Here is a 57671-nt window from a genome sequence, read left to right as displayed (position 1 = left end):
CTTATCATCATACTAACAGAATCTACATGCCATTTTTTGAGCCATTTTTTGTGTACCATTCTTTTAATGTACCAATCTGAAATAGCTTCTACTGTTTTTCCTGGTGTTGCTCTGTTAATTGTTAACATTCTTTCGACTACTGCCTTATACGGATTATCATTATTTTCCGGATTGATATTAAAAAGAACATTTAAAAATATTTTATCGGGAAACTTTAATACTAATTCAAAAGCATCCTGAAAAGTTTTGTAACAATGTCCGCAGCTCGGACTCAAAATTATCGATAGTCTTACTGCTGCATTTTTATTTCCAAAAGTCAATCCTCTTAAATCTTCAAATCCTTTGGTATATTTTACTTTTTTGGATAAGAAATTTAGCAGAGAATAGTTTCTTTTAAATTTCTTAAGCTCTTTTAATGAATTCTCATTATCAAGCATATTCTTAATCATAACTTTAACTGCTGCCCAAATCGGAATTAAAAGCAATAGTGAGAAAACATATGGAAAAACCATATTGATACTAAAATTCAATGTAAAAAGATTGGATGAAAACCATGCAATACTCTGAATAAGAATAATAACTGAAACTGCCAGGCACATTACACACCACTTTTGAATTTCAAATTTTTGAATCCAGACAGAACAAACTACCAACGGAATTGCCAAAAGACTCAAAAAGCCGACAAATACCGCAGAAGTAACTGGTGCTACAAGGATTGCAATTATGCTGGAACCAAAAAACAGCAGCGGCAAATCTGAAAAACTCAACCACTTATTCGCGATATCATCGTTAAAACTAATTACGGAATGACAAGAAGAGTTAGAACTTAAATTACAAAATTTAGAAATTACTGTATTTTTAACACCCCATTTTTGCTGTACAATAAATATGCTTACAATTAAACCTATAATAGAAGTCGCTAAAAAAGCAGCACTAAAAACATTATAATGGTGATAGAAAAATGACAATCCTGTTAAAAGTAAAAGAGGTAAAAAATATTTTAACCAATTATATTCTACTTTAAGATTTTCTCTTGCTACAACATTATTGGGTTCGATAGCCACGATAACGCCATTCCAGTCTAACAAAAAATTGTCATACGATAATTTTTGAGCCCCTTTTTTTGTTGTCGTGATTCGAACACCATTTTTAATCTTTTCTACAAGAGTTAATTCATCTTTAAAATACGCCAAAAAATTTGCTGGTAAATCTACAATCTGTTCTTTCGAAACTCTCACCGCTGCATTCTCTACAGAAAGCAAATCAAACGAGTCTGTAATGGCAAATAAACTCGGATAATTTGGATGAGATAAAAACAGATCCTTAAACTCATTTTTTATATCTGAGTATCGGTTGATTTGCAGAAATTTTTGAACCAGTTTTAACATCTCTTTTGATCGTTTTTAAATCATAATTACAGTGCAAATATTGGTGTTTTTATTGATAAATATCACATGCATACATACATTTTATTAATTATACCACATACAATTTATAAATTATACCAACTATAGTAATTAATACAATCACTTGTTTATCAGCGCATTGTGTCGATTATTTTTTAGAAAAAAGTGTAGATCCTTCATTTTCGATTAACGGTCTTTCTTTTTGCCTAGTTTTGAATAAGCAATAATCTAAACACCATCAAACATGAAAAAAGATTCATTTATTTCCGTTGATTTTATAGAAAATTAAACTTAGAAATAACGTCCATAAAGACTAAAAAAATAGTCAAAAACAGATAAAAGTCGGCATAAATATTCCCCCAAAAAACAGATTAAAAGCATTGATAAATTGAAAGATTTAACTTATAATATAGTAAATCTCGACCGCTTTTAAACTTCCCAAAAATCCATAATTAAAAACAACCTAAACCAAATTTACAGGCGTAATTATCGCATTTCATCAGATTGCAAAAAAATATTTATGAAAGATTAATTGTACAAAATAAGCAAATAAAAATTAATAAACATGGAAAAGAGAACACTAAAAATCAGTCATTTCGAATCAGAAAAAATAAATAAAGAAGCTCAAAAAGTTATTCGCGGCGGTGATGGCGAACCCACAGACCCTAATAATCCGATAAAAAATGGCGGAAGCGGAAACGGTTAATAGCATCAAAAAAATATAAAACACTATAAAAAAACGAATCAAATAAATAAGAAATTATGAAAACTAAAACATTGAAAATCGCCGATTTTGAATCACAAAAAATAAATAAAGACGCGCAGAAAGTAATCCGTGGCGGAGATGGTGAACCTATAGATCCTAACAATCCTGTAAAAAACGGAGGTGGCGGAAACGGCTAATTACATCAAAATATAAAAGATATATCATCTGAAAATTAAAAAGGTTATGAAAAATAAAGTATTAAAACTAGTAGATTTTCAACTGGAAAAAATAAATAAAGACGCTCAAAAAGTTATCCGTGGCGGAGGTGATGAACCAACAGATCCAAACAACCCAATAAAAAATGGCGGTGGCGGAAACGGTTAATCGTGACCTTGAAATTATAAGAAACAAATTAAAAAAAAAGAAAAGATGAAAAATAACTCACTGAAAATCAAGAACTTTGAATCAGATAAAATAAGTAAAGAAGCTCAAAAAATTATTAGAGGAGGAGACGGCGAACCAATAGATCCGAACAATCCGGTAAAAAACGGAGGAAGCGGAAACGGTTAATTCCTGTTCAGAGTATAATTATAAACAACCAAAAAGATAAAATCATGAAAAATAAAGCACTTAATATCAAAGATTTTGAAATAGAAAGAATAAATAGAGAAGCTCAAAAAAGTATAAGAGGCGGCGATGACGAAACCCCTACTGATCCAAACAACCCGATAAAAAATGGAGGTAGTGGAAATGGTTAATATTACAGCTTTAAATATTGTTCGCAAATTGAGCTGGAGAAACTCCAGTTCTTTTGCGAAACGATTTTGCAAATGAAACTGCATTTTTAAAACCAACACTTTCTGCAATTGCCTGCGTAGAATATTTACGATACAAATGATTCGTAATCATCTGATTAATAACATAATTAATCTTTAATTCGTTAGAATATTCGCCAAAAGATTTTCCAAATCTTTTATTGACTACGTATGACAGATAAGTTGTATTTGTCTTTATCTTTTTCGCAACATACGACAGGGTAAAATCGGCATTCAGGTATTCTAATTTGTCTTCCAGTGCCAGTAATTTTTCTACAATTTTATTTTCTTTTGCTTCGTCTATACTAAGATTTGCATTTTCTTTCTTAAGCAAACTGTCTTCTAATTCGGGAACTTCTATTGCTACGGCAGCCTCCTCTACTGTAGCTTTTTCAATTTCAACTTTTTCAATTTCAACTTTTTCAATTTCCTTTTTCTCCAAATTAGCTTTAAATTCCTCAATTAAGGCATTCATTTTCTTCTGTGCCTTATTTTTATCACGAATACTTTTGATGAGGAAAAATACAATTCCGATCACTAAGATTACATAAAGTACTTTCAGGGCTTTATTCCATAAAACTTCATATTTGTACTTTTCCCTGATGCTAATCATTTCTTCACTCAAATTTGCTGTACCAAGTTTGTAATTGACTTCTAAAGCTTCTTCTCGTAACTCTCCTTCGTATTTTTCGTAAGAATCCAGATAGATTTTAGAATGTTTAAAAGCCTGTTCAGGCTCATCCTTTAAATTATAAATTTTAGCCTGGAGGTAATTGGACTGAAAAGAAATTCGATCAATTTTTTTTCCTTTTACAGATATAGAATCCACCTTTTTTAAAAAAACCAGTGCTTTATCGTAGTTCTTAATAGAGTAATATAAATCTCCTAAATTATAATTGGCAATCCTGTAATATCCCTCATCTTTATTTTGTTTCGCATACATCGAAATATCAAAATATGTCCGTTCAGCATTTTTAAAATCTTTCTTAAACAAATAAATATTTCCTAAACTGAGCGTAGACGTCATTTTATTGTCTACATAATTCTGAGAATAGGTAATTGCTCTTTTATAAAAGTATTCTGCCGAATCCAGGAGGAATCGTTTGGTCCGGTTTTTCATAAAATAACCTTCATAGACATTTCCTAAATTGGTGTAGATGTTACTTTTACTATTTTGCAATTGCTCAGATTCGTAAAGACCTTCATTCTTATTAAGAAAATCACTGTTTTGTCTCAGGTTTTTAATGGCAAGTGCGTAGTTCCCCACTTCTTCATTTACCAGAGCAATATTACTTTTAAATTTTACAATCTGGATTACGTCGGTAGTCTTTGTAGAAAGCTTTATACCTTCCTGATAATTAGTGAGGGCGTTACTGAAATTTTTTCTTTTCCATTCGGTAAGTCCTCTATAATTATACAGGTAAGCTCTGAGATTTATTTTTTGTACAGATTCGGGAATTTTATTGTAATACTCTAATGCTTTTTTGTACCATTCGTCACATTTAGATCTGTTACCTTTTAGTTGATATAAGTAAGATCCCGCTCCGTAAGCAAAGGATAAATGTTCTGCATTTGAAGATTTTTGAAGTTCGGCAGCATACTCCAGACCCTGGTCAAAACTACCATTCATGCTGAAACGGATTTTATCCTGTAGTTCTAAATATTCTTGTTCAGTAAACTCTTTTGTAGGTTGAGCCTTACTTGTACAAAATACTAGTAAAAATAAAAGAGAGATGATCAGCCTCATTTAATTTTGTTTTTGGTATTCAAAAATAGTCTATAAATTATCAATAAACTACAATTAATTTGCCAAATTCCTATTAATTTTATTTTCGATATTAAAAAATATAACAATTTAGCTTTGATTTGTTATATTTTTATTGCGTAAATTTGTTTAACAAAAATTCAGAAACATGAAACCAGATCTATTTCAATCTCCAGATTACTATAACTTAGACGATTTGCTAACAGAAGAGCATAAATTGGTTCGCGAGTCGGCTCGAGCGTGGGTCAAAAGAGAAGTTTCTCCTATTATAGAAGAATATGCTCAAAAAGCCGAATTTCCGAAGCAAATAATTAAAGGTCTTGGTGAAATTGGTGGTTTTGGACCTTATATTCCGGTTGAATATGGCGGTGCCGGACTCGACCAAATCTCTTATGGCTTAATTATGCAGGAAATTGAGAGAGGCGATTCTGGGGTACGATCTACTTCATCTGTACAATCATCCCTGGTAATGTACCCGATCTGGAAATATGGAAACGAAGAACAAAGAATGAAATACCTGCCAAAACTGGCAACAGGAGAATTTATTGGCTGTTTTGGTTTAACAGAGCCGGACCACGGTTCGGATCCCGGAAGTATGATTACCAATTTTAAAGATATGGGAGATCATTATCTTTTAAATGGTGCCAAAATGTGGATTTCGAATGCGCCATTTGCTGATATTGCTGTCGTATGGGCAAAAAATGAAGAAGGAAGAATTCATGGTTTAATTGTAGAAAGAGGAATGGAAGGTTTTACAACTCCCGAAACTCATAATAAGTGGTCGCTTCGTGCCTCTGCAACGGGAGAATTAATTTTTGATAATGTAAAAGTTCCTAAAGAAAATCTTTTGCCAAATAAATCCGGACTTGGGGCTCCACTTGGTTGTCTAGATTCTGCACGATATGGAATTGCCTGGGGAGCAATCGGTGCCGCAATGGATTGTTACGATACTGCTTTACGCTACGCCAAAGAAAGAATTCAGTTTGGAAAACCAATTGGAGGCACACAATTACAGCAAAAAAAACTAGCCGAAATGATCACCGAAATCACAAAAGCACAATTATTAACCTGGCGTTTAGGCGTTTTAAGAAACGAAGGCAAAGCTACAACAGCACAAATTTCTATGGCAAAACGTAATAATGTTAATATGGCAATCACGATTGCACGGGAGGCAAGACAAATGCTGGGAGGAATGGGGATCACCGGCGAATATTCTATTATGCGACACATGATGAACCTTGAAAGTGTCATTACATACGAAGGAACGCACGACATTCATTTATTAATAACCGGAATGGATGTGACTGGAATTCCTGCCTTTAAATAACTGCTAATTATAAAATTATATATAAAATCAATCTTAAAAGCTTCTTCTAACCGAAGAAGCTTTTTATCTTTGCACCAAAATCTCCAAAAATGAATATCGAAACGATAAACAAAAGCATACAACTACAAAAAGACCAATTATTAAACCATTCTTTATACAATAAAATTCAAAACATAGAGGACTTGCACAGCTTTCTGGAAACCCATGTTTTTGCAGTCTGGGATTTTATGTCACTTTTAAAAGCATTGCAGGCCAAACTTACCTGTACGACAACGCCATGGTTTGCCACAAAAAATCCGGAGACCAGATATCTGATCAATGAAATTGTCCTGGCAGAAGAAACCGACTTAACAATCGATGGAAGAAGACAAAGTCATTATGAAATGTATCTGGAAGCCATGGAAGATTGCGGAGCAGATACAACCGGCATATTAAGCTTTTTATCAGAAGTAAAATCGCTTCATAATATATTTGTTGCTATTAAACAAAGTGCATTACATCCTAATGTAAAAGCCTTTTTAGATTTTACTTTCAGAGTAATCGAGGAAGGAAAACCACACGAAATAGCTGCTGCTTTTACTTTTGGAAGAGAAGATTTAATTCCGAGCATGTTTACTCAGATCCTGAAAAATTTCCAGAAAAATCTTCCGGAAACCGATTTAGCAAAATTGCTGTATTATTTTGAAAGACATATCGAATTGGACGCCGACGAGCATGGACCAATGGCAATGCAGATGATTACCGAATTATGCGAAGAAGATGCACAAAAATGGAAAGAAGTTGAAGAAGTTTCTATTCTGGCCTTAGAAAAACGTATCGCACTCTGGAATGCCATTGAGGAAGAAATTGTGATGAAAGCCGAAATGGTTTAAAAACCAAAACCAGATATTTACCGTAACTATTTGTTTAAAACGACCTCAATTAAATTTAAACAATATGAAACCTGAATTTAAACAAATAGTTACCCTTATACTCTCCGTATTTCTTTTGAGCTGCAGTTCAGACGAACCAAACACGAAACCTGTTATCGCAACACCTCCAGTTGTAAATCCGCCTGTAACAAATCCAAATATTTCAATTCCGGGCACTGTAAATTATTTAGCTTTAGGCGACAGTTATACGATCGGCCAAAGCGTCTGCGAAACCTGCAGATTTCCCGAACAGCTAAAAAAAAGCCTGCAGAACATGTATGCCAGTACCATTTCGCTAAAAATAATTGCGACAACCGGCTGGACAACATCCAATTTGATTTCGGCAGTTAATAGCCAAACCCTTAAGCCTGATTATGATTTGGTAACACTTTTAATCGGAGTCAACAACCAATATCAGCACAGAAACTTTTCTGTTTACGAAAAAGAATTTCCAGAATTAGTCACCAAAGCGATCATGCTGGCAAAAGGGGACAAAAAAAATGTGGTAGTCATTTCTATTCCCGATTATGCCTACACGCCTTACGGCCAAAGTATGGCCGGAAATCAAAGCGCTATGATTTCTACAGAAATTGACCAATACAATAACTTTGCAGAAAAATACTGCGCCACTAATCAAATCGCTTTTGTATCTATCACAGATATTACACGTCTCGGCTTAAACAGTCCAAATCTTGTGGCTTCAGACGGACTTCATCCTTCCGAAACCGCTTATAAATTATTTGTAGACCGTATGATGCCGCAAATTAAAATAGCATTACAAGACTAATATTTAGGATTTTTAGAAGCAGAAAATACGATTTCAAAACAATTTTAGTCCCGATCCCAGACTTCGGGACAATTTATCTATATTGGTAAACCCAGCCAATAGAGGATACCGCTTCTATCGGGGCTATACTAGGAATTTTCATTTTTTCAATTTCTTCATTTTACTATTCTATTCTCTAAAAAAGGTTAAAACTGATTTTTTAAAATACCCAATCCTTTCAAAAAGCTACCTTTGGTTAAGAGTACTTTTTAAAGAATAAAACACAATAATGGAATTTTTAAAAACCACAAAAAAAGATATCGATGCCATATTCGATATATACAATCAGGCAACAGCATATCAAAAAACAGTCAATATAAAAAGCTGGCGAGGCTTTGAAAAAGAATTAATAGAGAAGGAAATCGAGGAAGAACGTCATTTTATAATAAAAGAAGAAAACGAAATTGCCTGCACTTTTGTATTAACTTTTAATGATTTAATTATTTGGAAAGAAGCCGCTGAAGATCCTGCAGTTTACATACATAGAATTGCTACAAACGCGAAATTCAGAGGACAATCTTACGTCAAAAAAATCATTGAATGGGTAAAAGTTTACGCGCATGAAAATGGCAAATCATATATACGGCTCGATACACACAGCGGCAACGAAAGAATAAACAAATATTACACAAGCTGTGGCTTTGAGTACAAAGGAATTAGCGTTATAGAATGGACACCAGAATTACCCGAACATTATAAAGAAGGTTCTTTTAGTTTATTCGAAATCAAACTTTAAATCCACAAAAGGAAATCCCTGAAGCGTTCAGGGATTTTGTTTTTTGTTATTATTTAGCTTCCCAAAAACATCTTTTGGGAGAAACAATTGCTCCTTCTTCTTTCAGCATTTTCATTGCCTTATCTACTTCCTTGCGATCCAAATTGGTTAATTCAACAACTTTTCCCGCATTAACTGGTACAGCCGCTTTTTTTATCGCTTCCAACACCTGATTTTTTGCCTCCATAATTTAAATTATTTAAATAATATGACAAAAATAGCATGTGTCTTCTTCTAATAAAATCCTTTGAAGTCATAAGAATGACAGTTTAAGACACTATTTGTAATTCTCAAAATCAACCTCGACTTTTTCAAATAGTTCAGATTTTTCCAAAATCATATTGATTCGATTTAAGCCTTCCTGATTTCCATCTGCCGTAATAAAAGCAAAACCCCAAATATCTTTAGAAACTGAAAAGGGACCAATGTCAGAATCAAAAGTCATCAAAACCTCATCGTTCATCCATAAATCGAGAATATCGATCATTTTCGGATTTAAATCTGCAATTACATTCAGCAGATCTGAATTAAAATCGTCACTTTCAGCACCTCCAAAAATGTCAATTAAAAGTTCTTCCGATTGATAACCGGGACGAAAATGATATTGATATTTATTCATTCCTTTCCACTCTCTTATATTGATATGCTGAATTATAACTTGATCCCGCCCAAATAAAAAACAAAAGTGCCCCGCTGTTATCGTATGCGTAATTTACAATTAGATTATTGTCTTTGCTAAGCCCAATTCTGGTTTTATAATTTGTGTAACCGCCCGCAAGATAAGGCACGCCGTTTCTTTTTAAATATTTATTATCCAGATAAAATAATCCTTTTTTCAACTTACCGCCCAATTCAATACTGTCTGTTTTTACGTTGTCTTTCAGAGTAATAAATTTTATTTTATTCAGATTTACCAGCTTTATTTCGACACTGTATTTTTCTTTAAGATTGTATTCTGTTTTTGAATCTTTTAGAAAACGATTCAAATTAGAATATTGTTTGACATCATCAGAATCTACTTTTGCAACATTTCCTTTTTCATAATATTTTACATCGGCAAACAATTCATACGTGCCTTCCAGTCTGGACAAATCGTTTTTTGTTAATGCTGTTTTGTCGTTCTTAATCATCTTGTCTGAAAAAGAGGCGCAGGATGTAAAAAGAAAAATCATGAAAAGAAATGTGACTGATAGTGATTTCATATCTCGACCTACATTTTTATATTAAGCTGAATTAAAGATAACTTATTATCGCTTTAAAAATAAAAAACCCGTAAATTCAATTTAATGAAATTACGGGTTTTATTCAGCAGAAAGGAAGGGATTCGAACCCTCGATACAGTTACCCATATACTAGCTTTCCAGGCTAGCTCCTTAAACCACTCGGACACCTTTCTATTTTGGTCTGCAAAGAACACAAAAAAAATCGAGTTTACAAAAGTAAATTCTAAGATAATTAAATGCTTTTTTTAAATTCTTCCATAAATAGTTGTACAGCCTTTTTTTGATACCCTCCAATTGTCAGCATAAATGCCTCCCTCTTAGTGGCTACGCCTGTAATTTGTACGGCTTTAAGTTCGTCCCAACCTTTTAGTGCTTTCTCAGCAACAATGGTAGACCAATCGCTGTTTTCTACCATTTGCAATAAAGCGTGGATCGAATGCAGCTCAATGGAAATCTTGGGTTTCATATTGAATTTTTGAAATAATTCTTCGACAAATTCCCGGGAATTTGATCCTTTTCCAGGCAGAATCAACGGTATATCTTCTATTTTTTTAAATGCAATTTTATCCAGATTTGCCAGAGCATGATTTTTAGAAACTGCCATAACCATATTAGAAGTAAACAAAGGAACTTTCTGGATGGGATGTTCGATCGCGTGCGACGGAATTACCAAAACAACATCTACCTGGTTATTGATTAGCTTTTGTTCCAGCGACTCTGTTGTTCCATATTCTACAATTATTTTGAGGTTTTTATATTGTTTGGCAAATGTATTGACAACCGGCAGAATCAAAAGTCCGAAAATATAAGTTACACCAATTCTTATTTCGCCTCCAATCATTTTGTTTAAATCGACAATGGCCTGCTTTCCATTCTGCACATTTTCTACTACTTTTTTGGCATGCATCAGAAAAACAGATCCCGCTTCGGTTAACTGAACCTTTTTGCCAATTCTTTTAAACAAAGGCATTCCTAATTCTTCTTCCAGCTTTTTTATTTGTTGTGAAAGTCCCGATTGTGTAACAAAACACAATTCGGCCGCTTTTGTAAAATGCAAAACCTCAGCCGTTTTAATAAAATATTCCAGTTGATAAATTTCCATATTGATAAGTTTTAGTACTTATTATAAGTAAAATTATTAATTTTTCTAATGTTATCATAATCCCGACCTTTGTAATAAATAATTAAGATCATGTTCAAAGCCTTAAAATCTAAAAACTTCAAACTCTTTTTCTACGGTCAGTCTGTATCTGTTATCGGAACCTGGATGCAGAAAACAGCTGTTAGCTGGATGGTTTACAGCATAACGGGATCGGTATTTTTATTAGGACTGGCAACTTTTTTAAGTATGATTCCGTCCCTGTTTCTTGCACCTTTAGCGGGAAGCATTATTGGTCGTTATGACAGACATCGTGCCATGCTGGTGCTGCAATCTTTGGCAATGCTACAGGCGGGAACTTTAGCTTTATTGATTTATCTAAAAATTTATAATATCAATTTTATTCTGGCACTGAGCCTAATTCAGGGAATCATCAACGCTTTTGATATGACCTGCCGTCAGACCATGATGATAGATATTGTAGACAGCAAAGAAGATCTTGCAAATGCAGTGGCACTAAATTCTACAATGAATAATTTTGCCAGAATAGCCGGTCCTGCCGTTGCGGGAATTATTCTGCACGAATACGGTGAAGATATTTGTTTTATTGGAAACTTCATAAGTTATGTCCCGGTTTTGATTTCTTTACTCCTGATGAAAATCACGCCACATATTAAAGCAGAAAACAAACTCAATATGCTCGACGATTTAATAGAAGGGCTGGATTATGTAAAAAAAGAAGCCGAAATGGCAAAAATGCTTTTGATGCTTACCTGCAGCAGTTTATTTGTGATTTCTTTCAATACACTAATGCCTGTTTTTGCTAAAGATATCTTCAGTGGAAACGCAGAAACTTTTAGCTGGTTCGAAAGCGCCGCCGGAATTGGTTCTGTTCTTTCTGCAGTATATCTTGCCAACTTAAAATCATCAGAAAACATGAATAAATTAATGATTGCTGCCAGTTTACTTTTAGGCTTCAGCATTATAATTCTGGCCGTTTCAAGCAGTATGACAATTGCATTAATCTGTATGACTTTAAGCGGAATTGGAATGATGGGACAAACTTCCTCTATCAATATTTACATTCAGACACATAGTCCGGTATATATGCGTTCCAGAAGTATCAGTTATTATATGATGGCTTATCAGGGAATGATTCCCGTGGGAAGTTTGATTATTGGTTACGTTTCACACTCACTCGGAGTACGCGCAACAGTTGCCATTCAGGGCGTTATATGTATTCTTTCTGTTTTAGTTTATGTCTATTATAAAAAACATAAAGCTACAGAAGAATTGGAAACATGTCCTGTTGAGTATAGAAATTCCAAACTTAAGGGAGACTTTTGAACCATATAAGTGATATAAGTTCATTTAATTAAGCTGGTTGTTTTCAAACAGTTTGTCATTTCGAGGAACGAGAAATCTCCGCGAGAAACTCTACAAAGATTGGATTCTCGTTGCGGAGCTACTTGCGGAGATTTCTCGTTCCTCGAAATGACAAAACAATACGCAGAACTTTGTCAAAGTTTTAAACTTTGACAAAGTGATACATCGTCCATTCTTTTTAAATGAACTTATATCACTTATATGGTTCAAAAAAAATTAAGAGATTTCTCCGCGTAAAGCCGTTTCAAAAACACCTTTAAATTCATTTTGCGGAATATTGTGACCCAGTAAATACATTAATTTGGTAATTGCAGCTTCTGTCGTAATATCTTTTCCGGAAATAACGCCTAAAGATTTTAGAGCCGTACTGGTTTCGTATTGTCCCATATTAACACTTCCGCCCGAGCATTGTGTTACATTTACAATATGCATTCCCGATTTGATGGCTTTTTCGATTAAGTTTAAAAACCAATCTTCGGTTGGCGCATTTCCGGAGCCGTAGGTTTCCAGAACGATTCCGCGCAGACCCGAAGTCGCCAGGATTGAAGCCAGAACAATTTCGCTCATTCCGGGAAACATTTTTATAATAGCAACGTGATTGTTTAAATTCTTGTGAACAATCAGTTTAGCGTCTTTATTTACAGGCAGGAATAAATGTTGATTTAGCTTTAAATGTACGCCAGATTCTACCAATTCAGGATAGTTGGGTGCTGTAAAAGCTCTAAAATGTTCTGCGTTAACTTTTGAAGTACGGTTTCCGCGGTATAATTTATATTCAAAATACAAACAAACTTCTGTAATTACAGGTTTACTATTTTCCTGTAACGAAGCAATCTGAATTGCTGTAATCAGGTTTTCTTTGGCATCGGTACGCAAATCTCCAATTGGCAACTGCGAACCCGTAAACACAACCGGTTTTGATAAATTTTCGAGCATAAAACTCAATGCTGAAGCTGAATAAGACATCGTATCTGAACCGTGCAAAACAACAAAACCGTCAAAAGAATGATAACTGTCTTCGATAATAGTGGCAATTTTGGTCCACATTTCGGGATTCATATTAGAAGAATCAATAGGATGTTCGAATGAAACAGATTCAATTTCGCAATCCAATTGTTTGATTTCAGGAATCTTCTGAATTAATTTGCCAAAATTGAAGGCTTTTAGAGCTCCAGTTTCAAAATCTTTGCTCATACCGATGGTTCCTCCGGTATAAATCAGCAATATTTTAGCTTTAGATGACATCCTGGTATTTTAATTTATTAACCACCGGATTGGCATACATGGACAAAAATCCTTGTCTGGTAACCGGATTATCGCTTCCGATTCTCATTTCTAAACGACGTTCAAAAAGTGATTTCTCACTTTCTTTATATTTATCTGCGAATCTGTTGGTTTCGTTTAAAATATCGTAAGCAATAAAATTTGTCGGCCACAATTGGTAGTTTTTCAGAATAACATCGTCAATTGTTTGTGCCAAAGCCTGAATTTGTTTGTTTCCGTTGTCATTTTCAGCTACAATCTGATCGATTTCAGTATCCAGAACATCGCCAACAGAAATGTGTATTCTTTTTTTAGTTCCCATGATTCCACTTAGAATGGTCATGAAATCTTCGTTTTTATCTTTTACGTATACTTCATTATTGGCTTCTGCCATTAATTGAGGCATTTTTAAAACATCTGTCGGATCATATTCGTAAGAAATAGAAACCGGGACGATTTTTAATTTCTTAAAATAATCCATTAGATTTTCTTCATCAGAACCCATTCCGATCATTTTCAAAACTCCGGGATTGGTTTCGTCGTTTCCGTCTTTTGTTCTTCCCTCACGCTGGGCAATCCAAACCGAACGATTTTCGCGCAGCAGTAATTGTCCCATATATTCAGAAAGCAATTTAGAACTTTGCAGCATTTCGCGAGGTGTTAATCCTCTTAAAACCAAAAAGTTTCGGTTTAATTTTGCTAAAGTTGCCAGAAAAGCTTTCTTTACTAAATTATCTCCAATTGCCGAAGCCGTCATTACCAATCCATGTTCAAACAAACAAACATTTAATAATGTAGTATCTAAAAGAATATCCCTGTGATTGGAGATAAATAAGTAGGAAGTATTAGGTTCGAGTTTTTCAAAACCTGAAGTTGTTAAACCTTCAGAACTTTTTTCCAGAACTTTTTGAATCGTGTTATAAATAAAGTTGCATTGAAAATCGCGAATAGAATGCGTTTTCTTCAGTTGTTCCTTCCAGACCTCATCTTCTACTTCCGGAAAAGTAAAGTTCATCATGGTTTTCATCATCGGATGATTTACCACATCATGAAGTGCTTCATTTATTTCGGAATCATAAAACGGTCGAATGGCATCAAATCTCTGCATTATTAATTTGGGTTTAAGTGGGCAAAAGAACAAAAAAAAAATTAAAGTTTTGTAAGGTACAGGTTAAATCCCAAAAACGTCTTTAGAATTTTGCGTTGTAATTGCTGCTATTTCTTCTTCAGAAACTTTATAAATGTCGGCCAGTTTTGCAATCACATTGACCAGATAACTGCTTTCATTTCGTTTTCCACGATACGGAATGGGCGCCAGATAAGGCGAATCGGTTTCCAAAACGATGTGTTTTAAATCGATTTGATTGAGAAACTGATCTATTTTTCCGTTCTTAAACGTTACAACGCCGCCTATTCCTAATTTCATTTTATAAGAAATAGCCTGCTGTGCTTGTATTAAAGTTCCGGAAAAACAATGAAAAATCCCAAATAAATCTTCAGATTTTTCTTCTTCTAAGATTTCGAAAATTTCATCAAAGGCTTCACGACAGTGAATTACAATAGGCAATTTGTATTGTTTTGCCAATTGAATTTGCTTCCTGAAAGCGATTTGCTGCTCTTTTAAATGGGTTTTATCCCAGTACAAATCGATTCCAATCTCGCCCACAGCGTAAAATTTTCGTTTTGCCAGCTCGGTTTCAACATGTTCTAATTCGTCTAGATAATTGTCTTTCACGTAAGTGGGATGCAAACCCATCATAAGGAAAACATTGTCCGGATAATTTTGTTCTAATTCATACATCGATTGTGTAGCGGCGGCATCGATTGCAGGAATAAAAAAGCGTGTAATTCCGGCATCAATGGCACGCTGAATCATTTCGTTACGATCCTGATCGAATTCTTCAGAGTATAAATGGGTATGGGTATCGGTGATTGCTATAGTAGGTTTCAAAGTCTTAATTTTTAAAGTGGTCAAAATTACGACAATATTAAAAGAATAGCAATTCCAGATAATTGGTACGCGGATGAGACGGATTCACTTCGTAAAAACACTGATAGCAACGGACTTTTTTGGAGTTTTGATCTCTTAATGCGAGAAGCTTGAGATAAAATTACAACACGAAATCTTTCGACTTCGCTCAGGAAGCCAAAATTATACAGAGTTATTGTGGGAGATCTTTTGTCTAACGAATGAAAAAATATGGAAGTTAAAAACGAAAAGACCTTTATTAAAGTTCTGCACTTTAACAAAGGTCTAATCAACCGAAATGAAACCTGAAACGGCAACTAAAATTTAGACCCCCATCTCTATGAATTTTAATGCGCGTTCCAGAATTTCATCTCGTCCTTCCTGAATTCCTTTTATAGTTGGTTTTACTTCTATATCAGGAATTATACCAATTTTTAGTTTTTCTATGCGATCGGAATTACAACTTGTTGCAAGTTTTTCGGTTTCGGTAATTTTGTTCTGACCAAAGAGAATTTGCGAAAAGATAATCAGTAACAATAAGATAATTTTTTGCATGCCGGTTTGGTTAGATTAATGTAGCTTTGGGAAGACTTGCAATTGTAACCCGAGCCGAAATTAGAGATTAATTTGTAAGAATCTTTACGGGTTTCCACAATCATGCAATTTTTTTTTCAGTTTGTTAAAATCTAAGAAAACTGATTCTCTTTCGCGAAAGCGCTGATATAAGAGTTTTTATGTTTTCTATCTCCATTTTTGCAATCGAATCAGATTCTTTCTTTTATTAAAATAAAAGAACCTTTGACAAAGTGTGCAACTTCGGCAAAGGTTCGTAACATTTCATTTTGTGAAAAATTTAATTCAGTTCCTCAAGCAATTTTTCTACTTCATCATAATCTTCATAATCCTGCGAAATAGTTTGCAGTATAGCTTTAGAAGCTTCATAATCGCCTCGCTTTAATTTTGATAAGGCCATATTCCATTTTGCTTTTTCCTTATAAATAGAATTCCCTTGTTCTAACTCCTTAAAAATTTCTTCCGCTTTTACGTACTTGTCAATTTGTAATAGCGAAACGCCATAGAAATATTTAATTTCCGGGGAATTATTTTCTTTTAAAATCGATTCGAAAAGAGGCACTGCCTGTTCATATCTTTTTCCGTTGAATGTTTCCTCAGCCTTTTTTAAAGTTTCTTCAGAGACACCTCTTTCGGTAAAATAGGCGCTTTCCGGATGATTGTAATCGTCAAATGAAGGATTATTATTGTCATCAAAGAAAAACAATCCGCATAAAATAATTACAGAAGCTGCAGCCACAAAATACCAAGGTCTGAAAGAAGCGACTTTGGTTTTCTCTTTTTTGAAATATTTATCTGAAATCTGATCCAGTTTTGCCATAAAAATTTCTCTTTCCTGCTGCTGTCCAAATTTATTTTCCAGTTGAAAATGCATTTCTTTGAACGTTTCAAATTCCGAAGAAAGCCCAACATTATCAGACAATTGCTTTTCAAAATTATTCTGTTCCTCAACCGTTAGCTCGCCTTGGAGGTATCGGTCAAATAAGATATAGCGTTCTTCGTGCATGATTAATTTTTAAAAGAGTTAAAATTTTTCGCTTCTTCAATCCACTGCGTTAATTGTCCCACGCACAACGACTTCTCTTTACTAACATAGCCGGGAGCGATGTTTAATTTTAGGGCTGCTTCTTCTACAGATTTAAGAGAAAAACTATGTTTTAAAACTTCCTGACATTTCTCGTCAAGTTTTTCAAACATTGAGTCAAAATTTTTCTGTTTCTCCTCAAATTCTTCTGTTTGCGCAATCAATTCATGTGCAGATTCATTAATGGAGACCACATTCTCATAAACTGTCACTTCTTTATTGACCGAATTTTGCAGTTCGTTGAGCCAACGACTTTTACACAATAAGAAAAAGTAAGCATCGAAGGGACAGGTTAACTGAAGTCGATTGGCTTTGGCCTGATTAAAGAGTAAAATGAGAATTTCCCGAATCACATCCTGTGCATGCTCCTTATCACCCGAATTATTGGTAATAAAAGTACACACTTTTGGCGCAAACTTCTTGTATATCATTTCGATAACTACCGAATCATTTGCGGCAAGACCATCAATATATTTTTGGTCAGGATGAATTTTATTTTGATCCATAGAAAAGATTTTAACAGCTAATTTAAAAAAAGAATCTCAAAAATTTTACAACTATAGATAACAATATTGCAATAGATCATATATAATTAAAGAAAAGTCTTTTAAAAACCTCTAAAAAATTAAAGAAATGAAAAGCCAGACATTTACCAATGCTACTATCAGCAGCGATTTTATTCGTTTCTAAAATGCCATGATTTTAATAGCACCTAATACAATAAAAAATTGCCCGATGTAGTTTATTTCTGCGGCGCTATTATGTATTAAAAGATTTTCAGACACCTGATAAACTCTAAATTATATCTTGTATATCATTAGCTTTTTGGTTGTAATTGGTTTATTTTTGATATTCAATCATTACATAAATGGAAAATCTTCACGAAATTCTCAAATTAGAGAAATACAAAAAAATAAAGTTTAAAATTACCAGAACCCAACACCTTCAGATAAAAGCCAAAATTAATGGCGTGAGCGGAACTTTTATTTTAGATACCGGCGCATCTAATACCTGTGTTGGTTTTGAAAGTATTGAGCGTTTTAAACTGACTGCGAAAAATTCTAAAACCAAAGCTTCCGGAGCCGGCGCAACGGGAATGAAAACCCAGGTTTCTTCTGAAAACAAACTGGAATTAGGAAAGTGGAAAGACAAAGATTTCAGCCTTGTTATTTTTGATCTTTCGCATGTAAATGAAGCGTTGGAATCTTTTAAGGCGAAACCTGTTCATGGCATTATTGGTGCTGATATATTGATGGAAGGAAAAGCAATAATTGATTATTTTAATCATTATTTGTATCTGAAATAGGATTATTAACTGTTTCATAAAACTAAAAAATCCCAAACTCCTTTCGGAATCTGGGATTTTTTCATTCTAAAATTAAATCAAAAATTAATGGGTATGTTTTGGATTAAAACCGTCTTCGCTTAATTCTGTGTGCTCATAATCGGCAACCATTTCAGCTTCGTAGTCGATTTTTTCTCCTTTAGAGAATTTCTGAATCAGTTTCTCCATAATATTATAAATAACAGGAACTACAATCAACGTCAGGAATAAAGAAGAAATTAATCCTCCGATAATTACCCACGCCAAACCGTTTTTCCACTCTGCTCCTGCTCCGGATGCCAATGCGATTGGGAACATACCAAATACCATCGCAATTGTCGTCATCAAAATCGGACGTAAACGTGCGTGATTTGCCTGAATCAAAGCCGTTCTGATTGATTCTCCGGCAGCTCTTCTCTGGTTGGTATAATCGACAAGCATGATGGCATTCTTACACACCAGACCAATCAACATGATGATACCCAAAATGGTAAAAATGTTTAATGAGTTGTTTGTTAATGCTAAGGCTAACATCGCACCGATAAACGAAAGCGGAATTGCAAACAATACCACAAATGGATGCGCGAAACTGTCATACAAACTCACCATTACAAGGTAAACTAAAATAATAGCAGCTAATAAAGCGATTCCTAAAGTACCAAATCCCTCAGACTGGTTCTCCTGGTCACCACCCCAGATGTAGTTTACACCAGCAGGTTTTTTAAGCTTATCCAACTTAACCTGCCATTGCTGCACAATTGTTCCGGAAGGAACCCCAACATTCTGTCCTTTTACGGTTACAGAAGCAGATTTATCTCTACGTTCTAACTGGCTAGGTCCTGAACCTTCTGTAATATCTGCAAACTGAGACAATTTAATTTGTTGTCCGGCAGCATTTACGAAAATCAAATTACTTACGTCAGTAATACTCTTTCTGTCGAATGCATTGTATCTGATGTTGATATCATATTCATATTCTCCTGCACGGTATTTACCGTCTGTGTTACCACTAAAAGCGGTTTGCATTGTTGAACCCACTGTTTGAAGTGACAAACCTAAAGCAGCCATTTTATCACGGTCTACTTTTACATTGATTTCAGGGTTTCCGTCTTCAACGGTTAATTTAATCTCTGTTGTTCCGGGAATAGTTCGTAACGCAGCCTCAGCCTGTTTAGCAAAAGCCATTGCCGCCTCTGTTGAAGGACCTGTTACGATTAATCCTAATGTTGCATCTTCGGCAGTACCTAAGATACCAACAGGAACCGTTTTTACTTTTGCACCAACTAAAACTTTTTCTAATTTACGTTTGATTTTTGCAGCGTAAACATTCGCATCATCAGTACGATCTTTTTGCTCAATCATTTTTACATCGATCTCTGCTTTATAAGCAGTTGCCTGAGATGCTCCAAAACCTTCACTGGTTTGTCCTACAGTTGTAATCTGACTGTGTACGTATTCTTGTTGTTTTAAATAAGCTTCTGCTTTCTGCGTCATAAAGTTCGTTTGTTCTAACGAAGCATCTTTCGGCATTTCGATCTGAACCAGAAACTCCCCACTATCAGATGATGCAAAGAACTCTCCACCAATAAAGCCACCGCCCATTAATCCGACAGTTGAAACTAAGAACAATACAACAACTACTACAATTGTTTTAATATAATGATCCAGACACCAGGTCAATAGATCAGAAACCCAGTTTGTAAAACGAGTTAAGTAACTTTCAAATCCAAGAATAATTCTTCCGAATAAGTTTTTCCCTTCAATATGCTCTAATTTTCCAAAACGGGATGATAACCATGGAATAATAGTAAATGAAGCTAAAAGTGATAATAATGTTGAGATAATTACCGTAACACAGAATTGCGTAATAATATTAGAAACCAGTCCTGAACTCATTGCAATTGGTAAAAATACAACTACAATTACCAATGTAATAGACGTTACCGTTCCCCCAATTTCGGCAGTTCCGTCATAAGATGCACGAATACGGCTTTTACCCATCTCCATGTGTCGGTAAATATTCTCCAGTACCACAATCGCATCATCGACCAGAATACCTACAACAAGAGATAATCCTAATAAACTCATTAAGTTTAGTGTGTATCCCATTAAATAAATTCCGATGAAAGTTGCAATCAACGATGCAGGAATAGATACCATTACAATCAATGAGTTTCTAATACTGTGAAGAAAGAACAACATTACAAAAGCAACCAGTACAACCGCGATCAATAAATCGTGTACAACAGAATCTGCTGCTTCCAGTGTAAATACCGTACTGTCTTTTGCAACTTCCAGTTTTAACTGGTTTGATTTATAATCGTTTTCAAGAACTTTAATAGTTTTTAATAATTGCTCACTTACCGCAACCGCGTTGGCATCAGATTGTTTTACGATTTGTAAAACGATTGCACTTTTTTGATCTACACGAGAAATTTTCTCGGCAATTTTCTGAGTATCCTGAACATCGGCAATTTCGCCCAAACGAATCTGAATCCCGTTTTGAGAAGAAACAACCAAATTTCTTAATTCATCAACACTTTTATATTTACCCGCTAAACGAATTAATATTTTCTGATTTCTGGTCTGAATGTTTCCTGTAGGGAAATCTAAGTTGGATGTTAAGATATTTTGCTGCACCTGAGGAACAGATAATCCGTAACCCTGCATTTTTACAGCATCAAGGTTTACCTGAATTTCACGTTCAGAGCCACCAATAATATTTACCTGCGCCACACCTTGTACACGGGATAAAATAGGTGCAATTTTTTTATCAATTAAGTCATAAAATTCTGCTTCGTCCATTTTTCCGTTGGCACCAAGCGTCATAATTGGTAAATCACTCAGCGAGAATTTGGTCAGCGAAGGCGTTTCGGCATCATCTGGCAAATCGCTAATGATGGCATTAATTTTACGCTGGGCATCATTTAGAGAGAAATCGACTTTTGCGTTTGATGTTAAGGTAATCGAAACGATAGATAAACTTTCGTACGACTTTGAATCAATTTTCTTGACATTTTCAAGAGACGCAATCGCATCTTCAATTTTCTTTGTAACTGTATTTTCTACCTCACTTGGAGAAGCTCCAGGATAAATGGTAGAAATTGTAATAACGTTTTGTTCAAATTTAGGGATCAGCTCATAGCCTAACTGGCTGTAACTGAACAATCCACCAAGAGTCAGAATTGTAAACAATACAATTACCAACGACGGACGTTTTATGGATATTTCGGCTAATTTCATATTTGTTGCTTTAGGCTCCAGGCTGTGGGCATAAGCTTCATGCTCATGCTCTACAGCTCATCGCTTTAAATTATTTAATAATTTCTATTGAATTTCCGTCCTGTAAGTTAATCTGACCTGTAATGATTACTTTTTCACCATCAGATAATCCTTTAATAACTTCCACTTTATCCCCTAGAATTCTACCTGCAGTTACTTTTCTTAGTTTTGCAATTCCGTTTTCGGCTACAAATATTTCGTTACTGCTTACACTTCCTACGAAAGCATTTCTTGGTACAACCATCAGGTTTTGTTTTTGTTGGTTTGAAGAGAAATTTGCCGTTCCGTACATACCCGCCTTAAGGTCATTGTTAACATTGTTTGTAATTTCGATTTCAACCGGGAAGTTTAAAGACTCATCTGCTTTTGAAGCGATGAAAGTAATTTTTCCCGAGAAATTTTTATCAGGATAAACACTCGCTGTTACGTTAACAGTGTTCCCTTTTTTTAAGCTTGCTACCTGAGTTTCATTTACTGTAACAGTCAGTTTTAATTTAGAAACATTTACAATATCAAATAATGCAGTAGCCGGCATTCCTGCTAAAATAGAACCTGGTTCAATATATTTTTTATTGATAAAACCATTGATTGGCGCTTTTACCTTAGTATCTCCAACATTGATGTTAGCTTGTTTCAGGTTAGATTCAGCATTTGTCAAAGCCAGTTTAGCCTGATCTAATTGTTGTTTAGTTACACCACCTGTTTTAAAAGCGTTTTCATATCTTCCGTAATCAGATTTTGCATTTTGGTAAGCTGCCTGTGCTTGTTGTGCACTTACATTAATTACATCACCTCTCACTGTCAATAAAGTCTGTCCCACTCTTACATAGTCACCTTCTTTTACTAAAACGCTGATTACTTTACCTGATTTTTCTGCAGAGAATGTCAATTCCTGAATTGGCTGAAAGTTTCCGTTAGCAACGAAATCCAGTGAAACTTCTTCTGTTTTTACTTCAGAAACTTTTACAGAAACAGCTGCATTTTTCTCCGCTACAATATCTGTTTTTGCTTTATTTTCTTTCTTATTATTATTTAAGACATATCCAATCACACCCAGCGCTGCGATTATGATTACGATTGTTATAATAGTTTTCTTCATTGTAATTAGTTATTTAATAAGAGATTTTAGTTCGCCTTTTGATTTAATTAGAGATATTTCGGCAATTTTATAATTTAAAACTGCTCTTGTATAGTTATTTTGAGCTTCAAGAGATGCATTTTCAGAATCCAGTAAATCGGTTAAAGACGCTAATCCCTGAAGATAATTGTTTTTTGTATTGACTAAAATTTCCTTAGCCAGTCTCATATTTTCTTTTTGATTCTGAATTGTCACTAAATTATTTTCAATTTGAGCCATTGCATTTCTATAATCTAAATCAAGAGAAAGTTTAGTGTCTTTAATATCTTCCTGCAAAGATCTGATCTCAACATCGGCTTGTCTTACTCTGGAGCGTGTTCCAAAACCTGTAAAAATTGGCACTCTTAAGTTTAATCCAATTCCAGAATAATCTGACCAGTAAACACCTGAAGATGGTTTTGCAAACCACGGAAATTCCGGTCCCTGCCCGATATAGTTATAACTAGCAGACAATGAAAGCGTTGGATAATATTCTGCCTGAATTGCTTTTTTATTAAAAACAAGTAATTCTTCCTGTTTCTTTAAAAGCAGATATTCTGTTCTGTTTTCAATATTAGGTTCTTCAGTTAATTCTGCCGGAACCACTTCAAATTCTTCTTTTGGCAATACAATTTGAGTTTCGATTGGCATTCCCATATAAAACTTCAGTGCATTTTCCTGCAAAGTAATTTGATTTTTAATCTGCTGACGCTCTGTGTCAATATTTGACATTTTCACTATAATACGGTCTAAGTCGATTTTTTTAGCCAGACCATTGTCAAATTGCCCTTGTACAATGTCACGGACTTTTGTCGTATTTACATAGTTACTGTCTAACAAAACCAATCTTTCCTGCTGTACATAAACAGAATAATAGTTATTTGCCACTCTTTCAATAACCTGCTCGTCTGTCAATTGACTATTGATCTGATAGAATTCGCGCGTTGATTTTGCCGCTTTTAATCCTGTAAAAACAGCCTGATCAAAAATGGCCTGAGTTAAGGAAACACCAGCTGTAGAAGTCCATTTTTGACCAAAAGCAGCCTGAATCGTAGTTCCCGGCTGACCAAATCCCGCACCATCAATAACTGTAGTCTGAATAATTGGATTATAAGTTAGGTTTCCGTTTGCGGAAATTTGAGGTAAAGCTCTGGAGCGTACTTCCTGAATTTTATATTCGCTTTTTTCAACCTCCAACTGAGCCTTTTTCGCATCAGCTTTATTTTGAAGCGCATAAGTAACCGCGTCTTTCAAGGTTAAAGTCGTTTGTGCATTGGCCGACAGGCCCAGTGTGCACAAAACTATAAGAAGGATTCTTTTCATAAGTAGTTAAATATTTATTTTAAAATTTTGAGATAGTTACATCATTCTCCTTTACAACTCCCACAGAAGTATGATGATTTATTTTGATTGCTGATTAATAAGTAATTCTTTTAAGCTGTTTTTCTAATTCTGTAACTCCCTTTTCTGTCGCCATAGCGCGGGTGTGATATTCTAAAGCCTCCAGCTCTATTCTCTGAGCTTCACTTTCTGAAACCGTATTTTCATTAATATGAAAAATAAGTGTATAATAAAATCTTACATAAGTCTCTACATTTAAATCGCTTCTGTAAAGACCTTCACGAATTCCTTTTTCAATATTATCTCTAAAACATTGTGTACACTGATCAATTTCATGAGAAAGAATATTTTGATAAATTTCCGGGTAATGTTTTTTTAACTGGTAAAGAGGAGAAGTATCAATATTATTCTTAAACATATCACGAAACATTTCCCTGATCTCAAAATTTTCATGAATCGCATTGTAATTCTTGGCCACAATGCTGTCCATAATTTCATGAACCTGTTGATGCACCATTGACGTACTTTCTTCAATCAATACCTCTTTATTGCAAAAGTATTTGTAAATCGTTTTTTTTGAAATACACATTTCTCCCGCAATATCATCCATGGTAACACTCTTAAAACCAAGCTTTAAAAACAACTCGCTTGCTTTTGATATGATTTTCTCTTTCATTTTAAATTCTCAAATTGCATCACAAATATAGCTTGGAAACTAAAATTTAAAAAATAGTTTCCTATTTATTTGTAATAATTTTACATTAATTTATTTATTTAGTAAGATTTATATACTAAATTCTAAATTTGCTATAATTTTAATATCTTTTCCTAATGCAGCACCCGAAGAATGGTTAAAAGAGTTGAAATCTAAACCGAAATCTTCACGTTTGATATTCCCTTTAATCTCAAAAGCTAATTTTTTTTGTCCGTTATAATTGTTTTCTCCAAGAAACTCTGCATCCAATTCTACAACTCTGGTAACATCTTTAATAGTCAGGTTACCTTTGAAAAAATTGATGTTTTGATTTACTTTTTGAAATGAAGTCGATTTGAACCGAACAATCGGATGCTCATCTTCTTCAAAAAAGTCCTGAAGCTGCAAATAAGCATCTATCGACTGGAAACTTTCGTTTTTATTATTAAGATCCAATGAGAATTCTACCGAAGCATCTTCGATCTCATTATCCTGAATGTTTACATAGCCATCAAATTTGTTTGCAGTTCCTCCTAAATAAGAAGTTCTTGATCGTCTCATCTTCAATAAAACATCTGACTGACTAGAATCTAAGGTCCATTTTGTTTTCATAATTACCTGATTTAGCTGAATTATAAATCATTTCAACTTAAGCGGAAACTTTTAGAGTGTTCTGAGTTTCCGTTTTACGATTGCAAATATAGACAGGAAACTCAGAATACCAAAAAAGTTTCCACGTTTTTTTGAAAAATTTTAACATATTATAAATGAGGCCGGTTACAGCCGATTTTTATAACGCAAAAAAGCTTTTAACCTTTATCCCCTCAATAATTCATTTTGAATTGTATCTTTGAGGCTCGTAAATCAGATTTCATTTATGCACGATATCAGTCAGTACCAGAATTTTTTCATTAATTACCTGCAGGGTCAAAACATACACAAAGAACCTGCAAATCTCTATGAGCCAATCGAATATATTTTAGGTCTTGGAGGAAAACGTATTCGCCCCATTTTAACTTTAATGGCTGCCGAAGTTTTTGATACCGATTATTCTAAAGCACTTCCGGCTGCAATGGCTGTAGAGGTTTTTCATAATTTCTCTTTGGTACATGACGACATTATGGACGACGCGCCTTTGCGAAGAGGACAAGTTACTGTGCATGAAAAATGGGATTTGAATACCGGGATTTTATCGGGAGATGCAATGCTGATTCTGGCTTATCAGTATTTCGAAAAATATGAGCCTGTTATATTCAGAAATCTGGCCAGACTTTTTAGTAAGACCGCTCTTGAAGTTTGCGAAGGACAGCAATGGGATGTTGATTTTGAGACCCGTAACGATGTTACGATTCCACAATATTTAAAAATGATCGAATATAAAACAGCTGTTTTGGTTGCCGCAGCCATGAAAATGGGTGCTATTGTAGCCGAAACTTCAGAAAAAGAAGCTGACTTAATTTACGATTTCGGTTTAAATTTAGGGCTGGCATTCCAGCTTCAGGACGATTATCTGGATGCTTTTGGTGATCCAAAAACTTTTGGAAAACAAGTTGGCGGCGACATTATCGAAAACAAAAAAACCTATTTATATCTAAAAGCTTTAGAATTTTCGTCAAGCGAAAAAGCCTCGCAATTACAACAATTGTTTACGATTTCATCAGAAGATAATTCAGAAAAAATTGAAACGGCAAAAACCATTTTTAACGAATCGGGCGCTTCAAAAGCAACACAAGATGCTATTGAAATGTATACACTAAAAGCTTTTGAAACCTTAGAAAAAATGGAAATTAACGCTGAAAAAAAAGCGGTTCTGAGAACTTTTGGCGAAAACTTAATGGGAAGAAAAGTTTAAAAACAATTGCAATGTCAATAAAATGACAAAATTCAATTTCCAATTCTAATTGATTTTTACATTTAAATTTGACATTGATTTTTGAAATTGATATTGTAATTGAAAATTATGTTTGTAGCGCCAATAAATACAGAATCTTTACTAGAGCAAGCTCAGGCGGAGAAGTTATATTTGAGTCTGATTGAACAAATTAATAAAGATTTTAATCTTGCCAATGAAGGAATTGATTTTCCGTTAAGCATTTCGCCAGACGAATTAAAAATTCAGCTTCACGAAAAAATCTACCGGATGATCCAATATAAATTTGCTGAATACCTCAATCTTCTTTACATAATTGATGTTCCCGAAAATGAAATAAAAAGTCTGGATGGATCTGATTTGGTAATTCTGGCAGAGCAAGTTGCTTTTTTGATTTTAAAAAGGGAATGGCAGAAGGTTTGGTTTAGGAATTTTTACAGATAAAGGTTCAAAGGAGCATAGGTCCAAAGGCGCAAAGCAAATCTCTGTCCCTTTGTTACTCTGTAACTTTGTACCTTTTTAAAAATAAACCCTCACAAAAGGCATAAATCCAGAACCATACAGACTTCTGTTTGGATCATACAAAACATCGTACCGGGCCCCAATTGTTACATTTCCTGTCCTGTAACCTGCTCCCAGATATAAGGCAGTATTCCAAAAATTATCAGAATAAGCAGGCCTGTTAAAATTAGCATCGTAATCTGTGTTAACACGAACTTGTTCTAATTCTGCTGACAACTGAATTTCAGGAATGGGATTAACGAAAGTAAGAACACTTCCTCCGTAAACGAAAGATTCGTAATAGTTTTTCGAATTCAGATAGCCGAATTGAAGTCCGACACCAACAGCGACAATTTCGTTTACGTTGTAAATAGCACTGGGCATCACAGAGATATCCGTATATCCGGAACCAAATCCGAGACCTAATCCACCTCCAAACTGAACTTTATCCCAAAAATTATTGTTATTATCAATTACATAGCTTTGCTGTGCAATTGTGTAACTTGAGAATAAGACTGCCAAAATCACAAAATAATATTTGCAATCGATTGAAAATTGAATTTTATTCATAGTTAACGTTTATTTTAACAAATTTTTACGTAAAAGTACGTAAAAAAAAGATTTAAATAAATGTGATTGTTGTACTTTTGCCTTTCTATATAACAAAAAGTATATTCACTCATATTATGGATAGGTTTTCATTTTTAAACGCAGCGCATACCGAGTTTTTTGCACAATTATACGATCAATATTTAGTAAACCCAGACAGTGTCGAGCCTAGCTGGAGAAGTTTCTTTCAAGGTTTTGACTTTGGACAAACGACTTATAACGACGAAAATCCGGTGCAAACAATCGTGGAGTACGTGACTAGCGACAACACAGATTACAGTCAGGTTTCAGAAAAACTAAAAAAAGAATTCAACGTTCTTAAATTAATTGACGGATACCGTACGCGCGGACATTTATTCACGAAAACAAATCCTGTTCGTGACCGTAGAACTTCATCTCCAACTTTGGATATTGAAAACTTCGGATTATCAGCAGCTGATCTTTCAACTGTTTTTGATGCGGCACAAACTATCGGAATGGCGCCTTCTTCATTAGAAGCAATTGTAAATCGCCTAAAAGCAATTTATTGCCAGCACATCGGTATTGAGTATATGTACATTAGGAATCCGGGCGTTGTAAAATGGATTCAGGACAAATTAGCTGTTGATAACAATCAGCCTAATTTTTCTACAGAAGAAAAGAAAACGATCTTAAATAAATTAAACGAAGCTGTTTCTTTTGAGAATTTCCTTCATACTAAATATGTGGGACAAAAACGTTTCTCATTAGAAGGCGGAGAATCTATTATCCCGGCTTTGGATGCTTTAATTGAGCAGGCTGCAGAAAAAGGTGTTGAACAATTCGTAATGGGAATGGCTCACCGTGGCCGTCTGAACGTTTTGGCGAACATCTTCGGAAAATCTACTCAGGATATTTTTGGCGAGTTTGACGGTAAAGATTACGATCAGGAATATTTTGATGGTGACGTAAAATACCATTTAGGTCTTACGGCTGATAAAAAAACAAGAACCGGAAAAAGCATCAATATCAATTTAGCTCCAAACCCTTCTCACTTAGAAACTGTTGGAGCTGTTATTGAAGGTATTACAAGAGCAAAACAAGATAAATATTACGCAGACGATTTCTCTAAAGTTTTACCAATCGCTGTTCACGGTGATGCTGCAATTGCAGGACAAGGTATTCTTTACGAAATTATTCAGATGGCGCAGCTTGACGGTTACAAAACCGGAGGAACTATCCATATTGTAATCAACAATCAGGTTGGATTTACAACCAATTATTTAGATGCCCGTTCGTCTACTTATTGTACAGACGTTGCAAAAGTGACGCTTTCGCCGGTATTGCACGTAAATGCTGATGATGCAGAAGCTGTAGTACACGCTGTATCTTTTGCATTAGACTATAGAATGCAATTTGGACGTGACGTATTTATTGACTTATTAGGATATAGAAAATACGGCCACAACGAAGGTGATGAACCTCGTTTTACACAGCCGGTTTTATACAAAATCATTGCTAAACATAAAAACCCAAGAGACATTTACGCAGAGAAATTACTTTCTAACGGCGTAATAGATGCATCTTATGTAAATGCTTTAGAAAAACAATACAAAACCGCATTAGAAGAAAACTTAGAAGCTTCCCGTAAAAAAGATCTGACTATCATTACTCCATTCATGAAAAACGAATGGGACGGATTTGTTCAGGTAACAGATACCCAAATGCTTCAAAAAGTAGATACTAAATTTCATAAGGAAGGTTTAGATTCTATTATCAGTACAATTTCTACTTTACCTTCTGATAAAAAGTTTATCAATAAAATCACTAAAATTGTTACCGACAGAAAAGCCGGATATGATAACAATACTATTGACTGGGGAACCGCAGAAGCTTTAGCTTACGGTTCTTTATTAACAGAAGGATTTGATATCCGTATTTCTGGTCAGGATGTGGAGAGAGGAACTTTCTCTCACCGTCACGCGGTAGTAAAAGTAGAAGATTCTGAAGAAGAAGTAATTTTATTAGATGCAATAGAAAACAAAAAAGGAAAATTCGGCGTTTTCAATTCTCTTTTATCAGAATACGGAGTTCTTGGTTTTGATTACGGATATGCATTGGCAAATCCGAATGCCTTAACTATCTGGGAAGCACAGTTTGGAGATTTCTCTAACGGTGCCCAAATTATGATTGACCAGTATATTTCTTGTGGAGAAGACAAATGGAACAACCAAAACGGTATTGTTCTTTTATTGCCTCACGGATATGAAGGTCAGGGAGCAGAACACTCTTCTGCAAGAATGGAACGTTACTTACAACTTTGCGCAAGACAAAATATGTATGTGGCAGACTGTACCACTCCAGCCAACTTCTTCCACTTGTTGAGAAGACAAATGAAAACGAACTTCCGTAAACCTTTGATAGTTTTCTCTCCAAAAAGTTTATTACGTGATCCAAGATGCGTTTCTACAATAGAAGAATTAGCAAACGGTAGTTTCCAGGAAACAATAGATGACAATACAGTAGATAAAAAAGGAGTAAAAACTTTGGTTTTTGTAACTGGTAAATTCTATTATGATATTGTTGCAGAAAGAGAAAATAACGGAAGAAATGACGTTGCAGTTGTTCGTATCGAGCAATTATTCCCTTTCCCTGTTGAACAGATTAAAGAAATCATCGCACAATATCCAAATGCTGACGATTATGTATGGGCACAGGAAGAACCTAAAAACATGGGAGCTTACAGCTTTATGTTAATGAACTTTGATCTTGTAAAATGGAGATTAGCTTCGTTAAAAGCTTACGCAGCACCGGCATCCGGAAGTTATACGCGTGCAAAACGCCGTCATGCCGATGCAATTAGAATGGTATTCGATAAAAATTTATTCAGATAAAAAGAATGTTTCAAGTTTCAGGTTTCAGGTTTACAAGCCCGAAATCTGAGACCATAAAAACCTTAAACAAAAACAAAGATGATTTTAGAAATGAAAGTCCCATCACCAGGGGAGTCAATAAAAGAAGTTGAAATTGCAACTTGGTTAGTAAAAGACGGAGATTATGTAGAGAAAGATCAGGCTATTGCTGAAGTAGATTCAGATAAAGCTACTCTTGAATTACCTGCTGAAATGAGCGGAGTAATTACATTAAAAGCTGAAGAAGGAGATACAGTAGCAGTTGGTGCTGTAGTTTGTTTAATCGATACTGATGCAGCAAAACCTGCAGGTGATGCTCCGGCAGCAAAAGCAGAAGAAGCAAAAGCAGAAGAAGCACCGAAAGCAGAAGCACCAAAAGCGGAGGCGCCAAAGGCAGAAGCTCCTAAAGCAGAAGCACCACAAGCAGCTCCGGCAGCTACAAGTTACGCAGCTGGAACTCCATCTCCTGCAGCAAGAAAAATATTAGACGAAAAAAATATTGCTCCGGCAACAGTTTCAGGAACTGGAAAAGGCGGAAGAATCACTAAAGACGATGCTGTAAATGCAGTACCTTCTATGGGAACTCCAACTGGTGGAAGCCGTGGAACTGAACGTACAAAATTGTCAATGTTACGTCGAAAAGTAGCAGAAAGATTAGTTTCGGCTAAAAATGAAACAGCCATGCTTACTACTTTTAACGAAGTAAACATGACGCCAATCAACCAGATTCGTAATGAATATAAAGATGCTTTTAAAGCAAAACATGGCGGTCTTGGTTTAGGTTTCATGTCTTTCTTTACAAAAGCAGTTACAAGAGCTTTACAATTATATCCGGATGTTAACTCTATGATGGACGGTGATTACAAAATCGCTTACGATTTTGCTGATATCTCTATCGCAGTTTCCGGACCAAAAGGATTAATGGTTCCTGTTGTTCGTAATGCTGAATTATTAACTTTCCGTGGAATTGAAGCTGAAATTAAAAGATTGGCTTTAAGAGCACGTGATGGTCAGATTACCGTTGACGATATGACTGGAGGAACTTTTACAATTACTAATGGTGGTGTTTTTGGTAGTATGTTAAGTACTCCAATTATCAACCCTCCACAATCAGGAATTTTAGGAATGCACAATATTATTGAGCGTCCAATTGCCGTAAACGGAAAAGTTGAAATTCACCCAATGATGTACGTAGCGCTTTCTTATGATCACAGAATTATTGACGGACGTGAGTCTGTTGGTTTCTTAGTGGCTGTTAAAGAAGCTTTAGAAAATCCGGTGGAATTATTAATGAATGGCGATGCTAAACGTGCTTTAGAGTTATAATTCTAAACATTTTATTTATATCAAAACCCTGCTTTAAAAAAGCAGGGTTTTCTTTTTTTAGGGCAATTCTTAATAAGACAATTTTAAACAAAAATTAAGTTATTTAATTTGGAATAAATAAAAATAAAGTTTGCTTAATAAACATTCTCAACTTACATTTGCACTATTAAAATCAATTCTAAATAAAAATGAAATTCAAATCTACAATTTCTGTTTTGAGCTTTTGTTTTTTCTTATTGACAACAGTAACAATGTGGGCACAGGAAAAAGCAACGATTAAAGGTCAAATCAATTTATCTAATAATCAGGGCGCCGATAATGTATCTATCGTTTTAAAAGGAACAAAAATCGGAACTAACACAGACGATCAGGGTTACTACGAAATTAAAAACGTAAAACCGGGAAGTTATGTAATACGAGTTTCTGCTGTTGGATTTTCTGCAAAAGAAAAAAGTGTCACACTTAACGGAGGTGACGAAATTATAGAGGATTTCACTATTACTTCAAATTCAGAACAATTAGACGAGATTGTAATTAACGGAAATGGTAAAAAAAACCCGTTAGCACGTAAAGAAACACAACAGGTATCAAGATTACCTCTTAAAAATCTTGAAAACCCACAAGTTTATACAACCATTACATCTGAACTTTTAAAAGAACAGGTAGTTACCAATATTGATGATGCACTTAAAAATGTACCTGGATTATCTCCACTTTGGGCTTCTACAGGACGTGGAGGCGATGGTGCTGGATATTTCTCTTTAAGAGGATTTGCTGTACAGCCAACTATGATCAACGGTTTACCAGGATTATCCAATGGAGGATTAGATCCTGCAAATATTGATAAAATCGAAGTAATTAAAGGACCGTCAGGAACTTTATTTGGAAGCAGCTTAATATCTTACGGAGGTTTAATTAATTTAACTACAAAAAGACCATACGATCACTTTGGCGGCGAAGTTAGCTACACTGCCGGAAGTAACGGTTTAAACAGAGTTACTGCTGATGTTAATACACCTGTTGATGAAGAACACAAAATCAACTTCCGTGTAAATACAGCATACCACACTGAAAACAGTTTTCAGGATGCAGGATTCAAAAAATCATTCTTTTTTGCGCCGTCATTATCTTACGAGGTTAACGAAAAACTTTCGTTTTTTGTTAATACAGAATTCATGAACAATAAACAGACCAATGCCTCTATGCTATTTCTAGACAGAGGTGCTCCGTTAAGAGTTCATAATATGGACGAATTAGGTTATGATAACAAAAGATCTTACACCAGTAATGAGCTTGCAATAGAAACTCCTTCTTACAATCTTCAGGGACAAATGAATTATAAATTTAATGATCAATGGACTTCTCAAACTGTTGTTTCAAGAGGTTCATCAAAATCTGACGGATATTATAGTTATTTATATGAAGGTACAAGATTTGCTCCCACTCAAATAAGTGAAGGAATTGTCTTAGGACGTTCTATGAATTACCAAAATTCAACTACTCTGACAACAGATATTCAACAAAACTTTATTGGAGATTTCAAAATTGGCAACATGAGAAATAGAATTGTTGTTGGTTTGGATTACTTTAACAGAGGTGTGATTGATAACAGCTCCAACTATGTAAGCAATGGTAATATTTATATTGGTAATCTGGATTTAGCTACTGTGAATGAATATTTATATGGAATTACCGATCCGGATGATTACATTACAAACGGCGATAACGGAAATTTAAGCAAAGCAGGAACTGATGCGCTTATCGCAAATGCCGGGATTAGCATGAACAGAACAAAGCAAGAAGTTTATAGTGCTTATCTTTCTGATGTAATCAATTTTACACCTGCATTATCTGCAATGGCAAGTTTACGTGTGGATCGTTTTATTACTGCGGGAAATGTGGCAACAAAAGCGGATGATTTTAATCAAACTGCTTTTTCTCCAAAATTCGGTATTGTATACCAGCCAATTATAGATAAAGTATCCTTATTTGCTAATTATATGGATGGTTTTGCTAATTCAGCTCCTGTTACAGAGATTTTAGCAGACGGAACTTCCCGCCCTAGAACTTTCAGACCTGAGCATGCTAACCAATTCGAAATTGGAACAAAATTAAACATCTTTAGAGATAAATTGTATGCTACATTCAGCTACTATGACATTCAGGTAAAAGATCAGGTATATGTAATTTACGGAGCAACAACTCAGACAGCTTTTCAGGACGGTGCGCAGAGAAACAAAGGCTTTGAAGCAGAATTTATAGCAAATCCGGTTGCAGGATTAAATATAGTTGCAGGTTATAGCTACGTAGATGCTGTCTTAAATGCTGGAGATCCGGATTTCGTTGGTCACAGACCAGAAAGCTCAGGACCAAGAAATACGGCTAATCTTTGGGCAAGCTACAAATTCCCGGAAGGCGACTTACAAGGGTTCGGATTAGGTTTTGGAGGAAATTATGCAGATAAAAACTTAATCATGAACAGAACTATAGTAGGTCAGTTTACACTTCCATCTTATACAGTCATGAATTCATCTGTATTCTACGGAACAGAAAAATATACTCTGACGTTAAAACTTGACAACATTGCAAATGTTGACACGTATGACGGATGGTCAACCATTCATCCAAGAAATATGAGAGCTGTTTCTGCAAACTTCTCGTACAGATTTTAAACATTTTAACAACAAAACACCTTTCTGTTTTAGAAGGGTGTTTTTTAAATTTCTAAGATTATGATTACTATAGCAAGTCTGATTGTTTTTTTAGCTTTTTACACACTTTATTACACATCAAAAAGAGCGGTTCTATCGTATGATTTTGGTTTTGAAAAATGGATGAAAGACAATCCGAAACCAACTAAGATTACAGGTTTAGCTTTATTAACTCTTGCCTATGCCTCATGGCTTTATACCCAGTCATTAGGTTGCGGAACTTTGATGTTTTTTATTCAGTTAATGGCTGTTGGAAGTCTGATCATCATTTTGACACCACTAAAAAAAGTAAACACTAAAGCTCTTTTAGCCCTTTTTATCATCATTGCCATTTTAGAATTTTACTACAATTAAATCAGATCATCGATGCCAGCAAATCCAAAATATTTAACACCCGCTTTTTGGCCACGTTTTTTAAAAATTACAGCAGCCATTTTAGGAGGTTATTTTGTTGCCGTTACTTTTCATCTGGCACTTGCTTCCTGGTTTAACCGCGCCAACATTTTAATGACTATGGCCTACAGCGGCTTTATCCTTTGGGTAGCTTTGATGGTTATAGCATTTCTGGCTAAAAGTGCCTGGAAGATCTGGGCGATTTACTTATTGCTCACCTTAGTTTTCTGTCTTTTTATTTATTTGGGTCAAACTTATAATACGGCACATTAATATTTATGAACAACCGTCACTATAATATCTATTTTCATACACATACTGTCAGCGGGATTGTTATCAGTGTAGTACTATTTGTAATTTTCTTTGCCGGATCTTTTTCTTTTTTTAGAGATGAAATCATCAATTGGGAAAGAAGTGAATCTACAGCAATTACAAGAGAAATTCAGTTAGACTACGATAAAGCGTTGAAGCATCTTGATGAAAAACATATTCTACACGGTCGAAACATAACTATTTCTAAACCTTCTACCGAAGAACGCGTAGCTGTATATATGGAAGGAACCAAAGATACTTTGGCACCGGCTAAACAAAAAGAAAGTCAGTTTTTTTATCTAAATACCAAAAACTTCAAATCCTTCACATACGAAGAATCCTATTCGCTGGGAGAACTTTTATATCGTTTGCATTTTCTGGCGCAAATTCCATATCCTGCAGGCTATTATTTATCTGGCTTTGTGGCCTTATTTTTTCTGTTTGCCATAGTCACAGGAGTATTGTTGCATTGGAACAAAATTATATCCAACTTTTATATTTTCCGGCCAAAAGAAAAATTAAAAACACTCTGGACAGATGCTCATACGGCATTAGGAATGATAGGTCTGCCTTTTCAATTTGTTTATGCAGTTACAGGTGCTTTTTTTATGATCAAACTTTTAATCGTTGCACCTGCAGTAATGGCTTTATACAATGGCGACCAGGCCAAATTATATAAAGAATTAGAATATAATGATCCCGATTATAAATTTGAAAATAAAAAACTTGCAATCCCTTTCCATATTAACGAACTGGTTGCAAAGACAAAAAATAGCTGGTCAGATTTTGAAATCACACGCGTGTTTATTCAAAATTATGGCGATGCTAATATGCATATTTTAGTAGAAGGCCAATTATTAAGTCATAAAAAATTTACCGGAATTGGTAAAATCATGTATCGCATCGCTGACGGAAAAGAAGTTGCAAAAAAAGATCCTATCTTTCAAACCAGTTATCTGGATGTTGTCAAAAATGTTTTGTACCGAATTCACTTTGGTGATTATGGTGGTTATGCTTTAAAAATTGTCAGCTTCATTTTAGGAATTATAACCTGTTTTGTCATTATTTCAGGAGTTATGATTTGGTTGGTTGCGAGACAGAAAAAAAATATGCCAGAAAAGAAAAGACGTTTCAACGCAGCTGTTGTTCGTATTTATCTGGCAATTTGCTTAAGCATGTATCCCATTACAGCGTTGGCTTTTATTGGAAGTAAAATTTTCTATCCTCTGAGTCAGTCGAATTTGTTTGCACTTTATTTTGGAGGCTGGTTGCTACTTTCGATCTTTTTTATCATCAGAAAAAATGATGCTTACACCAACAGATTTTGTCTGATTTCTGGAAGTATTTTAGGATTCTTAATTCCTGTCACAAACGGAATTGTTTCCGGAAATTGGTTTTGGAATTCTTTTATGGAAAACAAAATTCAGATTTTTTTCATTGATGTTTTTTGGATTTTCCTTGCAACAACATCACTTTATGTCGCTTATCATTTAAAATCTAAAAAAGAGGCTGTTTAAAACCATATTGTCTTTGGCAAAAAACAAAAAAGCGGTACATTTTAACTTCCATTATTCGACTTAGAAAACAAAATACTTGTAATAATTTGTCTTCTATTAATTTTGCGTATACTTTTACCGTTTTATACAAAAAATGGGATTTAAAAAGAAAATACGTTTCTTACATAAATGGCTGGGATTAATTTCCGGACTTATTGTTTTTATAATAAGTATTACAGGATGTATATTTTGTTTTCACGACGAAATAAAAGACATTACGCGAAAAGAATGGCGTTTGGTTGAAACTCAGGATAAACCTTTTATACTTCCTTCAGTACTATCGGAAAAAGCCAGAGAAATTGTTCCGAAAAACAAAGTAAGCATGGTTTCTTATTATGGAAAAAACCGTTCGGCAATGGTTTATACGTATTCTGACACAGGAAATCTGTATCTCTACTTTAATCCGTATACCGGAAAATATCTAAAATCAGAAAATCCCGAAACTGACTTCTTTATCATTGTAGAATACATCCATTTGTATTTGCTTCTTCCCGATTATATTGGAAAACATATCATTGGTGCAGCCACAATTATTTTTATTCTATTATTGATTTCAGGAATTATACAATGGTGGCCAAAGAAAAAATCAGATATCAAAAGAAGTTTTACTATAAAATGGTCTGCCAAATGGCGTCGTGTAAATTACGACTGGCATAATACTTCTGGATTCTACGTTTCTTTAATTGCACTTATATTAGCAATCACCGGACTTACTTTTACTTACGAATGGGTTGGTGACGGAATTTATAAAACGTTTAATTTTGGAGGAGACAAAGCATTAGAAACCAAACTTCCTGCAATTGACACTTCCCAATTCAAAACAAACACAGTTACAGCAATTGACCGTGCTTTTATTGAAACCATACAATTACAGCCAAAAGCAGAAATGTTTTTTGTACTTATTCCGCAAGAAAAAGGAGATATTATCAGTACAGGCGCTTATCCGCACGCGTTACGTTACGATCATCAGAGTAATTATTACTTTCATCCAGAAAATGGCAATATACTTCAGAAACATCCTTTCGAAACAAAAAGCCTTGGCTTACAAATTGTAGAAATGAATTACGGAATTCATACAGGACAGATTTTAGATTTACCGGGTAAAATTATTGCTTTTTTTGCGAGCTTATTTACCGCTGCACTTCCCGTAACAGGATTCATGATTTGGTACGGAAGAAATTTCAAAACCAAAAAAAAAGGCATAAAAAAACCGTCTGTAAAAGACGGTCTTAATAAAAAACAATAACGAAACTTTTAGTTTCTATTTGCGACAGCATTCTTTTGCAAATTCTTTACAGAATTCACTTTACTGTTTACGTAAGCTACTTGTGAAAGATTTTCTTCATTATAGAATGTCCAATTTCCAGTTTTCATACCATCATTATATTCTCCTTCTACCGTTTTATTTCCTCTTTCATCATAAGATACCCAAACACCATCTAATTTACCATCCTTAAAGAAGCCTTCTTGTTGAATTTTTCCATTGTCATAATAATAAGTAGCTTTTACTTTATTTCCAACAATTTCAAGTTCAGGTTTAACTTCTTGTGCTGTTAAAATTCCTGAGAATAACACAGCCGCTAAAATCACACACTTTTTCATATCTTTAGGTATTAAATGTTATCAAATCGTTATCAAATATAATTAAATGTTTACATTAAAAAAACTTTTGCTTAACAATTTGGTAACATTGAGTAAAAACTTAACATTGGAAAAAATACAGAAACACAAAAACCAGCGCCGAAGTGCTGGTTTTACTGGTGTTTATAAGATTTTATAATTTTACGATAACGTTATAATTTTCGTAAATAATTTAGTTCAATAATGAATTTAATTGTGTTTCCAGCTGACTATCAGATGGTCTTGGAGCATCTGCGTTAACTACATTTCCTTTTGGATCTATCAAAATAAATCTCGGAATTCCTGTTACACCATAATTCGTAACAAACTCCGATTCCCAATCCTTATCTGCAAAAAGCTGTACACCTCCAAGATTTTTATCAGTTACAAACTTTCTCCATTTTTCGTTGTCTTTTAGTTTGTCAATAGAAATACTGACGAACTCAATATTTTTACCATGATATTTCTCTTCTAATTTCTGTAAGTACGGAATTTCAGCTCTACACGGTGCGCACCAAGTTGCCCAAAGATCTATGTAAATATATTTGCCTTTTAAGTCTGCCAGCTTTGTTTTACCTCCCTTATGATTTTCATAATCAAAAGACGGAGATGGTTTTCCAACTAATTTATTTGATTGAGCAGCTCTTTCATATCCTTCTGAAGCGTATTGATGAAAACTCTCAAAACTTTGTTTCAAAGCCATTTTAAATTCCGGATCAAAATCTCCTTTTTCAAGACTTTCTGTATCTTTCTTTAATTTGTCATCAAGCGTAGAAACAAATACTGGCTTATCAAGTTGAAATGCCGTTTCCTGAAACTTTTCATCCTTTAAAGCCTGTTGCGCCAAAAAATTACTTTCGTTAACACCTTTACCTTTATATACAATCGTTTCATCAAACTCCTTTGCATTCATCGTTAGGTTAACCTCAGAATCCGGCTTTAAATAAATGTTCGAGGACTCTTTACCATCAGAAAACATATAAAATCCTTTTGGAGCTTCAAAAGTAGCTGCGAAAAGTCCTTTTTTATCCATCGGAATAACCTGTTTGAAGTTATTTCTTCCTTTAATTACTAAAGTGTCACTATTACGATTCTCGATTTTTGCAGTGAACTTTACTGTATTCGTGCTTTGAGCAATAACATTCAAAGCATTAAAAATTACCAAACCAGCAACAATAAGTTTCTTCATAGGTATTTAAATTTATTTTTAGAGACTCAAAACTAAATAATTTAACGCTGCAAAATTTAGAATTAACATATTATTTGAAATTATTCTGCATCAACTTATCACTTTACTATATTAATTTGAATTTTGTGTTTACTTTTGCAGTCTAAAATTTAGATCATGTATAGAAGTCATAATTGCGGCGAATTAAATGCCTCAAATATTAATACGGAAGTTACACTAGCGGGATGGGTGCAAAAGTCACGCGATAAAGGATTTATGAACTGGGTTGACTTACGTGACCGTTACGGAATTACACAACTTATTTTTGACGAAAGCCGTACCGAAAAAACCGTTTTTGAATTGGCAAAAACTCTGGGAAGAGAATTTGTAATTCAGGTAAAAGGAACTGTTATTGAGCGTGAAGCTAAAAACAAAAACATTCCAACCGGCGAAATCGAAATTTTAGTTTCTGAATTAACGATTCTTAATTCAGCTCTTACTCCTCCTTTTACTATTGAAGATGAAACAGACGGCGGAGAAGATATCAGAATGAAATATCGCTATCTGGATATCAGAAGAAATCCGGTAAAAAACAGCTTGTTATTCCGTCACAAAGTGGCAATGGAAGTTCGTAAATATCTATCTGATTTAGATTTCTGCGAAGTAGAAACTCCTTATTTAATCAAATCGACTCCTGAAGGAGCGAGAGATTTTGTTGTACCAAGCCGTATGAACGAAGGTCAGTTTTACGCATTACCACAATCTCCACAAACCTTCAAACAATTGTTGATGGTAGGCGGAATGGATAAATATTTCCAGATCGTAAAATGTTTCCGTGACGAAGATTTACGTGCAGACCGTCAGCCCGAATTTACGCAGATTGACTGCGAAATGGCATTTGTAGAACAAGAAGATATTTTGAATGTTTTTGAAGGATTGACCAGGCATTTACTAAAAGAAATTAAAGGCATCGAAGTAGAGAAATTTCCAAGAATTACCTACGATTATGCAATGAAAACATACGGAAACGACAAACCGGACATTCGTTTCGGAATGAAGTTTGGCGAATTGAACGAATTTGCGCAGCATAAAGAATTTCCGGTTTTTAATGCCGCTGAATTAGTTGTCGGAATTGCTGTTCCCGGCGCAGGAAATTATACACGTAAGGAAATCGATGGGTTAATTGACTGGGTAAAACGTCCTCAGGTTGGCGCATCCGGAATGGTTTATGTAAAATGTAATGAAGACGGAACATACAAATCATCTGTTGATAAATTCTACGAGAATGAGGATTTGGAAAACTGGGCAAAAGCTACAGAAGCAAAAGCCGGAGATATGATTTTTGTATTATCAGGACCTGCAAATAAAACCCGCGCCCAATTATCCGCTTTACGTATGGAATTAGCAACCCGTTTGGGATTGCGTAATCCGGAAGAATTTGCTCCTTTATGGGTGGTAGATTTCCCATTATTAGAGCTTGATGAAGAAAGCGGCCGCTATCATGCGATGCACCATCCGTTTACTTCTCCAAAACCGGAAGATATGGCACTTTTAGAAACAGAGCCTGGAAAAGTTCGTGCAAATGCATACGATATGGTTTTGAACGGAAACGAAATTGGCGGAGGTTCTATTCGTATTCACGATAAAGCAACCCAACAATTAATGTTTAAATACTTAGGATTTAGCGAAGAAGAAGCAAAAGCACAATTCGGTTTCCTAATGGATGCATTCCAGTTTGGGGCGCCGCCACACGGAGGTTTAGCTTTCGGATTAGACAGACTTGTAGCCATTTTAGGTGGTCAGGAAACCATTAGGGATTTCATTGCATTCCCAAAAAACAATTCAGGACGTGATGTAATGATCGATGCTCCGGCTGTAATTGACGACGCTCAATTGAAAGAATTACACATTAAAGTGGATTTAGTATAAAATTTATTATTCTTACAGAAATCGCAGTTAAATATTTTAACTGCGATTTTTTTTATAAATAAAGTCAAAAAGACCATAATTTACAGTAGATCAAAGTCATAAAGTTCTTACTTTTTACAGTATTTTTAATATAGAGCTATAATAGACTATTGAAACTTAAACCAACGCAATATAAATAGTAAAAACACTGTAAATCAATAATTTTTACAAAAAATTAACACCTTCTTGTCTTTTGTATGAATTTATATCTTACATTTGCTTCATTATAAATTATTATTACAATTACAATGCGTACAGGTACAGTAAAATTTTTCAATGAATCTAAAGGTTATGGATTCATTACAGACGAAGAAACAGGAAAAGATATCTTCGTTCACGCTTCAGGAATTAACGCGGAAGAATTACGCGAAGGTGACCGTGTAAGCTACGAAGAAGAAGAAGAAGGAAGAAAAGGGAAAGTTGCTGCTAAAGTAGCAGTAATCTAAGAAAAATATAGCAATTTATTTTTTTTGCCTCTGAATGGTCTCAGAAACGTTTCGATTAATTTCGGGACGTTTTTTTTTGCTCAAATCTTAAAATAATATTAAAATAACGCCCTGTTATTTATAATCAATAAAAATTAGGCATAAACGCAGTTTCTCACTCTACTTAAATCCTTTTTTAGCTTGTGTTTTACAGACTTCCAAGTTATCTTTGTGGCTCATTTTTTAAGTAAAAATAGAAGTTTATGCAATCTGATCAATACAGTTACATCCCGATTTTAATGCAGTTTATTCTGGCTGTTGGTTTTGTGGTAGGAACAATCATTATTTCTGGAAAATTAGGCCCTAAAAGAACCTCTGAAGTTAAAGATAAAAACTTTGAATGTGGTATCGAATCTGTGGGTAATGCACGTATTCCTTTCTCGGTAAAATATTTCCTGGTAGCGATTTTGTTCGTATTGTTCGACGTAGAGGTAATTTTCCTTTATCCATGGGCAGTAAACTTTAAAGACTTAGGAGTTGAAGGAATGCTTAAAATGATTGTTTTCATGGCTTTACTTTTGGTAGGTTTCTTTTACATCATCAAAAAGAAAGCTTTAGAATGGGAATAAATGATTTTAGATTTTAGATCTTGGATTTTAGATTTATCTACTATTGCGATTTAAAGTTTGAACTCAAATTAATTACTGATTTAAAAAAATTGATTTTTTATTTAAAGATTTACCCAAATCTAAAATCTAAGATCTAAATCTAAAATAAAATGAGCGATTCAAAAGTAAATATGGTTGCGCCGCCTGAAGGAGTTGTTGGAGAAGGTTTCTTCGCCACAAAACTTAATGATGTTGTTGGTTTAGCAAGAGCCAACTCACTATGGCCGCTTCCTTTCGCAACTTCATGCTGTGGTATCGAATTCATGGCAACAATGGCATCACATTACGATTTAGCAAGATTTGGTTCTGAGCGTGTGAGTTTCTCTCCACGTCAGGCAGATATGTTGCTGGTAATGGGAACTATTTCAAAAAAAATGGCGCCAATTTTAAGACAGGTTTACGAACAAATGTCAGAACCACGATGGGTAATTGCTGTTGGAGCCTGTGCTTCTTCAGGAGGAGTTTTTGATACGTACTCGGTTCTTCAGGGAATTGACAAAGTAATTCCGGTTGACGTTTACGTTCCGGGATGTCCGCCAAGACCAGAACAAATCGTAGACGGAGTTATGAGACTTCAGGAATTGGTAAAAAGCGAATCTGTGAGAAGAAGAAGCTCTCCAGAATACCAGGAATTATTAGCTTCATATAATATCTCATAAGATGGCTTTAGAAAATACCCAAATTCAAGATAAACTGATCGAAACTTTTAATACTGATGTTTTTAACTTTCAGCAGGAAAGAGATATTTTTTCTTTAGAAGCTTCAGCTGACATCATCAAACCACTGATCCTTTTCCTTAAAAACGATCCGGAATTGCGTTTTCACTTCCTGACAGATTTATGCGGGATTCATTATCCGGATAACGAAACAGAACGTCAGTTTGCAGTGGTATATCATTTACACAATTGGTACGAAAACACGAGATTAAAGATCAAAGTTTTTCTAAATGGAGAAAAACCTGAAATTAAATCGGTTTCAAACATATTCCTGAGCACAAACTGGATGGAAAGAGAAACTTACGATTTCTTTGGGATTAACTTTATTGGTCATCCGCAGTTGAAACGTATTTTAAATATGGATGAAATGCAGTCTTTTCCAATGAGAAAAGAATTCCCAATGGAAGACAGCGGAAGAACAGATAAAGATGACCGATTCTTTGGAAGAACACCATCAAATTGCTAAGAAAAAATTACATATAATTTTTCACATTAAATAAATGTCAGAACTATTATTACCACCAGAGCATCGCTATGCTAAAATAATTAATGAAAGACTTAACGAAGACGGAAGTGAACTTTCTGTACTAAACTTAGGTCCGACACACCCTGCAACACACGGTATCTTTCAGAACATACTTTTGATGGACGGTGAGCGAATTCTTGAGGCTGAACCAACTATTGGTTACATTCACAGAGCATTCGAAAAAATTGCCGAAAACCGCCCTTTTTACCAGATTACTCCCCTTACAGACCGTATGAACTACTGTTCGTCTCCTATCAATAACATGGGATGGTGGATGACTTTGGAAAAATTATTAGGCATTGAAGTTCCTAAAAGAGCGCAGTACTTAAGGGTAATCGTAATGGAGCTGGCACGTATTACGGATCACTTAATCTGTAACTCGATTTTGGGTGTAGATACTGGTGCGTATACTGGTTTCTTATATGTATTTCAATTTAGAGAGAAAATCTACGAAATCTACGAAGAAATTTGTGGAGCTCGTTTGACAACCAATATGGGAAGAATAGGTGGATTTGAAAGAGACTGGTCTCCGGAAGCTTTCAAAAAACTAGATACTTTCCTTGAAGAATTTCCAGTTGCATGGAAAGAATTCGAAAACTTATTTGAGAGAAACAGAATTTTTCTTGACAGAACTGTAAACGTTGGAGCTATTACTGCTGAACAAGCAATGGCATACGGATTTACAGGTCCAAACCTGCGTGCAGCCGGTGTTGATTATGACGTTCGTGTAGCACAGCCTTATTCCTCTTACGAAGATTTTGATTTTATTGTTCCTGTTGGAAAATCAGGAGATACTTATGATCGTTTCTGTGTTCGTAACGCTGAAGTTTGGGAAAGTTTAAGCATTATTCGTCAGGCACTGGACAAAATGCCTCCGGGAAATGAATATCATGCGGAAGTACCGGACTATTATCTTCCTCCTAAAGAAGATGTGTACAACTCGATGGAATCTTTAATATATCACTTTAAGATTGTAATGGGAGAAGTTCCTGTGCCTGTTGCAGAAATTTATCATCCGGTAGAAGGTGGAAACGGAGAATTAGGTTTCTACTTAGTAACAGACGGAAGCCGAACTCCATACAGATTACATTTCAGAAGACCTTGCTTTATTTATTATCAGGCATATCCGGAAATGATTAAAGGTTCACTTTTATCTGATGCGATTGTTATTCTGTCAAGTTTAAATGTTATCGCTGGAGAATTAGATGCCTAAAAAAATTGCAAATTTTAGTCCCGAAGCTTCGGGATAGAATTTAGATTAAAAATTTGTGCCTTTGTGCCTATGTGGCAAAACAAGAATAAGATGGAAAGAAAACATTACAAACAAGAAATAAACATGACTGAGGCATTGATGAACCGCATCAATGAATTAATCAGTCATTATCCGGAAGGCAAACAAAAATCGGCTTTATTGCCAGTTTTGCACGAAGTGCAGGATGCGCATGACAACTGGTTAAGTATCGAATTGCAGGATAAAGTCGCTGAGATTCTTCAGATTAAACCAATCGAAGTTTATGAAGTGGTGACTTTTTACACCATGTACAACCAAAAACCAATTGGAAAATACATGTTCGAATTCTGCCAGACTTCTTGTTGTTGTTTAAATGGTGCTGAAAATTTAATGGATTATACTTCTGAAAAATTAGGCATTAAACTTGGTGAAACCACTCCGGACGGAATGTTTACCATTGCCGGTGTAGAATGTTTAGGCGCCTGCGGATATGCTCCGATGATGCAATTGGGAGATTTCTATAAAGAGAAACTGACAGAAGAAAAAATCGATCAGATCATTGCTGATTGCAGAGAGGATAAAATAATATTACACGATAAATAAGATGTCACAAAAAATATTATTAGATAAAATCAATATTCCTGGTATTAAAACCTACGAAGTATATCGCCAGAATGGTGGTTATGCTTCTGTAGAAAAAGCTTTAAAAACCCTTACTCCGGACGAAGTTACTGAAGAAGTAAAAACATCGGGTCTTCGCGGACGTGGTGGTGCAGGTTTCCCTGCCGGAATGAAATGGAGTTTTATTGATAAAAAATCAGGAAAACCAAGACACTTAGTTTGTAATGCCGACGAATCTGAGCCGGGAACATTTAAAGATCGTTTCCTGATGGAGTACATTCCTCATTTATTGATCGAAGGAATGATCACTTCAAGCTACGCTCTTGGCGCAAACCTTTCGTATATATACATTCGTGGAGAATATATGTGGGTTTTCAAAATTTTAGAAAGAGCAATCGCCGAAGCTAAAGCTGCAGGCTGGTTGGGTAAAAATATATTAGGAACAGGTTATGATTTGGAACTACACGTACACTGTGGAGCCGGAGCTTATATCTGTGGAGAAGAAACTGCATTAATCGAATCATTGGAAGGTAAAAGAGGAAACCCTCGTATTAAACCGCCTTTCCCGGCTGTTTCGGGTCTTTGGGCAAATCCAACAGTAGTAAACAACGTAGAAACTATTGCAACGGTGCCCTGGATTATCAACAATTCTGGTGAGGATTATGCAAAAATCGGAATCGGCCGTTCTACCGGAACTAAATTAATTTCTGCCTCAGGACACATTAAGAATCCAGGAGTTTACGAAATTGAACTGGGTTTAAGTGTTGACGAATTCATGAATTCTGATGAATATTTAGGCGGAATGTCTTCGAGCAGACCTCTTAAAGCATTTGTACCGGGAGGTTCTTCTGTGCCAATTTTACCGGCTGAATTAATTTTTAAAACAGCAAACGGTGAAGACCGTTTAATGACATACGAATCTCTTAGTGATGGTGGTTTTGCAACCGGATCTATGTTAGGTTCAGGAGGTTTTATTGTATACAACGATACGGCATGTGTTGTTAGAAATACGTGGAATTTTGCGCGTTTCTACCACCACGAATCCTGTGGACAATGTACACCTTGCCGTGAAGGAACTGGATGGTTGGAAAAAATACTATGGAGAATCGAAAACGGTCAGGGCCGTGAGGAAGATATCGAATTATTGTGGAGCATTCAGAGTAAAATTGAAGGAAACACAATTTGCCCGCTTGGTGACGCAGCTTCATGGCCAGTAGCAGCAGCGATACGTCACTTTAGAGATGAATTTGAATATCATGTTCGTTTCCCGGAAAAAATTAAAAATAGAGATCACTTTGTAGCTGAGCCTTTTTCTCAGGTAAAACATTTAGTTGGCGGTAAAGTAATTATATAATATAGTTTCAAGTTTCACGTCTTTTTTGTTTCAGGTTATCAAACATGAAACTTTATACCTGAAACTAAAAAAACAAAGTAAAGAGATGAAAGTAACCATAGACGGTCAAAGTATAGACGTAGAACCAGGAACAACTATCCTGCAGGCTGCACGTATGATTGGAGGAGACCTTGTTCCGCCAGCCATGTGCTATTACTCAAAATTAAAAGGCAGCGGCGGTAAATGTCGTTGTTGTTTAGTTGAAGTTTCTAAAGGTAGTGAAGCTGACCCAAGACCAATGCCAAAATTAATGGCTTCTTGTGTAACAGGATGTATGGACGGGATGGAAGTAAACAGCAAATCGTCTGCAAGGGTAACTGAAGCACGTAAATCTGTAACAGAATTTTTATTAATCAATCACCCTTTAGACTGTCCTATCTGTGATCAGGCCGGAGAATGTGATTTACAGAATTTAAGTTTCGAACACGGAAATCCGAAGTCACGTTATATTGAAGAAAAAAGAACATTTGAACCAGAAGATATTGGTCCGAATATTCAACTGCATATGAACCGTTGTATTCTTTGCCAAAGATGTGTACAAGTTGCAGATCAATTGACAGACAATCGCGTTCACGGAGTATTAGATCGTGGAGATCACGCTAATATTTCTACCTGCATCTCAAAAGCTATTACCAACGAATTTTCCGGAAATATGATTGATGTTTGTCCGGTAGGAGCATTGACAGACAAAACGTTCCGTTTTAAATCCAGAGTATGGTTCAACAAACCTTATAATGCGCACAGAGAATGTACAACTCCGGGATGCTGCGGTAAAACCACAGTTTGGATGTTTGGTGGAGAAATTCAGCGTGTAACGGGTCGTAAAGACGAGTATCATGAAGTAGAAGAATTTATCTGCAACAGTTGTCGTTTTGAACACAAAGATGTAAATGACTGGGTTATTGAAGGTCCAAGAGAATTTGAAAAAGACTCTGTAATTAATCAGAATAATTACACTCAAAAATTAGAAAAAGTTGAAATCGATACAGAGAAAAACATTCTTTTAGGTAGAGATATAGACCGTAAAAAGATTAGTATGGCCGCAATTCCATTAACCACAAACGATAAAAAATAAGAAATGGAAAGTGCATTTATTATAGAAAAAAGTGTTGTTATTGTTGTCGTTTTTGCGATTACAATGATTATGGCAATGTACTCTACCTGGGCAGAACGTAAAGTTGCTGCTTTTCTTCAGGATCGTGTGGGACCAAACCGTGCGGGATGGGGAGGTTTATTGCAGCCGCTTGCCGATGGTATGAAATTATTCTCAAAAGAAGAGTTTTTCCCAAATACACCAAACAGATTTTTATTCGTTGTAGGTCCGGCTATTGCCATGAGTACTGCTTTAATGACAAGTGCTGTTATTCCGTGGGGAGATCGCTTACATCTTTTTGGAAAAGATATTATTCTTCAGGCCACAGACGTGAATATTGCTTTATTATATATTTTCGGAGTACTTTCTGTTGGAGTTTACGGCATCATGATTGGTGGATGGGCTTCCAATAATAAGTTCTCTTTGATGGGAGCAATTCGTGCTGCTTCTCAAATGGTTTCTTATGAGGTTGCAATGGGATTATCAATGATTGCATTATTGATGATGACCGGAACAATGAGTTTAAAAGAAATCTCACTACAGCAGCAAGGAATGAACTGGAATGTTTTTTATCAGCCATTATCATTCTTAATTTTCTTAATCTGTTCATTTGCTGAGACAAACAGAACTCCATTCGATTTAGCAGAATGTGAAAACGAATTAATTGGAGGTTACCATACAGAATATTCATCCATGAAAATGGGATTCTATTTATTTGCTGAATATGCGAGTATGTTTATCTCTGCAACTATTATTTCTGTGTTGTTCTTTGGTGGATATAACTATCCGGGAATGGCCTGGATGGTAGAAAATGTTGGTGTTAATACCGCTAATCTTTTAGGAATTGCAGCCTTATTTGTAAAAATATGTTTCTTCATATTCTTCTACATGTGGGTTCGATGGACGATTCCAAGATTTAGATATGACCAGTTAATGCATTTGGGATGGAGAATTTTAATTCCGCTTTCGATCATTAATATCATGATCACGGGAGCTGTTATTTTAAGACACGATATCGCAGCAGCCTTAGGATTCTAAAAAACTGAGTGCCCTAGCCCTGATAGAAGCGGCATCCTTTTATGGTGGGGTTCACCATAAAAGATACAGCGGAGAGCAGGATAAGCTTCAAATAAAAAATAAAATAGATTTTGAATTTGATTACCAAATTTTGAATCATAAACTATAATAGTAAAAATGTCAATAGAAACTATTTCATTATCGGGTAGAAAAAAAGTTGTCTCTAACAAAGACATGACTTTTATTGAACGATTGTATCTTGTGGCGATTGTAAAAGGTTTGTTTATTACTTTGAAACACCTTTTTAGAAAGAAAGTTACCATTCATTATCCGGAACAGGTTCGTGAGATGAGTCCGGTTTATCGCGGACAGCACATGTTAAAACGTGATGAGCAGGGTCGTGAAAATTGCACTGCCTGTGGATTATGTGCATTGTCTTGTCCTGCAGAAGCCATCACTATGAAAGCTGCTGAACGTAAAGCTGATGAAAAACACTTGTACAGAGAAGAGAAATATGCTTCTATTTACGAAATCAATATGCTTCGTTGTATTTTCTGTGGTCTTTGTGAGGAAGCGTGTCCAAAAGATGCCATCTATTTAACTACTTCAAAAGTATTAGTTCCTGCAAGTTACGAGAGAGAAGATTTCATTTTTGGGAAAGATAAATTAGTAATGCCGTTGGAAATGGCTATGAAAAACGCTCAACTTAAAAACGCTAACTAAATGATACATATTCCTGATTTTGCAAACGCGACAACTGTTCAAGTTATCTTTTGCTTTTTAGCGTTTATTACTGTTATCACCGCTTTCCTGACTATTTTTAGCAGAAATCCAATTCACAGTGCCATCTATTTGGTTATTTGTTTCTTCTCGATTGCCGGGCATTATTTATTATTAAATTCCCAATTTTTAGCAGTTGTACATATTATTGTGTATTCGGGAGCGATTATGATTCTCTTTCTGTTTACGATAATGCTGATGAACTTAAATGAAAAAAGAGAAGTGCACCGCCCAAGAATTACACGTCTTGGCGCAATTGTATCTTTCTGTATAATCCTTATTGTTTTAATAGCACTTTTCATCAATTCGAAACCAATTGTTGGAGGATACGACTCTACGGGAGAGGATTTCCAATCTATTAAAGTTTTAGGTAAAATATTACTGAACGAATATATGGTTCCTTTTGAATTTGCTTCGATCTTACTTTTGGTTGCCATGATTGGAACTGTTCTATTGTCTAAAAAAGAAAAATTAAATAAATAATGGGTAATATATTAAATCAAATAGGTATTGAAAACTACATCTTTTTGAGTGTTGTACTTTTCTGTATTGGTATTTTTGGTGTATTGTACAGACGAAATGCAATTATCGTTTTCATGTCTATAGAAATTATGTTGAATGCGGTTAACCTTTTATTTGTTGCATTTTCAACTTATCATCAGGATGCACAGGGACAAGTTTTTGTGTTTTTCTCGATGGCGGTTGCTGCAGCCGAAGTTGCGGTAGGATTGGCCATTTTAGTTTCTATCTTTAGAAATATCGGATCAATTAGTATCGATAATTTAAAAAATTTAAAAGGATAATCAGCAATGGATACCAATTTAGCTTTAATTTTAGTTTTAACTCCTTTACTAGGTTTTCTGGTAAATGTCTTTTTTGGAAAAAGCTTAGGAAAAACAGTATCGGGTGCCATCGGAACTGTTGCTGTAGCAATTTCTTTTGTTGTTACTCTTTTACTTTTTAATCAAATTAATTCAACTGGAAAAGGGATTCAGGTTACTTTATTTGACTGGATTCAAATCAGTAATTTAAAAATCAATCTTGGCTTTTTGTTAGATCAATTGTCTGTTCTTTGGTTACTTTTTGTTACCGGAATTGGATCTTTGATTCACTTATACTCTATCAGTTACATGCACGATGATGAAAATATGCATAAGTTTTTTGCCTATTTAAATCTATTCGTTTTCTTTATGATTACGCTTGTAATTGGAAGCAACTTATTAGTTCTTTTCATTGGTTGGGAAGGTGTTGGACTTTGCTCCTACTTATTAATCGGGTTCTGGCATACAAACCAGGATTACAATGATGCTGCAAAGAAAGCATTCATCATGAACAGGATTGGAGATTTAGGTCTTTTGATCGGAATGTTCATCATAGGATCTATGTTCTCTACATTAGATTATGCAACTTTACAAACTGCAATTGCAGGAGCCGTAAATTTAAATTTACCATTACTTTCTCTAGCCGCTTTATGCTTGTTTATTGGAGCTTGTGGTAAATCGGCTCAGATTCCGTTATACACCTGGTTACCAGACGCGATGGCAGGTCCTACTCCGGTTTCTGCATTGATTCACGCTGCAACGATGGTTACTGCCGGTATCTTTATGGTGACGAGATTAAATTTTGTTTTTGATTTAGCACCAGATGTACAAAATGTAATCGCAATTATTGGCGCTATAACTTCACTTGTTGCTGCAACAATTGGATTGGTTCAGACTGATATTAAAAAAGTATTGGCCTATTCTACAGTTTCACAATTAGGATTAATGTTTTTAGCATTAGGTTTTGGAGCTTATGAAGTAGCCGTTTTTCACGTAATTACTCACGCTTTCTTTAAAGCTTGTTTATTCTTAGGTTCAGGATCTGTTATTCACGGATTACATGGTGAGCAGGATATGCGTAAAATGGGTGGACTTAGAAAAGCGATGCCAATTACATTCTGGACAATGTTGATTTCTTCTTTGGCTATTTCCGGAGTTCCATTTTTCTCGGGATTCTTTTCTAAAGACGAAATTTTGATGACGGCTTTCCATCATAGTATTCCTTTATATGTTGTGGGATCGATTGCTTCTATTATGACGGCTTTCTATATGTTCCGTTTAATGTTCTTAACTTTCTTCAAAGAGTTTAGAGGAACTGAAGAGCAGAAACATCATTTACACGAGAGTGGTTCTTTAATAACTATTCCACTTATTATTTTAGCTATTCTGGCAACCTTCGGAGGATTAATTAGTCTTCCTGGGAACAGCTGGTTAAATGAATACCTTGCTCCTCTTTTCACAAAAGCAGCCGGCGGAGAACATCATCTAGGTACAACCGAATATACTTTAATGGGAATTGCAGTTGTTGGAGGATTAGTAGGAATTCTTATTGCCTATATTAAATACTTTAAACAAGATAATGTACCTGAATCTGACGAAAACATTACTGGATTAACCAAAGTTTTATACAATAAATATTATGTAGATGAAATCTATGATGCTGTTTTTGTAAAGCCTGTTAATGTTTTGTCTAAGTTCTTCAGAGATTATATCGAAACTGGATTATCTTCTCTTGTTTTCGGATTAGGCAAAGTAACAAATGAAATTGCTTTTCAGGGGAAAAGGTTACAATCCGGAAGTATCGGATTATATCTATTTGTTTTTGTTTTAGGACTTTGTGCAATTGTTTCCTATATATTTTTAGCTCAATAATATTATAACTATGAACGTTTCTACTATATTAATTATACTCTTAATTGGTGCCTTTGCCACTTATTTTTCTGGTGACAAACTCGCTTCAAAAGTTGCTTTGCTTTTTAGCTTAGCTGCTTTAGGATGTTCAATTGTATTATTGAATAATTATAATGCCGGCGAAAATATCAGCCTGATCAACAGCTGGATTACTCAGCCTAAAATCTCTCTTGCTTTAAATGCCGACGGATTAGGAATGGCAATGGTTTTATTAACTGCTGCTCTTACTCCTGTTATTATATTTTCTTCTTTTGGAAATGAATATAAAAATGCAAAATCATTCTACGGATTAATTCTGTTTATGGCTTTCGCTATGACTGGAACTTTCCTTGCTGCTGATGGTCTTTTATATTATATTTTCTGGGAATTAGCGTTGGTTCCAATTTACTTTATCGCCTTAATCTGGGGTAATGGTGATGCTGAAGAACGCAGAAAAGCAGTGGTTAAATTCTTTATTTATACACTTGCCGGATCCCTATTTATGTTAACTGCTTTTATCTATTTATACCAAAAAGCGGGTTCTTTCTTAATCGAAGATTTATATAAACTTGAATTATCTTCTACTGAACAATTATGGATTTTCTTAGCTTTCTTTTTAGCGTATGCTATTAAAATTCCAATTATACCTTTTCATACATGGCAGGCAAATGTGTACCAAAAAGCACCAACTGTTGGAACAATGCTTTTGTCTGGTATCATGCTAAAAATGGGACTTTACAGTGTTATAAGATGGCAATTGCCAATTGCACCGCTTGCAGCAAAAGAATATATGTATATTTTTATTGCTTTGGGAATTGCAGGTGTAATTTACGGTTCTATAGTAGCGTTGAGACAAAATGACCTAAAGAAACTTTTAGCGTATTCTTCTCTTGCACACGTGGGTTTAATCGCTGCAGGATCTTATACTTTAACACTGGATGGTTTAAGAGGCGCTGTTTTACAAATGATCGCTCACGGTTTTGTTGTAGTTGGATTATTCTTTGCCGCTGAAATTATTTTCAGAAGATTTGAAACCAGAGAAATTGCAGCAATGGGCGGTATTCGTACGCAATCTCCAAAATTTACTTCAATGTTTTTAATCTTAGTATTGGCATCTGTTGCTTTACCAAGTACGTTTAACTTCGTTGGAGAGTTTACAGTTCTGTACAGTTTGTCACAGATTAATATTTGGTTTGCCATTTTGGGCGGAACAACTATTATTCTAGGTGCTTATTATATGTTAAGAATGTTTCAGCATGTTATGTTGGGACAAACAAACTCAAAAGCTTTTGCAGATGTTTCTCTAAACGAAGGTATTTCTTTCGCAGTAATTATAGCGGTGTTATTATTCTTCGGATTTTATCCAAAACCAATTACAGATTTGATTACACCAAGCTTGGAAACTATTTTACAGGTTATCAATAAGAACTAATATTTTAAACAAAATAAATTAGGGTTCGTTTTAAACTGAAATCCTAACTCAAAAAGACAAAAATGAATACATTAATAGCTATAACGGGATTGGGTATTTTCTGCCTATTGTTTGAAATTCTTAATTTAAGAAAAGCCATCATTCCATTTACCATATTAGGTTTATTGGGTGTTTTGGCACTTAATTTCTGTGAATTTGGAATGGAACAAAGTTATTATAACAATATGATTACAGTGAGTAAGTTCTCTACTTCTTTTTCATCGTTGTTTATAATTTTGACGATTTTCCTCGTAGCGTTAAGTCATAATTTTTACCAAAATCATCCCACAAAAATTTCAGATTATGTTGCGATTAAAATATTCTTACTAGCCGGAGCAGTTGCCATGGTTTCTTTTGGAAACTTAGCAATGTTCTTCTTAGGAATCGAAATTTTATCTATTGCTTTATATGTATTAGCTGCAAGTGATCGTCTGAACATTAAAAGTAACGAAGCTGGTATGAAATATTTCTTAATGGGATCTTTCGCATCTGGAATTATCTTGTTCGGAATTTGCCTGATTTACGGCGCAATGGGAAGTTTTGACATAACTGAGATACATGAAACTGCACTTTCTGCAGAATTACCAATCTGGTTTCCAATCGGAATGATCCTGGTAATTATCGGAATGCTGTTTAAAGTTGCTGCAGTCCCATTTCATTTTTGGGCTCCGGACGTTTATGAGGGTTCTCCAGCTTTAACCACAGCTTTGATGAGTACACTAGCTAAAGTAGTGGCAATTGCTACTTTATTTAAATTAATTTCCGGGTTGAATTTAATTTCTTCATTAGAAAACCAGGACCTTCTACATACATTTGAAGTTATTGTAGTAATCATCTCGATCGCTTCTATGTCTGTTGGAAATATTATGGCATTAAGACAAGTAAACGTAAAACGTATGCTTGCTTTCTCCGGAATTTCTCATGCAGGTTTTATGTTAATGACATTATTAACTGTATCTGCATCTGCAGGAGTTTTGCTTTATTATACTGCTGCGTATGCTTTAGCTGGTATCGCTGCTTTCAGTGTTATTCTATATGTATGCAGAGATCGTGATAATGAAGATATTACCAACTTTCACGGTTTAGCTAAAACTAATCCGTTATTGGCAGCAATTCTTACGGCCTCATTATTGTCTATGGCAGGAATTCCAATTTTTTCCGGTTTCTTTGCTAAGTTATTTTTGTTTAATAATACTATTCAGGCGGGATATATTGGTTTGGTAATTGTTGCGGTAATCAACTCAATCATTAGTGTTGGATATTATTTTAAACTCATCTTAGCCATGTATTCTAAGGAGCCAAATGAGGAAAGAACGGGAAAACCATTTCTTATTTATGCGACTGCAATAGTTTCAATTACATTAAATATCGTTTTGGGTTTATTTCCTTCACTGGTTTTAGATCTTTTGAAATAAAAAAATGTTTTTTAAAAATATCAAAATCCATCAAATTAAGCTTTGATGGATTTTTTCTTTAAAGTCTTTTTTACAAAGAGAAATTCATGTTAAAAATTTCTCACATGCCATTCCACTTCAAAAAAACTCCATATATTTGGATTTAATTAAATGTATTAAAATTATGAACTTTAATTCTAAAAATCCATTTTTAAGCAATAAGCGTTTTTCATCAAATGCGGTTTCTAAAGCTGAAGAAGTACACCAGGCACAGATTATTGATTATAATCAGGAAATGACTTTGTCCGGTACGATAAACAAAACAGCTATTTTGTTTTTAATTCTGTGTGGTGCTGCAATAGTAACATGGTGGATGGCTTTTAACGGAATTAACCCACTTATTCCATCTATTGGAGGTGCAATTGTAGGTTTTATTTTGGTATTAGTCGCTGCATTCAAACCACATCTTTCGCCTTATTTAGCACCGGGTTACGCTTTATTTGAAGGTTTATTTATTGGAGGAATATCTGCCATTTTTGAAATAAAATTTCCGGGTATTGTTCTGAATGCCGTTGGAGCTACTTTGGTGACATTCCTGGTTTGTCTGGGTCTATATAAATTTGGAATTGTTAAAGTTACAGAACAATTTAAATCGGTTGTTATTGCCGCAACATTGGCCATCGCCACTTATTATCTAATTTCATGGCTGGCTTCGCTGATATTTAATTATACTCCGGCACATTACGGAAACGGAATGATGAGTATCGGAATTAGTGTTTTTGTTATTATCGTAGCTGCTTTAAATTTATTTTTAGATTTTGATCAAATAGAAAGAGGGGTTCGTGAGAGAATGCCAAAATTTATGGAATGGTTTGGCGCAATGGGACTAATGATTACATTGGTTTGGTTATATATTGAGTTCATAAGACTTTTAAGTAAACTGGCCAGCAGAGACTAATACACATCTTTTTTTAAATATTTTGAAAGCCTTTTTGAGTAAAATCAAAAAGGCTTTTCCTATTTATAGACAATTTCTCAATTCGGTAAATATTAAATACATTTTGATTTGGGTCTTTAATTTTTTTTTATTTGAAGAAAAAAATTACCGAGCATTAATAACAAATTAATCCATTTCTTACAAAAACTGTATTGTAATTTTTATGTAATTAAATATTTTAGTTATTTATTTAAAAAGGCTTAGGAAAAATTTATTCTATTTATTAATCTCAACATTAGTACATAACTTCAAAGCTTTTTAAATTGTGTAATAAATTACAATTGATGCAATTTATTACATTATAACCATTTTATACGCTAATAAATTACATTTTAATTTAAATTATTTACATAAAATTAAATTATTATAAATTATTAAATATATTTGTGTAATCGATTACAAATAAACCACTTGTGTCGACAGTAAAACCACTTACTGATTTATTAACTATCTAAACAAACTATTATGAAAAAAAACCTACTTTTCGTAGTCGTCTTTCTCATGACGGCTCAGTTATGGGCACAATCTATCACTATCAACGAAGCTTCAGGCTGGTTGGAATCTGCATTTGTAAAATGGCAGCCTGTTAGTGGTGCTCAAACGTACAATGTATATTACACTGGAAACGGACTTACAGACAAAAAAATTGATGACCAGCTTATCAGAAGTTATGGTACTTATTTTCGCGCGGATATTCCGGGACTTAAAGCGGGAACTTATACTGTTAAAGTAAAACCCGTAGTTTCAGGAATTGAAGGAACTGGCGCTGTCACAGCAAATTTAAATGTTACAGCGCAAGACAGAAACGGATTTGCTTTTGAAGGCGGCCGCGTACCAG

At 34.8% G+C, this 57671-nt stretch carries 56 protein-coding genes, 1 tRNA gene and 3 pseudogenes (1 of these 60 running past the window's edge); 38 read left to right on the top strand and 22 right to left on the bottom strand.

The genetic code is table 11. From position 1 onward, the window contains the following. Positions 1-1388, bottom strand: the 5' portion of a protein-coding gene (locus tag ABEB31_RS04200; RefSeq protein WP_347050091.1) for a vitamin K epoxide reductase family protein. 169 nt of this gene lie to the left of the window's left edge; 1388 of the gene's 1557 nt are visible here — the first part of the coding sequence; the start codon lies at positions 1386-1388; its stop codon lies beyond the left edge, outside the window. A 583-nt stretch (positions 1389-1971) separates the two neighbouring features. On the opposite strand from ABEB31_RS04200, the gene ABEB31_RS04195 reads away from it, so the two are divergent. From ABEB31_RS04195 to ABEB31_RS04175, 5 genes are read left to right on the top strand one after another with little or no spacing between them, the layout of a single operon-like run. Then, positions 1972-2112 carry an rSAM-modified peptide gene (locus ABEB31_RS04195; protein WP_347050090.1) on the top strand — a complete coding sequence of 47 codons (141 nt, stop codon included), beginning with the start codon at positions 1972-1974 and terminating at the stop codon, positions 2110-2112. Positions 2113-2168: 56 nt separating this feature from the next. Further along, positions 2169-2309, top strand: coding sequence for a hypothetical protein (locus ABEB31_RS04190; protein WP_347050089.1), 141 nt, complete (start codon positions 2169-2171; stop codon positions 2307-2309). 46 nt (positions 2310-2355) lie between these two features. After that, the gene (locus ABEB31_RS04185) at positions 2356-2496 is read left to right on the top strand and encodes an rSAM-modified peptide (protein WP_347050088.1); all 141 of its coding nucleotides are present in this window, start codon (positions 2356-2358) and stop codon (positions 2494-2496) included. A 45-nt stretch (positions 2497-2541) separates the two neighbouring features. Further along, complete coding sequence (locus tag ABEB31_RS04180; protein ID WP_347050087.1) at positions 2542-2682, top strand: hypothetical protein; 141 nt, start codon at positions 2542-2544, stop codon at positions 2680-2682. Between the two features lie 44 nt (positions 2683-2726). Further along, on the top strand, positions 2727-2870 hold the full coding sequence (locus ABEB31_RS04175; RefSeq protein ID WP_347050086.1) for a hypothetical protein: 144 nt from the start codon (positions 2727-2729) through the stop codon (positions 2868-2870). A 10-nt stretch (positions 2871-2880) separates the two neighbouring features. On the opposite strand, the pseudogene ABEB31_RS21680 reads toward ABEB31_RS04175, so the two are convergent. Beyond that, a pseudogene (locus ABEB31_RS21680) lies at positions 2881-3123 on the bottom strand (helix-turn-helix domain-containing protein); the annotation flags it as partial. A gap of 633 nt (positions 3124-3756) precedes the next feature. Then, positions 3757-3870, bottom strand: a pseudogene (locus ABEB31_RS21675) (hypothetical protein); the annotation flags it as partial. A gap of 970 nt (positions 3871-4840) precedes the next feature. On the opposite strand from ABEB31_RS21675, the gene ABEB31_RS04165 reads away from it, so the two are divergent. The 4 genes from ABEB31_RS04165 (at position 4841) to ABEB31_RS04150 (ending at position 8492) form a co-directional block, all read left to right on the top strand. Further along, on the top strand, positions 4841-6019 hold the full coding sequence (locus ABEB31_RS04165; protein ID WP_347050084.1) for an acyl-CoA dehydrogenase family protein: 1179 nt from the start codon (positions 4841-4843) through the stop codon (positions 6017-6019). Positions 6020-6108: 89 nt separating this feature from the next. After that, positions 6109-6891 (top strand): DUF3050 domain-containing protein, encoded by a 783-nt coding sequence (locus tag ABEB31_RS04160; RefSeq protein ID WP_347050083.1) that lies wholly within the window; start codon positions 6109-6111, stop codon positions 6889-6891. 64 nt (positions 6892-6955) lie between these two features. Continuing rightward, a complete protein-coding gene (locus ABEB31_RS04155) occupies positions 6956-7717 on the top strand; it encodes an SGNH/GDSL hydrolase family protein (RefSeq protein ID WP_347050082.1) in 762 nt (253 codons plus the stop codon). Positions 7718-7985: 268 nt separating this feature from the next. Continuing rightward, positions 7986-8492, top strand: coding sequence for a GNAT family N-acetyltransferase (locus ABEB31_RS04150; protein ID WP_347050081.1), 507 nt, complete (start codon positions 7986-7988; stop codon positions 8490-8492). 49 nt (positions 8493-8541) lie between these two features. Here ABEB31_RS04150 and ABEB31_RS04145 read toward each other — a convergent pair whose 3' ends face one another. The 5 genes from ABEB31_RS04145 to ABEB31_RS04125 all read right to left on the bottom strand — a co-directional run bounded on the left by ABEB31_RS04145 (position 8542) and on the right by ABEB31_RS04125 (position 10856). Next, entirely contained in the window at positions 8542-8718 is a 177-nt protein-coding gene (locus tag ABEB31_RS04145; protein WP_347050080.1) for a hypothetical protein, read from the bottom strand. 90 nt (positions 8719-8808) lie between these two features. After that, positions 8809-9150 carry a hypothetical protein gene (locus ABEB31_RS04140; protein WP_347050079.1) on the bottom strand — a complete coding sequence of 114 codons (342 nt, stop codon included), beginning with the start codon at positions 9148-9150 and terminating at the stop codon, positions 8809-8811. Next, positions 9143-9733, bottom strand: coding sequence for a hypothetical protein (locus ABEB31_RS04135; protein WP_347050078.1), 591 nt, complete (start codon positions 9731-9733; stop codon positions 9143-9145). The genes ABEB31_RS04140 and ABEB31_RS04135 overlap by 8 nt, the downstream gene beginning before the upstream one ends. 107 nt (positions 9734-9840) lie before the next feature. Continuing rightward, a tRNA-Ser gene (locus ABEB31_RS04130) sits at positions 9841-9927 on the bottom strand. 59 nt (positions 9928-9986) lie between these two features. After that, on the bottom strand, positions 9987-10856 hold the full coding sequence (locus ABEB31_RS04125) for a LysR substrate-binding domain-containing protein (RefSeq protein ID WP_347050077.1): 870 nt from the start codon (positions 10854-10856) through the stop codon (positions 9987-9989). Positions 10857-10946: 90 nt separating this feature from the next. On the opposite strand from ABEB31_RS04125, the gene ABEB31_RS04120 reads away from it, so the two are divergent. Then, complete coding sequence (locus ABEB31_RS04120) at positions 10947-12200, top strand: MFS transporter (protein ID WP_347050076.1); 1254 nt, start codon at positions 10947-10949, stop codon at positions 12198-12200. A 255-nt stretch (positions 12201-12455) separates the two neighbouring features. On the opposite strand, the gene ABEB31_RS04115 is transcribed toward ABEB31_RS04120, so the two are convergent. From ABEB31_RS04115 to ABEB31_RS04090, 6 genes are all read right to left on the bottom strand, one after another. Then, positions 12456-13484: an asparaginase gene (locus ABEB31_RS04115; protein ID WP_347050075.1), complete on the bottom strand. Its 1029-nt coding sequence runs from the start codon at positions 13482-13484 to the stop codon at positions 12456-12458. Further along, positions 13474-14610 carry a 1-acyl-sn-glycerol-3-phosphate acyltransferase gene (locus ABEB31_RS04110; RefSeq protein WP_347050074.1) on the bottom strand — a complete coding sequence of 379 codons (1137 nt, stop codon included), beginning with the start codon at positions 14608-14610 and terminating at the stop codon, positions 13474-13476. Before ABEB31_RS04110 ends, ABEB31_RS04115 begins: the two co-directional genes overlap by 11 nt. A gap of 63 nt (positions 14611-14673) precedes the next feature. Then, complete coding sequence (locus ABEB31_RS04105) at positions 14674-15441, bottom strand: TatD family hydrolase (protein WP_347050761.1); 768 nt, start codon at positions 15439-15441, stop codon at positions 14674-14676. Positions 15442-15795: 354 nt separating this feature from the next. Further along, positions 15796-16026 carry a hypothetical protein gene (locus ABEB31_RS04100; protein ID WP_347050073.1) on the bottom strand — a complete coding sequence of 77 codons (231 nt, stop codon included), beginning with the start codon at positions 16024-16026 and terminating at the stop codon, positions 15796-15798. Between the two features lie 298 nt (positions 16027-16324). Beyond that, positions 16325-17050, bottom strand: a complete 726-nt coding sequence (locus ABEB31_RS04095) for a tetratricopeptide repeat protein (protein WP_347050072.1) — start codon at positions 17048-17050, stop codon at positions 16325-16327. Positions 17051-17052: 2 nt separating this feature from the next. Then, a complete protein-coding gene (locus ABEB31_RS04090; RefSeq protein ID WP_347050071.1) occupies positions 17053-17634 on the bottom strand; it encodes an RNA polymerase sigma factor in 582 nt (193 codons plus the stop codon). Positions 17635-17996: 362 nt separating this feature from the next. On the opposite strand from ABEB31_RS04090, the gene ABEB31_RS04085 reads away from it, so the two are divergent. Next, positions 17997-18434, top strand: coding sequence for a retropepsin-like aspartic protease (locus tag ABEB31_RS04085; RefSeq protein WP_347050070.1), 438 nt, complete (start codon positions 17997-17999; stop codon positions 18432-18434). Between the two features lie 84 nt (positions 18435-18518). On the opposite strand, the gene ABEB31_RS04080 is transcribed toward ABEB31_RS04085, so the two are convergent. From ABEB31_RS04080 to ABEB31_RS04060, 5 genes are all read right to left on the bottom strand, one after another. After that, positions 18519-21695: an efflux RND transporter permease subunit gene (locus tag ABEB31_RS04080; RefSeq protein ID WP_347050069.1), complete on the bottom strand. Its 3177-nt coding sequence runs from the start codon at positions 21693-21695 to the stop codon at positions 18519-18521. A 70-nt stretch (positions 21696-21765) separates the two neighbouring features. After that, a complete protein-coding gene (locus tag ABEB31_RS04075) occupies positions 21766-22833 on the bottom strand; it encodes an efflux RND transporter periplasmic adaptor subunit (RefSeq protein ID WP_347050068.1) in 1068 nt (355 codons plus the stop codon). Between the two features lie 9 nt (positions 22834-22842). After that, entirely contained in the window at positions 22843-24174 is a 1332-nt protein-coding gene (locus ABEB31_RS04070) for a TolC family protein (RefSeq protein WP_347050067.1), read from the bottom strand. Positions 24175-24268: 94 nt separating this feature from the next. Beyond that, positions 24269-24868, bottom strand: coding sequence for a TetR/AcrR family transcriptional regulator (locus ABEB31_RS04065; protein ID WP_347050066.1), 600 nt, complete (start codon positions 24866-24868; stop codon positions 24269-24271). A 108-nt stretch (positions 24869-24976) separates the two neighbouring features. Then, complete coding sequence (locus ABEB31_RS04060) at positions 24977-25498, bottom strand: YceI family protein (RefSeq protein ID WP_347050065.1); 522 nt, start codon at positions 25496-25498, stop codon at positions 24977-24979. A gap of 265 nt (positions 25499-25763) precedes the next feature. Between ABEB31_RS04060 and ABEB31_RS04055 the strand changes: the two genes are divergently transcribed. Together ABEB31_RS04055 and ABEB31_RS04050 are read left to right on the top strand one after the other, a co-directional pair. Further along, positions 25764-26738, top strand: coding sequence for a polyprenyl synthetase family protein (locus ABEB31_RS04055; protein WP_347050064.1), 975 nt, complete (start codon positions 25764-25766; stop codon positions 26736-26738). Between the two features lie 108 nt (positions 26739-26846). Continuing rightward, a complete protein-coding gene (locus ABEB31_RS04050) occupies positions 26847-27200 on the top strand; it encodes a hypothetical protein (protein WP_347050063.1) in 354 nt (117 codons plus the stop codon). A gap of 75 nt (positions 27201-27275) precedes the next feature. Here the strand turns inward: ABEB31_RS04050 and ABEB31_RS04045 are convergent, their stop codons facing one another. Further along, positions 27276-27827 carry a hypothetical protein gene (locus ABEB31_RS04045; RefSeq protein ID WP_347050062.1) on the bottom strand — a complete coding sequence of 184 codons (552 nt, stop codon included), beginning with the start codon at positions 27825-27827 and terminating at the stop codon, positions 27276-27278. A gap of 116 nt (positions 27828-27943) precedes the next feature. Here ABEB31_RS04045 and ABEB31_RS04040 point away from each other — a divergent pair, with 116 nt between their 5' ends. From ABEB31_RS04040 to ABEB31_RS04010, 7 genes are all read left to right on the top strand, one after another. Then, positions 27944-30718, top strand: a complete 2775-nt coding sequence (locus ABEB31_RS04040; protein WP_347050061.1) for a 2-oxoglutarate dehydrogenase E1 component — start codon at positions 27944-27946, stop codon at positions 30716-30718. Positions 30719-30796: 78 nt separating this feature from the next. After that, positions 30797-32062: a 2-oxoglutarate dehydrogenase complex dihydrolipoyllysine-residue succinyltransferase gene (gene odhB, locus ABEB31_RS04035; protein WP_347050060.1), complete on the top strand. Its 1266-nt coding sequence runs from the start codon at positions 30797-30799 to the stop codon at positions 32060-32062. Between the two features lie 188 nt (positions 32063-32250). Continuing rightward, positions 32251-34734: a TonB-dependent siderophore receptor gene (locus ABEB31_RS04030; protein WP_347050059.1), complete on the top strand. Its 2484-nt coding sequence runs from the start codon at positions 32251-32253 to the stop codon at positions 34732-34734. Positions 34735-34794: 60 nt separating this feature from the next. Then, a complete protein-coding gene (locus tag ABEB31_RS04025; RefSeq protein WP_347050058.1) occupies positions 34795-35127 on the top strand; it encodes a hypothetical protein in 333 nt (110 codons plus the stop codon). 12 nt (positions 35128-35139) lie between these two features. Beyond that, on the top strand, positions 35140-35439 hold the full coding sequence (locus ABEB31_RS04020; RefSeq protein WP_347050057.1) for a hypothetical protein: 300 nt from the start codon (positions 35140-35142) through the stop codon (positions 35437-35439). Between the two features lie 5 nt (positions 35440-35444). Beyond that, complete coding sequence (locus ABEB31_RS04015; protein WP_347050056.1) at positions 35445-36995, top strand: PepSY-associated TM helix domain-containing protein; 1551 nt, start codon at positions 35445-35447, stop codon at positions 36993-36995. A gap of 133 nt (positions 36996-37128) precedes the next feature. Next, positions 37129-38280: a PepSY-associated TM helix domain-containing protein gene (locus ABEB31_RS04010; RefSeq protein ID WP_347050055.1), complete on the top strand. Its 1152-nt coding sequence runs from the start codon at positions 37129-37131 to the stop codon at positions 38278-38280. A gap of 8 nt (positions 38281-38288) precedes the next feature. Here ABEB31_RS04010 and ABEB31_RS04005 read toward each other — a convergent pair whose 3' ends face one another. Together ABEB31_RS04005 and ABEB31_RS04000 are read right to left on the bottom strand one after the other, a co-directional pair. Continuing rightward, a complete protein-coding gene (locus ABEB31_RS04005) occupies positions 38289-38636 on the bottom strand; it encodes a toxin-antitoxin system YwqK family antitoxin (protein ID WP_347050054.1) in 348 nt (115 codons plus the stop codon). A 211-nt stretch (positions 38637-38847) separates the two neighbouring features. Further along, entirely contained in the window at positions 38848-39843 is a 996-nt protein-coding gene (locus tag ABEB31_RS04000; protein ID WP_347050053.1) for a TlpA family protein disulfide reductase, read from the bottom strand. A gap of 156 nt (positions 39844-39999) precedes the next feature. Between ABEB31_RS04000 and aspS the strand changes: the two genes are divergently transcribed. The 18 genes and pseudogenes from aspS to ABEB31_RS03910 all read left to right on the top strand — a co-directional run. After that, positions 40000-41751 carry an aspartate--tRNA ligase gene (aspS, locus tag ABEB31_RS03995; RefSeq protein ID WP_347050052.1) on the top strand — a complete coding sequence of 584 codons (1752 nt, stop codon included), beginning with the start codon at positions 40000-40002 and terminating at the stop codon, positions 41749-41751. 287 nt (positions 41752-42038) lie between these two features. Then, positions 42039-42236, top strand: a complete 198-nt coding sequence (locus ABEB31_RS03990) for a cold-shock protein (RefSeq protein WP_347050051.1) — start codon at positions 42039-42041, stop codon at positions 42234-42236. A 242-nt stretch (positions 42237-42478) separates the two neighbouring features. Then, on the top strand, positions 42479-42844 hold the full coding sequence (locus ABEB31_RS03985) for an NADH-quinone oxidoreductase subunit A (RefSeq protein ID WP_347050050.1): 366 nt from the start codon (positions 42479-42481) through the stop codon (positions 42842-42844). A gap of 149 nt (positions 42845-42993) precedes the next feature. Further along, positions 42994-43542, top strand: coding sequence for an NADH-quinone oxidoreductase subunit B (locus ABEB31_RS03980; protein WP_008466114.1), 549 nt, complete (start codon positions 42994-42996; stop codon positions 43540-43542). 1 nt (position 43543) lies between these two features. Beyond that, positions 43544-44065 carry an NADH-quinone oxidoreductase subunit C gene (locus tag ABEB31_RS03975; protein WP_347050049.1) on the top strand — a complete coding sequence of 174 codons (522 nt, stop codon included), beginning with the start codon at positions 43544-43546 and terminating at the stop codon, positions 44063-44065. A 34-nt stretch (positions 44066-44099) separates the two neighbouring features. Continuing rightward, positions 44100-45338 carry an NADH-quinone oxidoreductase subunit D gene (locus ABEB31_RS03970; protein WP_347050048.1) on the top strand — a complete coding sequence of 413 codons (1239 nt, stop codon included), beginning with the start codon at positions 44100-44102 and terminating at the stop codon, positions 45336-45338. Positions 45339-45428: 90 nt separating this feature from the next. Further along, positions 45429-45959 carry a complex I 24 kDa subunit family protein gene (locus ABEB31_RS03965; RefSeq protein ID WP_347050047.1) on the top strand — a complete coding sequence of 177 codons (531 nt, stop codon included), beginning with the start codon at positions 45429-45431 and terminating at the stop codon, positions 45957-45959. A 1-nt stretch (position 45960) separates the two neighbouring features. Continuing rightward, complete coding sequence (gene nuoF / locus ABEB31_RS03960) at positions 45961-47331, top strand: NADH-quinone oxidoreductase subunit NuoF (RefSeq protein ID WP_193846085.1); 1371 nt, start codon at positions 45961-45963, stop codon at positions 47329-47331. A gap of 85 nt (positions 47332-47416) precedes the next feature. Further along, the gene (locus ABEB31_RS03955) at positions 47417-48445 is read left to right on the top strand and encodes an NADH-quinone oxidoreductase subunit G (protein WP_347050046.1); all 1029 of its coding nucleotides are present in this window, start codon (positions 47417-47419) and stop codon (positions 48443-48445) included. A 3-nt stretch (positions 48446-48448) separates the two neighbouring features. Continuing rightward, the gene (nuoH, locus tag ABEB31_RS03950; protein WP_347050045.1) at positions 48449-49501 is read left to right on the top strand and encodes an NADH-quinone oxidoreductase subunit NuoH; all 1053 of its coding nucleotides are present in this window, start codon (positions 48449-48451) and stop codon (positions 49499-49501) included. A gap of 156 nt (positions 49502-49657) precedes the next feature. Further along, complete coding sequence (locus ABEB31_RS03945; protein ID WP_347050044.1) at positions 49658-50203, top strand: NuoI/complex I 23 kDa subunit family protein; 546 nt, start codon at positions 49658-49660, stop codon at positions 50201-50203. Then, a complete protein-coding gene (locus ABEB31_RS03940) occupies positions 50204-50743 on the top strand; it encodes an NADH-quinone oxidoreductase subunit J family protein (protein ID WP_347050043.1) in 540 nt (179 codons plus the stop codon). Next, positions 50743-51063 carry an NADH-quinone oxidoreductase subunit NuoK gene (nuoK, locus tag ABEB31_RS03935; protein WP_008466103.1) on the top strand — a complete coding sequence of 107 codons (321 nt, stop codon included), beginning with the start codon at positions 50743-50745 and terminating at the stop codon, positions 51061-51063. Before ABEB31_RS03940 ends, nuoK begins: the two co-directional genes overlap by 1 nt. A 6-nt stretch (positions 51064-51069) precedes the next feature. Beyond that, positions 51070-52953 carry an NADH-quinone oxidoreductase subunit L gene (gene nuoL / locus ABEB31_RS03930; RefSeq protein ID WP_347050042.1) on the top strand — a complete coding sequence of 628 codons (1884 nt, stop codon included), beginning with the start codon at positions 51070-51072 and terminating at the stop codon, positions 52951-52953. Between the two features lie 10 nt (positions 52954-52963). Then, positions 52964-54403 (top strand): complex I subunit 4 family protein, encoded by a 1440-nt coding sequence (locus ABEB31_RS03925; protein WP_347050041.1) that lies wholly within the window; start codon positions 52964-52966, stop codon positions 54401-54403. A gap of 62 nt (positions 54404-54465) precedes the next feature. After that, positions 54466-55857, top strand: coding sequence for an NADH-quinone oxidoreductase subunit N (locus ABEB31_RS03920; protein WP_347050040.1), 1392 nt, complete (start codon positions 54466-54468; stop codon positions 55855-55857). A gap of 163 nt (positions 55858-56020) precedes the next feature. After that, positions 56021-56794 carry a Bax inhibitor-1/YccA family protein gene (locus tag ABEB31_RS03915; RefSeq protein WP_347050039.1) on the top strand — a complete coding sequence of 258 codons (774 nt, stop codon included), beginning with the start codon at positions 56021-56023 and terminating at the stop codon, positions 56792-56794. 504 nt (positions 56795-57298) lie between these two features. Further along, positions 57299-57671: pseudogene (locus tag ABEB31_RS03910) on the top strand (pectate lyase family protein); the annotation flags it as partial.

The sequence above is a fragment of the Flavobacterium olei genome (genome assembly GCF_039749035.1).
Classification (GTDB): Bacteria; Bacteroidota; Bacteroidia; order Flavobacteriales; family Flavobacteriaceae; genus Flavobacterium; species Flavobacterium olei.
The sequence above is the reverse complement of the archived record's forward strand: the minus strand, read 5'-3'. Positions and strand labels throughout refer to the sequence as shown.

Excerpts from the sequence above, each read along its gene's own strand:
- ABEB31_RS04195 (WP_347050090.1), top strand. The coding sequence starts at position 1,972 with ATGGAAAAGAGAACACTAAAAATCAGTCATTTCGAATCAGAAAAAATA.
- ABEB31_RS04190 (WP_347050089.1), top strand. The coding sequence starts at position 2,169 with ATGAAAACTAAAACATTGAAAATCGCCGATTTTGAATCACAAAAAATA.
- ABEB31_RS04185 (WP_347050088.1), top strand. The coding sequence starts at position 2,356 with ATGAAAAATAAAGTATTAAAACTAGTAGATTTTCAACTGGAAAAAATA.
- ABEB31_RS04180 (WP_347050087.1), top strand. The coding sequence starts at position 2,542 with ATGAAAAATAACTCACTGAAAATCAAGAACTTTGAATCAGATAAAATA.
- ABEB31_RS04175 (WP_347050086.1), top strand. The coding sequence starts at position 2,727 with ATGAAAAATAAAGCACTTAATATCAAAGATTTTGAAATAGAAAGAATA.
- ABEB31_RS04165 (WP_347050084.1), top strand. The coding sequence starts at position 4,841 with ATGAAACCAGATCTATTTCAATCTCCAGATTACTATAACTTAGACGAT.
- ABEB31_RS04160 (WP_347050083.1), top strand. The coding sequence starts at position 6,109 with ATGAATATCGAAACGATAAACAAAAGCATACAACTACAAAAAGACCAA.
- ABEB31_RS04155 (WP_347050082.1), top strand. The coding sequence starts at position 6,956 with ATGAAACCTGAATTTAAACAAATAGTTACCCTTATACTCTCCGTATTT.
- ABEB31_RS04150 (WP_347050081.1), top strand. The coding sequence starts at position 7,986 with ATGGAATTTTTAAAAACCACAAAAAAAGATATCGATGCCATATTCGAT.
- ABEB31_RS04145 (WP_347050080.1), bottom strand. The coding sequence starts at position 8,718 with ATGGAGGCAAAAAATCAGGTGTTGGAAGCGATAAAAAAAGCGGCTGTA.
- ABEB31_RS04140 (WP_347050079.1), bottom strand. The coding sequence starts at position 9,150 with ATGAATAAATATCAATATCATTTTCGTCCCGGTTATCAATCGGAAGAA.
- ABEB31_RS04135 (WP_347050078.1), bottom strand. The coding sequence starts at position 9,733 with ATGAAATCACTATCAGTCACATTTCTTTTCATGATTTTTCTTTTTACA.
- ABEB31_RS04125 (WP_347050077.1), bottom strand. The coding sequence starts at position 10,856 with ATGGAAATTTATCAACTGGAATATTTTATTAAAACGGCTGAGGTTTTG.
- ABEB31_RS04120 (WP_347050076.1), top strand. The coding sequence starts at position 10,947 with ATGTTCAAAGCCTTAAAATCTAAAAACTTCAAACTCTTTTTCTACGGT.
- ABEB31_RS04115 (WP_347050075.1), bottom strand. The coding sequence starts at position 13,484 with ATGTCATCTAAAGCTAAAATATTGCTGATTTATACCGGAGGAACCATC.
- ABEB31_RS04110 (WP_347050074.1), bottom strand. The coding sequence starts at position 14,610 with ATGCAGAGATTTGATGCCATTCGACCGTTTTATGATTCCGAAATAAAT.
- ABEB31_RS04100 (WP_347050073.1), bottom strand. The coding sequence starts at position 16,026 with ATGCAAAAAATTATCTTATTGTTACTGATTATCTTTTCGCAAATTCTC.
- ABEB31_RS04095 (WP_347050072.1), bottom strand. The coding sequence starts at position 17,050 with ATGCACGAAGAACGCTATATCTTATTTGACCGATACCTCCAAGGCGAG.
- ABEB31_RS04090 (WP_347050071.1), bottom strand. The coding sequence starts at position 17,634 with ATGGATCAAAATAAAATTCATCCTGACCAAAAATATATTGATGGTCTT.
- ABEB31_RS04085 (WP_347050070.1), top strand. The coding sequence starts at position 17,997 with ATGGAAAATCTTCACGAAATTCTCAAATTAGAGAAATACAAAAAAATA.
- ABEB31_RS04080 (WP_347050069.1), bottom strand. The coding sequence starts at position 21,695 with ATGAAATTAGCCGAAATATCCATAAAACGTCCGTCGTTGGTAATTGTA.
- ABEB31_RS04075 (WP_347050068.1), bottom strand. The coding sequence starts at position 22,833 with ATGAAGAAAACTATTATAACAATCGTAATCATAATCGCAGCGCTGGGT.
- ABEB31_RS04070 (WP_347050067.1), bottom strand. The coding sequence starts at position 24,174 with ATGAAAAGAATCCTTCTTATAGTTTTGTGCACACTGGGCCTGTCGGCC.
- ABEB31_RS04065 (WP_347050066.1), bottom strand. The coding sequence starts at position 24,868 with ATGAAAGAGAAAATCATATCAAAAGCAAGCGAGTTGTTTTTAAAGCTT.
- ABEB31_RS04060 (WP_347050065.1), bottom strand. The coding sequence starts at position 25,498 with ATGAAAACAAAATGGACCTTAGATTCTAGTCAGTCAGATGTTTTATTG.
- ABEB31_RS04055 (WP_347050064.1), top strand. The coding sequence starts at position 25,764 with ATGCACGATATCAGTCAGTACCAGAATTTTTTCATTAATTACCTGCAG.
- ABEB31_RS04050 (WP_347050063.1), top strand. The coding sequence starts at position 26,847 with ATGTTTGTAGCGCCAATAAATACAGAATCTTTACTAGAGCAAGCTCAG.
- ABEB31_RS04045 (WP_347050062.1), bottom strand. The coding sequence starts at position 27,827 with ATGAATAAAATTCAATTTTCAATCGATTGCAAATATTATTTTGTGATT.
- ABEB31_RS04040 (WP_347050061.1), top strand. The coding sequence starts at position 27,944 with ATGGATAGGTTTTCATTTTTAAACGCAGCGCATACCGAGTTTTTTGCA.
- odhB (WP_347050060.1), top strand. The coding sequence starts at position 30,797 with ATGATTTTAGAAATGAAAGTCCCATCACCAGGGGAGTCAATAAAAGAA.
- ABEB31_RS04030 (WP_347050059.1), top strand. The coding sequence starts at position 32,251 with ATGAAATTCAAATCTACAATTTCTGTTTTGAGCTTTTGTTTTTTCTTA.
- ABEB31_RS04025 (WP_347050058.1), top strand. The coding sequence starts at position 34,795 with ATGATTACTATAGCAAGTCTGATTGTTTTTTTAGCTTTTTACACACTT.
- ABEB31_RS04020 (WP_347050057.1), top strand. The coding sequence starts at position 35,140 with ATGCCAGCAAATCCAAAATATTTAACACCCGCTTTTTGGCCACGTTTT.
- ABEB31_RS04015 (WP_347050056.1), top strand. The coding sequence starts at position 35,445 with ATGAACAACCGTCACTATAATATCTATTTTCATACACATACTGTCAGC.
- ABEB31_RS04010 (WP_347050055.1), top strand. The coding sequence starts at position 37,129 with ATGGGATTTAAAAAGAAAATACGTTTCTTACATAAATGGCTGGGATTA.
- ABEB31_RS04005 (WP_347050054.1), bottom strand. The coding sequence starts at position 38,636 with ATGAAAAAGTGTGTGATTTTAGCGGCTGTGTTATTCTCAGGAATTTTA.
- ABEB31_RS04000 (WP_347050053.1), bottom strand. The coding sequence starts at position 39,843 with ATGAAGAAACTTATTGTTGCTGGTTTGGTAATTTTTAATGCTTTGAAT.
- aspS (WP_347050052.1), top strand. The coding sequence starts at position 40,000 with ATGTATAGAAGTCATAATTGCGGCGAATTAAATGCCTCAAATATTAAT.
- ABEB31_RS03990 (WP_347050051.1), top strand. The coding sequence starts at position 42,039 with ATGCGTACAGGTACAGTAAAATTTTTCAATGAATCTAAAGGTTATGGA.
- ABEB31_RS03985 (WP_347050050.1), top strand. The coding sequence starts at position 42,479 with ATGCAATCTGATCAATACAGTTACATCCCGATTTTAATGCAGTTTATT.
- ABEB31_RS03980 (WP_008466114.1), top strand. The coding sequence starts at position 42,994 with ATGAGCGATTCAAAAGTAAATATGGTTGCGCCGCCTGAAGGAGTTGTT.
- ABEB31_RS03975 (WP_347050049.1), top strand. The coding sequence starts at position 43,544 with ATGGCTTTAGAAAATACCCAAATTCAAGATAAACTGATCGAAACTTTT.
- ABEB31_RS03970 (WP_347050048.1), top strand. The coding sequence starts at position 44,100 with ATGTCAGAACTATTATTACCACCAGAGCATCGCTATGCTAAAATAATT.
- ABEB31_RS03965 (WP_347050047.1), top strand. The coding sequence starts at position 45,429 with ATGGAAAGAAAACATTACAAACAAGAAATAAACATGACTGAGGCATTG.
- nuoF (WP_193846085.1), top strand. The coding sequence starts at position 45,961 with ATGTCACAAAAAATATTATTAGATAAAATCAATATTCCTGGTATTAAA.
- ABEB31_RS03955 (WP_347050046.1), top strand. The coding sequence starts at position 47,417 with ATGAAAGTAACCATAGACGGTCAAAGTATAGACGTAGAACCAGGAACA.
- nuoH (WP_347050045.1), top strand. The coding sequence starts at position 48,449 with ATGGAAAGTGCATTTATTATAGAAAAAAGTGTTGTTATTGTTGTCGTT.
- ABEB31_RS03945 (WP_347050044.1), top strand. The coding sequence starts at position 49,658 with ATGTCAATAGAAACTATTTCATTATCGGGTAGAAAAAAAGTTGTCTCT.
- ABEB31_RS03940 (WP_347050043.1), top strand. The coding sequence starts at position 50,204 with ATGATACATATTCCTGATTTTGCAAACGCGACAACTGTTCAAGTTATC.
- nuoK (WP_008466103.1), top strand. The coding sequence starts at position 50,743 with ATGGGTAATATATTAAATCAAATAGGTATTGAAAACTACATCTTTTTG.
- nuoL (WP_347050042.1), top strand. The coding sequence starts at position 51,070 with ATGGATACCAATTTAGCTTTAATTTTAGTTTTAACTCCTTTACTAGGT.
- ABEB31_RS03925 (WP_347050041.1), top strand. The coding sequence starts at position 52,964 with ATGAACGTTTCTACTATATTAATTATACTCTTAATTGGTGCCTTTGCC.
- ABEB31_RS03920 (WP_347050040.1), top strand. The coding sequence starts at position 54,466 with ATGAATACATTAATAGCTATAACGGGATTGGGTATTTTCTGCCTATTG.
- ABEB31_RS03915 (WP_347050039.1), top strand. The coding sequence starts at position 56,021 with ATGAACTTTAATTCTAAAAATCCATTTTTAAGCAATAAGCGTTTTTCA.